General features: G+C 71.2%; 51 protein-coding genes (1 of these 51 running past the window's edge). 32 read left to right on the forward strand and 19 right to left on the reverse strand.

The window, feature by feature from the left end; genetic code table 11:
- Window positions 1-112: 112 nt before the first annotated feature.
- Entirely contained in the window at window positions 113-691 is a 579-nt protein-coding gene (locus AB0M82_RS28835) for a peptide deformylase (protein WP_364728187.1), read from the reverse strand.
- A gap of 155 nt (window positions 692-846) precedes the next feature.
- Here AB0M82_RS28835 and AB0M82_RS28840 point away from each other — a divergent pair, with 155 nt between their 5' ends.
- Both AB0M82_RS28840 and AB0M82_RS28845 read left to right on the forward strand, forming a co-directional pair.
- Window positions 847-1,155: a DUF3263 domain-containing protein gene (locus AB0M82_RS28840; RefSeq protein WP_364728190.1), complete on the forward strand. Its 309-nt coding sequence runs from the start codon at window positions 847-849 to the stop codon at window positions 1,153-1,155.
- Window positions 1,152-1,769 carry a LytR C-terminal domain-containing protein gene (locus AB0M82_RS28845; protein ID WP_364728193.1) on the forward strand — a complete coding sequence of 206 codons (618 nt, stop codon included), beginning with the start codon at window positions 1,152-1,154 and terminating at the stop codon, window positions 1,767-1,769. Before AB0M82_RS28840 ends, AB0M82_RS28845 begins: the two co-directional genes overlap by 4 nt.
- A gap of 57 nt (window positions 1,770-1,826) precedes the next feature.
- On the opposite strand, the gene AB0M82_RS28850 is transcribed toward AB0M82_RS28845, so the two are convergent.
- The 3 genes from AB0M82_RS28850 to AB0M82_RS28860 all read right to left on the reverse strand — a co-directional run bounded on the left by AB0M82_RS28850 (window position 1,827) and on the right by AB0M82_RS28860 (window position 6,083).
- The gene (locus AB0M82_RS28850; RefSeq protein ID WP_364728196.1) at window positions 1,827-4,097 is read right to left on the reverse strand and encodes an AAA family ATPase; all 2,271 of its coding nucleotides are present in this window, start codon (window positions 4,095-4,097) and stop codon (window positions 1,827-1,829) included.
- Between the two features lie 291 nt (window positions 4,098-4,388).
- The gene (pssA, locus tag AB0M82_RS28855) at window positions 4,389-5,345 is read right to left on the reverse strand and encodes a CDP-diacylglycerol--serine O-phosphatidyltransferase (RefSeq protein ID WP_364728199.1); all 957 of its coding nucleotides are present in this window, start codon (window positions 5,343-5,345) and stop codon (window positions 4,389-4,391) included.
- Between the two features lie 3 nt (window positions 5,346-5,348).
- A complete protein-coding gene (locus tag AB0M82_RS28860; protein WP_364728201.1) occupies window positions 5,349-6,083 on the reverse strand; it encodes a phosphatidylserine decarboxylase in 735 nt (244 codons plus the stop codon).
- A 257-nt stretch (window positions 6,084-6,340) separates the two neighbouring features.
- On the opposite strand from AB0M82_RS28860, the gene AB0M82_RS28865 reads away from it, so the two are divergent.
- Window positions 6,341-6,565 carry a hypothetical protein gene (locus tag AB0M82_RS28865; protein ID WP_364728203.1) on the forward strand — a complete coding sequence of 75 codons (225 nt, stop codon included), beginning with the start codon at window positions 6,341-6,343 and terminating at the stop codon, window positions 6,563-6,565.
- 39 nt (window positions 6,566-6,604) lie between these two features.
- On the opposite strand, the gene AB0M82_RS28870 is transcribed toward AB0M82_RS28865, so the two are convergent.
- Window positions 6,605-6,889 (reverse strand): GlsB/YeaQ/YmgE family stress response membrane protein, encoded by a 285-nt coding sequence (locus tag AB0M82_RS28870; RefSeq protein ID WP_364728206.1) that lies wholly within the window; start codon window positions 6,887-6,889, stop codon window positions 6,605-6,607.
- 71 nt (window positions 6,890-6,960) lie between these two features.
- Here AB0M82_RS28870 and AB0M82_RS28875 point away from each other — a divergent pair, with 71 nt between their 5' ends.
- Together AB0M82_RS28875 and AB0M82_RS28880 are read left to right on the forward strand one after the other, a co-directional pair.
- Window positions 6,961-7,527, forward strand: coding sequence for a helix-turn-helix domain-containing protein (locus tag AB0M82_RS28875; RefSeq protein WP_364728208.1), 567 nt, complete (start codon window positions 6,961-6,963; stop codon window positions 7,525-7,527).
- The gene (locus AB0M82_RS28880; RefSeq protein WP_364728211.1) at window positions 7,524-8,777 is read left to right on the forward strand and encodes an MFS transporter; all 1,254 of its coding nucleotides are present in this window, start codon (window positions 7,524-7,526) and stop codon (window positions 8,775-8,777) included. The genes AB0M82_RS28875 and AB0M82_RS28880 overlap by 4 nt, the downstream gene beginning before the upstream one ends.
- Here the strand turns inward: AB0M82_RS28880 and glp are convergent.
- Complete coding sequence (glp, locus tag AB0M82_RS28885) at window positions 8,731-9,924, reverse strand: gephyrin-like molybdotransferase Glp (protein ID WP_364728214.1); 1,194 nt, start codon at window positions 9,922-9,924, stop codon at window positions 8,731-8,733. The genes AB0M82_RS28880 and glp overlap by 47 nt on opposite strands.
- A gap of 73 nt (window positions 9,925-9,997) precedes the next feature.
- Here glp and AB0M82_RS28890 point away from each other — a divergent pair, with 73 nt between their 5' ends.
- From AB0M82_RS28890 to groL, 5 genes are all read left to right on the forward strand, one after another.
- Complete coding sequence (locus tag AB0M82_RS28890; RefSeq protein WP_364728216.1) at window positions 9,998-10,675, forward strand: TIGR00266 family protein; 678 nt, start codon at window positions 9,998-10,000, stop codon at window positions 10,673-10,675.
- Window positions 10,675-11,298 (forward strand): AIM24 family protein, encoded by a 624-nt coding sequence (locus AB0M82_RS28895; RefSeq protein WP_364728219.1) that lies wholly within the window; start codon window positions 10,675-10,677, stop codon window positions 11,296-11,298. The genes AB0M82_RS28890 and AB0M82_RS28895 overlap by 1 nt, the downstream gene beginning before the upstream one ends.
- 112 nt (window positions 11,299-11,410) lie before the next feature.
- On the forward strand, window positions 11,411-11,617 hold the full coding sequence (locus AB0M82_RS28900) for a cold-shock protein (RefSeq protein ID WP_284749612.1): 207 nt from the start codon (window positions 11,411-11,413) through the stop codon (window positions 11,615-11,617).
- Between the two features lie 63 nt (window positions 11,618-11,680).
- Window positions 11,681-13,150 carry a serine/threonine-protein kinase gene (locus AB0M82_RS28905; RefSeq protein ID WP_364728222.1) on the forward strand — a complete coding sequence of 490 codons (1,470 nt, stop codon included), beginning with the start codon at window positions 11,681-11,683 and terminating at the stop codon, window positions 13,148-13,150.
- A gap of 236 nt (window positions 13,151-13,386) precedes the next feature.
- Window positions 13,387-15,015, forward strand: a complete 1,629-nt coding sequence (groL, locus tag AB0M82_RS28910; protein ID WP_020641728.1) for a chaperonin GroEL — start codon at window positions 13,387-13,389, stop codon at window positions 15,013-15,015.
- 69 nt (window positions 15,016-15,084) lie between these two features.
- On the opposite strand, the gene AB0M82_RS28915 is transcribed toward groL, so the two are convergent.
- Together AB0M82_RS28915 and AB0M82_RS28920 are read right to left on the reverse strand one after the other, a co-directional pair.
- Window positions 15,085-15,417 carry a hypothetical protein gene (locus AB0M82_RS28915; RefSeq protein ID WP_364728225.1) on the reverse strand — a complete coding sequence of 111 codons (333 nt, stop codon included), beginning with the start codon at window positions 15,415-15,417 and terminating at the stop codon, window positions 15,085-15,087.
- A 169-nt stretch (window positions 15,418-15,586) separates the two neighbouring features.
- Window positions 15,587-15,802 (reverse strand): PspC domain-containing protein, encoded by a 216-nt coding sequence (locus AB0M82_RS28920; protein WP_364728228.1) that lies wholly within the window; start codon window positions 15,800-15,802, stop codon window positions 15,587-15,589.
- 123 nt (window positions 15,803-15,925) lie between these two features.
- On the opposite strand from AB0M82_RS28920, the gene AB0M82_RS28925 reads away from it, so the two are divergent.
- A complete protein-coding gene (locus AB0M82_RS28925; protein ID WP_364728230.1) occupies window positions 15,926-16,696 on the forward strand; it encodes a nucleotidyltransferase domain-containing protein in 771 nt (256 codons plus the stop codon).
- A gap of 42 nt (window positions 16,697-16,738) precedes the next feature.
- On the opposite strand, the gene AB0M82_RS28930 is transcribed toward AB0M82_RS28925, so the two are convergent.
- Window positions 16,739-17,668, reverse strand: coding sequence for an o-succinylbenzoate synthase (locus AB0M82_RS28930; protein ID WP_364728231.1), 930 nt, complete (start codon window positions 17,666-17,668; stop codon window positions 16,739-16,741).
- A gap of 74 nt (window positions 17,669-17,742) precedes the next feature.
- Between AB0M82_RS28930 and AB0M82_RS28935 the strand changes: the two genes are divergently transcribed.
- Window positions 17,743-20,544: a BTAD domain-containing putative transcriptional regulator gene (locus tag AB0M82_RS28935; protein ID WP_364728234.1), complete on the forward strand. Its 2,802-nt coding sequence runs from the start codon at window positions 17,743-17,745 to the stop codon at window positions 20,542-20,544.
- Between the two features lie 253 nt (window positions 20,545-20,797).
- Here the strand turns inward: AB0M82_RS28935 and AB0M82_RS28940 are convergent, their stop codons facing one another.
- On the reverse strand, window positions 20,798-21,643 hold the full coding sequence (locus AB0M82_RS28940) for a DUF72 domain-containing protein (protein WP_364728236.1): 846 nt from the start codon (window positions 21,641-21,643) through the stop codon (window positions 20,798-20,800).
- A gap of 280 nt (window positions 21,644-21,923) precedes the next feature.
- Window positions 21,924-22,685 carry a DUF4253 domain-containing protein gene (locus AB0M82_RS28945; protein WP_364728238.1) on the reverse strand — a complete coding sequence of 254 codons (762 nt, stop codon included), beginning with the start codon at window positions 22,683-22,685 and terminating at the stop codon, window positions 21,924-21,926.
- Between the two features lie 305 nt (window positions 22,686-22,990).
- On the opposite strand from AB0M82_RS28945, the gene AB0M82_RS28950 reads away from it, so the two are divergent.
- From AB0M82_RS28950 to AB0M82_RS28960, 3 genes are all read left to right on the forward strand, one after another.
- Complete coding sequence (locus AB0M82_RS28950) at window positions 22,991-26,041, forward strand: BTAD domain-containing putative transcriptional regulator (RefSeq protein WP_364728240.1); 3,051 nt, start codon at window positions 22,991-22,993, stop codon at window positions 26,039-26,041.
- Between the two features lie 168 nt (window positions 26,042-26,209).
- A complete protein-coding gene (locus AB0M82_RS28955; RefSeq protein ID WP_364728243.1) occupies window positions 26,210-27,652 on the forward strand; it encodes a glycoside hydrolase family 19 protein in 1,443 nt (480 codons plus the stop codon).
- Between the two features lie 27 nt (window positions 27,653-27,679).
- Complete coding sequence (locus AB0M82_RS28960; RefSeq protein WP_364728245.1) at window positions 27,680-29,062, forward strand: CHAP domain-containing protein; 1,383 nt, start codon at window positions 27,680-27,682, stop codon at window positions 29,060-29,062.
- A gap of 109 nt (window positions 29,063-29,171) precedes the next feature.
- Here AB0M82_RS28960 and AB0M82_RS28965 read toward each other — a convergent pair whose 3' ends face one another.
- A complete protein-coding gene (locus AB0M82_RS28965) occupies window positions 29,172-29,837 on the reverse strand; it encodes a DedA family protein (RefSeq protein WP_364728248.1) in 666 nt (221 codons plus the stop codon).
- 107 nt (window positions 29,838-29,944) lie between these two features.
- Here AB0M82_RS28965 and AB0M82_RS28970 point away from each other — a divergent pair, with 107 nt between their 5' ends.
- Window positions 29,945-31,060 (forward strand): histidine kinase, encoded by a 1,116-nt coding sequence (locus AB0M82_RS28970; RefSeq protein WP_364728250.1) that lies wholly within the window; start codon window positions 29,945-29,947, stop codon window positions 31,058-31,060.
- A complete protein-coding gene (locus AB0M82_RS28975) occupies window positions 31,051-31,695 on the forward strand; it encodes a response regulator transcription factor (RefSeq protein ID WP_364728253.1) in 645 nt (214 codons plus the stop codon). The genes AB0M82_RS28970 and AB0M82_RS28975 overlap by 10 nt, the downstream gene beginning before the upstream one ends.
- Window position 31,696: 1 nt before the next feature.
- On the opposite strand, the gene AB0M82_RS28980 is transcribed toward AB0M82_RS28975, so the two are convergent.
- On the reverse strand, window positions 31,697-33,343 hold the full coding sequence (locus AB0M82_RS28980) for a DNA repair helicase XPB (protein ID WP_364728256.1): 1,647 nt from the start codon (window positions 33,341-33,343) through the stop codon (window positions 31,697-31,699).
- A gap of 88 nt (window positions 33,344-33,431) precedes the next feature.
- On the opposite strand from AB0M82_RS28980, the gene AB0M82_RS28985 reads away from it, so the two are divergent.
- The gene (locus AB0M82_RS28985) at window positions 33,432-34,049 is read left to right on the forward strand and encodes a hypothetical protein (protein ID WP_364728259.1); all 618 of its coding nucleotides are present in this window, start codon (window positions 33,432-33,434) and stop codon (window positions 34,047-34,049) included.
- Here the strand turns inward: AB0M82_RS28985 and AB0M82_RS28990 are convergent.
- Together AB0M82_RS28990 and AB0M82_RS28995 are read right to left on the reverse strand one after the other, a co-directional pair.
- Window positions 34,046-35,437 carry an FAD-dependent monooxygenase gene (locus AB0M82_RS28990; protein ID WP_364728262.1) on the reverse strand — a complete coding sequence of 464 codons (1,392 nt, stop codon included), beginning with the start codon at window positions 35,435-35,437 and terminating at the stop codon, window positions 34,046-34,048. The genes AB0M82_RS28985 and AB0M82_RS28990 overlap by 4 nt on opposite strands.
- 55 nt (window positions 35,438-35,492) lie before the next feature.
- A complete protein-coding gene (locus AB0M82_RS28995) occupies window positions 35,493-36,458 on the reverse strand; it encodes an ABC transporter substrate-binding protein (RefSeq protein WP_364728265.1) in 966 nt (321 codons plus the stop codon).
- A 186-nt stretch (window positions 36,459-36,644) separates the two neighbouring features.
- Between AB0M82_RS28995 and AB0M82_RS29000 the strand changes: the two genes are divergently transcribed.
- From AB0M82_RS29000 to mdlC, 8 genes are all read left to right on the forward strand, one after another.
- The gene (locus AB0M82_RS29000) at window positions 36,645-39,362 is read left to right on the forward strand and encodes a nitrate- and nitrite sensing domain-containing protein (RefSeq protein ID WP_364728268.1); all 2,718 of its coding nucleotides are present in this window, start codon (window positions 36,645-36,647) and stop codon (window positions 39,360-39,362) included.
- Between the two features lie 11 nt (window positions 39,363-39,373).
- On the forward strand, window positions 39,374-40,051 hold the full coding sequence (locus tag AB0M82_RS29005; protein ID WP_364728271.1) for a copper homeostasis protein CutC: 678 nt from the start codon (window positions 39,374-39,376) through the stop codon (window positions 40,049-40,051).
- 485 nt (window positions 40,052-40,536) lie between these two features.
- Entirely contained in the window at window positions 40,537-40,749 is a 213-nt protein-coding gene (locus AB0M82_RS29010; RefSeq protein ID WP_364728274.1) for a hypothetical protein, read from the forward strand.
- 54 nt (window positions 40,750-40,803) lie between these two features.
- Window positions 40,804-41,640 carry a hypothetical protein gene (locus AB0M82_RS29015; RefSeq protein ID WP_364728277.1) on the forward strand — a complete coding sequence of 279 codons (837 nt, stop codon included), beginning with the start codon at window positions 40,804-40,806 and terminating at the stop codon, window positions 41,638-41,640.
- A 263-nt stretch (window positions 41,641-41,903) separates the two neighbouring features.
- Entirely contained in the window at window positions 41,904-43,553 is a 1,650-nt protein-coding gene (locus AB0M82_RS29020) for a S53 family peptidase (protein WP_364728280.1), read from the forward strand.
- An 81-nt stretch (window positions 43,554-43,634) separates the two neighbouring features.
- Window positions 43,635-44,480, forward strand: coding sequence for a helix-turn-helix transcriptional regulator (locus tag AB0M82_RS29025; protein WP_364728282.1), 846 nt, complete (start codon window positions 43,635-43,637; stop codon window positions 44,478-44,480).
- On the forward strand, window positions 44,480-44,638 hold the full coding sequence (locus tag AB0M82_RS29030) for a DUF397 domain-containing protein (RefSeq protein WP_364728283.1): 159 nt from the start codon (window positions 44,480-44,482) through the stop codon (window positions 44,636-44,638). Before AB0M82_RS29025 ends, AB0M82_RS29030 begins: the two co-directional genes overlap by 1 nt.
- A 9-nt stretch (window positions 44,639-44,647) precedes the next feature.
- Window positions 44,648-46,234 (forward strand): benzoylformate decarboxylase, encoded by a 1,587-nt coding sequence (mdlC, locus tag AB0M82_RS29035; RefSeq protein ID WP_364728286.1) that lies wholly within the window; start codon window positions 44,648-44,650, stop codon window positions 46,232-46,234.
- A gap of 30 nt (window positions 46,235-46,264) precedes the next feature.
- Here mdlC and AB0M82_RS29040 read toward each other — a convergent pair whose 3' ends face one another.
- Genes AB0M82_RS29040 through AB0M82_RS29055 form a run of 4 tightly spaced genes read right to left on the reverse strand, consistent with a single transcriptional unit; the run spans window position 46,265 to window position 49,755 of the window.
- Entirely contained in the window at window positions 46,265-47,128 is an 864-nt protein-coding gene (locus AB0M82_RS29040; RefSeq protein ID WP_364728289.1) for an ABC transporter ATP-binding protein, read from the reverse strand.
- 17 nt (window positions 47,129-47,145) lie between these two features.
- Window positions 47,146-47,979, reverse strand: a complete 834-nt coding sequence (locus tag AB0M82_RS29045) for an ABC transporter permease (RefSeq protein ID WP_364728292.1) — start codon at window positions 47,977-47,979, stop codon at window positions 47,146-47,148.
- Window positions 47,976-48,746, reverse strand: a complete 771-nt coding sequence (locus AB0M82_RS29050) for an ABC transporter permease (protein WP_364728294.1) — start codon at window positions 48,744-48,746, stop codon at window positions 47,976-47,978. Before AB0M82_RS29050 ends, AB0M82_RS29045 begins: the two co-directional genes overlap by 4 nt.
- A gap of 1 nt (window position 48,747) precedes the next feature.
- A complete protein-coding gene (locus AB0M82_RS29055; RefSeq protein ID WP_364728296.1) occupies window positions 48,748-49,755 on the reverse strand; it encodes an ABC transporter substrate-binding protein in 1,008 nt (335 codons plus the stop codon).
- 728 nt (window positions 49,756-50,483) lie between these two features.
- Between AB0M82_RS29055 and AB0M82_RS29060 the strand changes: the two genes are divergently transcribed.
- From AB0M82_RS29060 to AB0M82_RS29085, 6 genes are all read left to right on the forward strand, one after another.
- On the forward strand, window positions 50,484-53,675 hold the full coding sequence (locus AB0M82_RS29060; RefSeq protein WP_364728425.1) for a nitrate- and nitrite sensing domain-containing protein: 3,192 nt from the start codon (window positions 50,484-50,486) through the stop codon (window positions 53,673-53,675).
- A gap of 20 nt (window positions 53,676-53,695) precedes the next feature.
- Complete coding sequence (locus AB0M82_RS29065; RefSeq protein WP_364728428.1) at window positions 53,696-54,157, forward strand: roadblock/LC7 domain-containing protein; 462 nt, start codon at window positions 53,696-53,698, stop codon at window positions 54,155-54,157.
- Window positions 54,158-54,182: 25 nt separating this feature from the next.
- Window positions 54,183-54,980, forward strand: a complete 798-nt coding sequence (locus AB0M82_RS29070; protein WP_364728298.1) for a DUF742 domain-containing protein — start codon at window positions 54,183-54,185, stop codon at window positions 54,978-54,980.
- Entirely contained in the window at window positions 54,961-55,569 is a 609-nt protein-coding gene (locus AB0M82_RS29075; RefSeq protein ID WP_247017872.1) for an ATP/GTP-binding protein, read from the forward strand. The genes AB0M82_RS29070 and AB0M82_RS29075 overlap by 20 nt, the downstream gene beginning before the upstream one ends.
- A gap of 405 nt (window positions 55,570-55,974) precedes the next feature.
- Window positions 55,975-56,397, forward strand: a complete 423-nt coding sequence (locus tag AB0M82_RS29080) for a roadblock/LC7 domain-containing protein (RefSeq protein ID WP_364728301.1) — start codon at window positions 55,975-55,977, stop codon at window positions 56,395-56,397.
- A gap of 6 nt (window positions 56,398-56,403) precedes the next feature.
- Window positions 56,404-57,143: the 5' portion of a DUF742 domain-containing protein gene (locus tag AB0M82_RS29085; RefSeq protein ID WP_364728303.1), read on the forward strand. The gene runs 190 nt beyond the window's last position; the window shows 740 of its 930 coding nt (coding positions 1-740); its start codon is at window positions 56,404-56,406; its stop codon lies off the right edge, out of view.

A 57,143-nucleotide genomic window follows, 5' to 3' on the forward strand; every position in this document is an offset into this window, starting at 1 on the left:
CCTCGCGTCGTCCGGTGCCACTTCCTCGGCTGCTGACCGTCCGCCGAAAGCCGTGAATGTCGCATTGAGGGACTTCAAGTCCCTCAATGCGACATTCACGGACTTGCGAGGATCAGATGACGGCGCCGTCGTCCTCGGGGGTCTTCGGCGGCAGCCACGAGTTGCCCGGGACGCCCCACTTGTTGGACTTCAGCATCTTCTTCGCGGCGCGCGCGTGCCGCCCGACCAGGCGGTCGAGGTAGATGAAGCCGTCGAGGTGGTCGGTCTCGTGCTGCAGGCAGCGCGCGAAGTAGCCGGTGCCCTCGACCTCGATCGGGTTGCCCTCGACGTCGAAGCCGGTCACCTTCGCCCACTTCGCGCGGCCCGTCGGATACGACTCGCCGGGCGCCGACAGGCAGCCTTCCCAGTCGTCGTCCGGGTCCGGCATGGTCTCCGGGATCTCCGACGTCTCGAGCCGCGGGTTGACGACGACGCCCTTGTGGCGGACGCCCTCGTCGTCCGGGCAGTCGTACACGAACACCCGCAGGCCGAGGCCGATCTGGTTGGCCGCGAGGCCGACGCCCTCGGCGGCGTACATCGTCTCGAACATGTCGTCGACGAGCGTGCGCAGCTTCTCGTCGAACTCGGTGATCTCCCGAGTCGGCTGGTGCAGCACGGGCTCGCCCGCGATCACGATGGGGTGGATGGTCACGGCGAGGCAGTTTAGTCGGACCCTTCTGGTAGACCTGCATCAGACCGTGACGCGCCGACGCGGATGCCCACGTCGGCGGGCGGTTTCGTGGTTGAATGGCGCCCGCGGAAGCGCTAGGTCTGATTCGCCATGACGCCCGATTGAGGGGGACTCGGATGGACGCCGCGGAGTCGATGGCTGAGCCGCAGCCGTCGCCGCCGAAGCCCGTGCCCGGCTTGACCGAACGCGAGATCGAGATTCTCGCCTTCGAGCGTCAGTGGTGGCGGCACGCCGGAGCGAAGGAGAACGCCATCCGCGAACGGTTCTCGTTGTCGGCAACGCGCTACTACCAGCTGCTGAACAAGCTGCTGGAGAAGCCGGAGGCGATCGAGGCCGACCCGATGCTGGTGAAGCGGCTGCGCAAGACGCGCGCCACCCGCCAGCGCAAGCGTGGGGCCCGGCGACTGGGGATCGAGCTGAAATGAGCGTCTTTTCGGGACTGTCCCGGCCGATGAAGGCCGCGGGGGTCGCGCTGATCGGCATCGCCATCGTGGCCGCCGTCATCGGCGGGATCTCCGCGCTGAGCGGGGGCGACGGGGCCAACCAAGCCGGGCCGAGCGGCACGTCGACCCAGCCGGGCACGTCCGGCGGCACGTCCACGCCACCGACCACGTCTTCGCCGTCGAGCCCGCCGCCGTCGACTTCGCCGTCACCCACCCCGCCGGCGCCGACCTCCCCGCCGCCGGGCCAGCCGACGTCGCCCGCCCCCGGCCGGCCGGGCGGTGACCAGCAGGCGTCCAACAAGTGGGTGACGCTGCGGGTGTTCAACAACTCGACGATCAAGGGCCTCGCGGCCCGCGCGGCGGACGACTTCCGCGGCGGCGGCTGGAACGTCATCGACGTCAGCAACTACTCGCAGGGCATCATCCCGGAGACGAAGGCGTACTACCGCCCGGGCACCGACGAGGAAGCCGCGGCCAAGCAGCTCGCGCAGGAGTTCGGCTTCAAGGCCGAGCCCCGCTTCCCGGGGATCGAGAACGCGAGCCCCGGCGTGATCGTCATCGTGACGAACAACTACCAGTCCGGCCACAAGGGCTGACCCAGACCTCACGAGTTCCGGCCTCAATCACGCGAGATCCGGGTCAAATCACGCGAGTTACCCGGCTTGGGTCTTCGCGTAGGCCTCCAGCGCCGCCAGCTGACCCGGGTCGAGACTCGGGCGGACCGTCTTCCGGGCCGCCTCCAGGTGCGCCGCGGTGACTTCGCGGGCCTCCAGGGACTCGCGCATCGCCGTCAGCGCCGCTTCGCGGATCAGCGCCGCGCAGTCGGCCGCCGAGTAACCGTCCAGAGTGGACGCCACCGCGGCCAGGTCGACGTCCGGAGCCAGCGGGGTGTTCTTCGAGCTCGCCCGCAGGATCGCGGCGCGGGCCTCGGCGTCCGGCGGCGGTACGTAGACGCGGCGCTCCAGCCGTCCCGGCCGCAGCAGCGCCGGATCGACCAGCTCCGGCCGGTTCGTCGCGCCCAGGACGACGACTTCGCGCATCGGCTCGACGCCGTCGAGCTCGGTCAGCAGCGCCGCGACCACGCGGTCGGCGACCCCCGAGTCGGACGACTGGCCGCGACGTGGCGCCAGCGCGTCGATCTCGTCCAGGAAGATCAGCGACGGCGCGGCCTCCGCGGCCCGGCGGAACAGCTCGCGCACCGCGCGTTCCGACTCGCCGACCCACTTGTCCATCAGCTCGGCGCCCTTGACCGCGAAGACGTTCAGCGCGCCGGTGCCGGCCAGCGCCCGCACCAGGAACGTCTTGCCGCCACCGGGCGGCCCGTACAACAGCACTCCGCGCGGCGGCTCGACGCCGAGCCGGGCGAACGAGTCCGGGTACCGCAGCGGCCACAGCACGGCTTCGGTGAGGGACTGCTTGACGTCGGCCATGTCGCCGACGTCGTCCAGAGTCAGCCCGCCGGTGGCCAGGTTGTCCGAAGTGGACATCGACACCGGCCGGACGGTGGCCAGCGCGTCCAAGAGGTCCTGCTGCGAGATCCGCGGCTCGTCGTCGTCACGCTGGCGCAGCGCCGCTCGCAGCGCCGCGTCCCGCCGGAGCGCGATCAGGTCCGCCGCCACGAACCCCGGCGTCCGCTCGGCGAGGACGCCGCAGTCGATGCCCGTGTCGAGCGGGACGTCGCGGAGCAGGACGTTCAGCAGTTCCCGCCGGGTCTTCGCGTCCGGCAGCGCCAGGCCGAGTTCGCGGTCGAGCAGGTCGGCGGCCCGCAGCCGCGGATCGGCGGACTCCGCGCGGGCCGTGGTGGCGACGACGGCGAACCGCTCGCGCCGCAGCACCGTCCGCAGCTCCTCCAGCACGACCGTGGCGACCGGCGGCGGCGTAGCCGCGGGCAGCAGCGCGTCGACGTCGGTGAGCAGCAGCACCGAGGGCCCCTCCGCCGCGCGGATCGCCTCGCGCAGGCGCGCCACCGCGACGTTCGGGTCCAGCACCGCGAGGTTCGGCGCGGCCACCGGCACCACGCGGATGTCCGCCTCGTGGGCCACCGACCGCACCAGCGTCGCCTTGCCGACGCCTTCGGGGCCGGACAGCAGCACGCCGAGATGGGCGGGCGCGCCCAGCCGCGCCAGCAGTTCCGGCCGGTGGAACGCCAGGTCGAACCACTCGGCGAGCTTGCGCGCGGCCGCTTCGGCGCCGATCAGGTCGGCCAGCGGCACAACCGGCTCGGCAGCCTCCTCGACCGTCGCGGTCGCTTCGTCTTCGACGATCTCGGCGTCGATCCACTCCTCGGCCGCGGTCACGGCGGAGGTGCGGACGAGCGCGGTCGCCGTCCGGGGCGCGGCGGGCTCGGGCGCCGGCCGCGCGCCGTCGCGCCAGGTGACCACAGTGGACGGTCCGACGGCCACGGGGCCGGCCGGCTCGGTCGCGGTGACGGTGAGCAGCTCGTTCGTCCAGGTCGCGCCGATGGCGCGGGACAGCTGGCCGCGCAGGCCGGCGGGGTCGGACCCCGGCGTCGGCGCGAGGTCCTGCGGCAGCAGCGAAACGGCGTCGCCGACGGTGAGCACCTTGCCGATCAGGGCCAGCCGCAGCATGTGCGGGCTGACCGAGACGCTGGCGAGCCGCGAGCCCGCGACGGTCACCGTCCTGGCCGCCGCGACCTCGGCCGGCGAGACCACGACCTCGGAGCCCTCGGTGACGCCGAGGTTCGACATCGTGACGTCGTCGGTGAGCACCACCCCCGGCACGCCGGTCTCCTCGGCGGGCGCCGCGAGCGCGGCGCTGACCCGGGCGCCGGTGAGGTGCACGGCGTCCCAGGCCCGCAGGCCCAGCGCGTCGAGGACTTCGGGATGCAGCCGGACGACGCCGCGGCGGGTGTCCAGCGCGGACGGCGTGTGCCGGACGGTCAGCGTGATCTGCGGGTGGCTCACGCCGTTCACCCTAGCGAGCCGGGGGCCTCGGAGGAGCCGATGTCCCGCCGATCCCGCGAGATGCCCCCTGGCTCACGCGTGCTGCCCCGCTGATCACGCGTGATCGCCGTACCGGAACAGCGAACTCGCGTGCCTGGACGGACGACTCGCGTACCTGGCGGGTCGGTTCGCGTGATCAGCGGGCGATCTCGCGTGATTGGGCGCGTGTCTCGCGTGATTGGGGGCGTGTTTCGCGTGATTGGGGGCGTGTTTCGCGTGATTGGGGGCGTAACTCGCGTGATTGGCGGGGACTTACTTGCGGCGGAGGCCGATCTGGCGCCAGGAGCGGCGCCGCGGGCCTTGGCCGTTTTCGCCGGAGCCGCGGGGGGTGCGGACGAACTCGCCGTTGCGGGGCAGGCGGACCGCGCGCATCGCCGCGCCCGCCACCCGGCGCCGCAACGGCGGGCGCAGACCCAGGCGGCGCGACGAGCGGGCCCGGCGGATCGCGCGGCGTTCGCGCGGCGGGACCGTCCAGGCCTCCGGGTGCGCGGCCAGCCAGCGGTGCCGGTGGATCGAGTACGGGATGTGCGCCAGGTACAGGATCATCGCGGCGACCAGCGCGACCAGCGGGAACTGGATGATCGCCGCGGCGAGCAGGGCGACGCCGATCAGCAGCGGGGCGATCGCCTTGGCCGGCGCCTTGACCGTCTTCAGCGACAGCGTCGGGATGCGGCTGATCAGCAACGCGGCGATGGCGACCGTCCACCCCCACACGACGTACTGCGACGACCACCAGCCCGTGCCCCACTGCAGCCAGGCCACCAGCGGCAGCATCGCGAGCAGGCCGCCCGCGGGCGCCGGGACGCCGACGAAGAACTCGCTCGCGTACGGCGGCTGTTCGGTGTCGTCCAGCAGCGTGTTGAACCGGGCGAGCCGCAGGATCATGCAGACGGCGAAGATCAGCGACGCCACCCAGCCGATCCGGTCCGCGCCGGTCTGCCACACGTAGATGACCAGCGCCGGCGCGACGCCGAACGAAATGCCGTCGGACAGCGAGTCCAGCTCCGCGCCCATCTTCGACGTCGCGTCGAGCAGGCGGGCGATCCGGCCGTCCAGGCTGTCGAGCACCGCCGCGATGCCGATCGAGGCGATGGCCATCGCGTAGTTCTTGGTCAGCGCGAACTGCACGGCCGACAGGCCCGCGCACAGCGCCAGCACGGTGATGGCGTTCGGCAGCAGCCGGACGCCGGGGGTGGTCACGCGGACCATCGATCAGCCTTCCGAAAGCGACACGGGCGCGGCGGGGAGTTCGGCGATCACCGTCTCGCCGCCGACCGTGCGCTGGCCCTTCGCGACCAGCACCCGCGAACCCGGCGGGAGGTAGAGGTCGACCCGCGAGCCGAAGCGGATGATGCCGTACGTCGCGCCGGCGCCGACCTTGTCGCCCTCGCGGATCTCGCAGAGGATGCGGCGCGCGACGAGCCCGGCGATCTGCACGACGACGAGCTCGTGGCCGTCTTCGGTGCGCATCAACACGGAGTTGCGTTCGTTGTCCTCGCTCGCCTTGTCCAGGTCCGCGGAGAGGAACTTGCCCGGCCGGTAGGCGACCCGCTCGATCACGCCGTTCGCCGGCACGCGCTGGACGTGCACGTCGAACACCGAGAGGAACACGGACACGCGCATCCGCGGCTCGGCGGGCAGGCCGAGCTCGGCGGGCGGGACGGCCTCTTCGATCAGCGACACGAGACCGTCGGCCGAGGCCAGTGCCACGCCGTCACGCGGCGGCGGGACCCGCTTCGGCTCGCGGAAGAACGCGGCCGTCGCCACGGTCGCGAGCGCGCCGACGAGGCCGAGGCGCTTGGAGAACCGGCGCGCGAGCAGTGTCGCGGCGACACCGCCCGCCACGAACGGGCGGCCGGCGGGGTGCATCGGCGGCAGCGTTTCGCGAGCGAGCTGAAGGGCGTGCGCGACGGGGTTGCCGGCGGGCTCCGGCCGGGTGCCGCTCATGGTCGGGTCCCCTGGTTTCGTGTCGGAAGAACGGGTCGGCGCCGGGGTCCGGCGGCCGCGTACGGGCGCCCCCACGCTACCGCTGCCCCAGGTGAGCGTGTCCGTGCGCCCCTGGTCGCACCTCCGCGAGGGTGTCACCACGGCGGGTGAGAATGATCGTTTTCGGTAACGCAAGGTCGATTTCACCGATAACTCTCGGTAGTTGACGCCGTTCGGGGCGCTGCTCGCCGCTCGCCGCCCGACCTGTGAGGGAACCGATGACCGACCGCCACGATCCCGCCAGAGCCCGGCTCGGCGAGCTGCTGGGCGCGTGGCGTCAGGAGATCGACGAGGTTCCCGTGCCACCGCTCGTGGATTTGGCGCACGCGGTCGAGATCGTCAGCGAGGCGTTGAGGCGAAGCCGGGTGCATGCGCCCCCCGACGGCGCATGCACCCGGCCGCGGGATCCGGGTCTGCGAGATGTGCAGAAGGGCACACTTTAGCCGGTTGAGCGGCGTTGATCACGGTTCGTCCGGCAAAAGTTACAAACGGTCACTCGAACGTCGGCCAAGGCTGGTCAAGAGCCGCAGGATCGCCAGCAGCACGACGGCGCCGAGGATGGCCACGCCGAAGCTGGGGAAGTCGAAGTCGAACGTCTTCGCCTGGCCGGTCGCGAGCCGGTAGAGCAGCCCTCCGAGCGCCGCGCCGACCACCCCCACGAGCACGCTGACCAGGCAACCCTGCCGGCGCCGGGCCCGGCCGCCGACGACCAGGTTGGCGGCCCAGCCGACGATCGCGCCGAAGAAGACCCATGCGACGAAACCCATGACGAGAGCTTACGGGAGCGGACGCACAAGAGATATTGCACAAGAACTCTTGTGCAACTACTCTTGTGTGCATGTCCGAGGAGAACATTCGCAACGTCCGCGATTCGAAAGTCCTTGCGGCGATGTCGCACCCGCTACGCCGTCGGCTGCTCGACCTGCTCCGCCTGGACGGCCCCGCCACGGCGTCGATGCTCGCCGAGAAGACCGGTCAGGCGGTGGGCAACGTGAGCCACCACCTCAAGGTGCTGGCAGCCAGCGAATTCATCGAAGAGGCGCCGGAGCTGGCCCGTGACCAGCGCGAACGGTGGTGGCGCCGGATCGTGGACGGATTCCGTTGGGCTGCGTCGGACTTCCCCGACGACCCGATCGCCGAAGCCGCCGAGCAGCTCAGTCTCGAACACCAATCGGCCGTGTACCGAGAATGGCTGACCCGGCGCGATTCCGAGCCGGAGCCTTGGCGCTCGTCGGGAGCGTTCAGCGTGGACCATTGGGCGAAGATGTCCGTCGCCGAGCTTCGCGAGCTGGACGAGCGGATCATCGCGTTGTTCACCGAGTACTCGAACCGGGAGATCCCCGACGATGGTGAGGAGCGGCGTCCCGTCTTCCTCGTCGGCCGGGCATCGGTGGGTCAGCCGTGAAGGGGCTCTGGGGGAACAGGGACTTCCGGCTGCTCTGGACCGGCGAGACCACCAGCATGCTCGGCAGCATGGTCGCGAGCACGGCGTTGCCGCTGGTCGCGGTGGTCACGCTCCAAGCGAGCACCTTCCAGGTCGCGCTGCTGACGGCGGTGGCCTGGCTGCCCTGGCTGGTGATCGGCCTGCCCGCCGGCGCGTGGGTCGACCGGCTGCCGAAGCGCCCGATCATGCTGGCCTGCAACACCGTGTCGATGGCGGTGTTCGGCAGTGTCCCGCTCGCCGCCGTGTTCGGGCTGCTGACCATGCCGTACCTGCTGGCCGCCGCTCTGCTCGGCGGTGTCGCGAAAGTCTTCTTCACCCTCGCCTACCGGGCTTACCTGCCGGTCCTGCTCGGCCGGGACGACCTCCTGGAAGCCAACGCGAAGCTGCAGGGCAGCGAGTCCGCGACGCAGGTCGGCGGGCCGGGCCTGGCCGGGCTGCTGGCGCAGGCGTTCGGCCCGGTCAGCGGCATTCTCGCGGACGCGGTCAGCTTCGGCGTCTCCGTGCTGTGCGTGCGCGCGATCCGGGTCCGCGAGACCGTGGCTCCGGCGGCGCGGACGCCGTTGCGCAGCCAGATCGGCGAGGGCCTGCGGTTCGTCGCCGGCGACCGGTACCTGCGGTCGCTGATGGTGTTCGGCGCGGTTTCGAATCTCGCGCTGACCGGCTACAGCTCCATCCAGATCGTCTTCCTCGCCCGCACGCTCGGCGCCGAACCCGGCCTGGTCGGCCTGGTCCTGGCGCTCGCCGCGTCGGGCGGAGTGCTCGGGGCGGCGCTGGCCGGACGGCTCGGCGCGCGGTTCGGCACCGCCCGCGCGTTCCTGCTGTGCGAGGTGGCCGCGGCGCCGATGATGCTGCTCGGCCCCCTGAGCGGACCGGGTTGGGGGCTCGTGCCGTTCGTGCTCGGCGTGTTCGGCGTCTGCGCGGGTGTCGTCGCCTCGAACGTGCTGACCGCGACGTTCCGGCAGCGGTACTGCCCGCCGGAGCTGTTCGCCCGGATCACCTCGAGCGCCTCGCTCACCTCCTACGGCGCGATCCCCTTGGCCGGGGTCCTCGGCGGCGTGCTCGGCGAGGCGATCGGCGTCCGCGAGACGCTGTGGGTGGCGTCCGGCGTGCTGATCGCCGCGCTGCCGATCCTCGCGCCGTACCGGAAGCTGCGCGACTTCCCGGTCACAGCAGCAGGACGTCCACCTCGTCGCCAACCGCAGCCGACGTGACGTCCTCCGGCAACACGATCAGGCAGTTGGCCTGGGTGAACGCCGCGAGCAGATGCGAGCCGGGGCCGCCGCGCGGCCCGACGATCCCGGTGACCTCCCGGTCGGACGGCGTGAACACGCCCCGGCGGTACTGGCGGCGCCCGGGCGGCGAGGACATCGACTCGGTCAGGCGGGCCCGCATCCGGCGGCGCGAGACGTCGGTGTGGCCCAGCGCCGTCAGCAGCGCCGGGCGCAGGAACGCCTCGAACGACACCAGGACGCTGACCGGGTTGCCCGGCAGCGTCACCACCGGGACGCCCTGCCAGCGCCCGCAGCCCTGCGGCCCGCCGGGCTGCATCGCGACCTTCTCGAACTCGACGCCCTGGCCGGTCAGCGCGTCCTTCACCACTTCGTACGCGCCCGCGCTGACCCCGCCGGAGGTGACCAGCAGGTCGGCGTCGGCCAGCTTCGGCTCGATGACCTTGCGGAACTCCTCGACGTCGTCGACGACGCTGCGGACGACGTCGACCTCGCAGCCGAGGCCGCGGATCGCCGCCGCGAGCATCACGCTGTTGGACTCGTAGATCTGGCCGTGCCGCAGCGGCGCGGGCGCGTCGATCAGCTCGGTGCCGGTCGAGGCCACCAGCACCCGCAGCGGCCGGTGCACCCGCACCTCGGCGAGCCCGACGGCGGCCGCCAGGCCCAGCTGCGAGTGGCCGAGCACGGTCCCGGCGTGCAGCGCGACGCTGCCGGCCAGGACGTCTTCGCCGGTGCGCCGGATGTGGGCGCCTTCACGCGCCACCGCGGAGATCGTCACCGTCGACGTGCCGCCGTCGGTGTCCTCGACCATCACGACGGCGTCCGCGCCGGGCGGCAGCGGCGCGCCGGTCATGATCCGGTGCGCGGTGCCCGGCTCGAGCGGCCGGACGTCGACCCGGCCCGCCGGGATGTCGTCGGCCACCGGCAGGGTCACCGGCGCCGCCGCGACGTCCGCCGCGCGGACCGCGTAACCGTCCATCGCGGAGTTGTCGAAGGGCGGCAGGGAGACGCCGGCCCGGACGTCCTCGGCCAGGACGAGGCCGGCCGCGGCGGAGAGGGGCAGGGCGGTCGCGGGAGAGGTGCCCAGTAGCGCGGCAACCCGGTCGCGGTAGTCGTCGACGGAGATCACCGGACCATCCTCCCCGTCGTGGGCGCTCGTGCAAGACTTTGCGTCGTTCGAGAGCCGCCACAGGGGAGCACGCATGCAGGTCGGAGTCCGTCAACAGCCCTCGTTCGCCGTCGCCCGGCTGATGCTGGCACCCGGCGAGCCGTGCCAGGTCGAGTCCGGCGCGATGATGGCGACCAGCTACGGCGTGCAGGTCCAGTCGCAGGCGCAGGGCGGCATCATGAAGGGCCTCGGCCGCGCGTTCCTCTCCGGCGAGTCCTTCTTCATCTCCACCTTCACCGCGCCGCCGAACGGCGGCTGGGTCGACGTCGCCGCGAACCTGCCCGGCGACATCCAGGTGATCACCCTCGACGGCCGCACCGGCTGGGCCGTCACCCGCGGCTGCTGGCTCGCGTCGTCGCACGGCGTGCAGACCGAGACCAAGTGGGGCGGGATGAAGAACCTGATGGGCGGCGAAGGCGGGTTCCTGACCCACGCCACCGGCCAGGGCCAGCTGCTCGTCAGCTGCTACGGCGCGGTCGAGACCATCACCCTGCAGCAGGGCGAAATGGTGACCATCGACACCGGGCACGTCGTCGCGTACGCCGACACCGTGCAGTACCAGATCCGGAAGGTCGCGCAGGGCATGATCCAGTCCATGAAGAGCGGCGAAGGCCTCGTGTTCGACTTCGCCGGCCCCGGCCAGATCATGACGCAGACGCGCAACCCGTCCGCGCTGATCAGCTGGATCGTCTCCCACGTCCCGTCCCGCTGATGCGCGTCCAGACCCGCCACACGCCCGGCTTCGGCGTCGCCCGCGTCCTGCTCGATCCGGGCGAGGCCGTGCAGGCGGCGCCCGAAACCCTGCTCGCCAGCCGGTTCGGGGTCACCGAGACGGCGGCGGGCCGCGGCGGCGTCCGCGCGGGCAAGACCACGACGGCCGTCTACACCGCGCCGTCGGACGGCGGCTGGATCGACTTCGCGCCGCTGCGGCCCGGCGACGTCTACTCCCTGGAGCTCGGCGGCGGCACGGGCTGGTCGGTGCACCGCGACGCGGTGCTGGTGCGGCCGTCGTCCGTCCGGCACGACGCCGGCTGGGTGCCGCTGCAGCAGCTCTTCGGCGCCGACTCGGGGTTTCTCGAGCACTACAGCGGAACCGGGCCGCTCGTGCTGGCCGCGCCGGGCCCGGTGGACGCCTTCGAACTCGGCAAGGGCGAGCTGGTCACCGTCCGGCCGGACTACCTGCTGGCCTACCCGGACACCGTCCAGTGCCGGCTGCGCGCCCTCGACCCGGGCGGCCCTCAGTCGGTGCGTACGGGCGAAGGGCTCGCGGTCGACTTCGCGGGTCCCGGGACGGTGCTCGTGCAGGCGCGTAACCGACGGCTTTCCGGCGCGTGATCTTCAGACGAATTGCCCATTGCCGAGGGGAATAATTCCGGTAGCGTGATTGACACTCGCACCGCTGGCATCCGCTCGGGCCAGCGGATCCTTTGTGCTGAGGGAGGGCGCCGTGGCTGTCGGCACCGTCAAATGGTTCAACTCGGAAAAAGGCTACGGGTTCATCGAATCCACCGAAGGTCCGGACGTGTTTGTGCACTATTCCGCCATTCAGGCGGACGGATTCCGCACTCTGGACGAAGGCGACCGCGTCGAGTTCGAGGTGCAGTCGGGCCGGGACGGCCGTAGCCAGGCAGCCGAGGTGCGGAAGGTTTCGTAACCGCGGCCCACTCGATGGGCGACCCCCGGCAGCCGCCGAACCAGGGACGTTAGGCTGCCGGGCGTGACAGGCGATGTGTCGGGGGACCTCACCGGTCGCCGGCTGGGCAACTACCGCATCGACGGTGTGCTCGGCAAGGGCGGCATGAGTGTGACCTACAAGGCCACGGACGTGCGGCTCGGCCGCAAGGTGGCCCTGAAGGTCATCGGTGACCACCTCGGGACCGACGCCGAGTTCCGCGAGCGGTTCGTCGACGAAGCGCGTAACACGTCGGCGATCGACCACGCCAATGTCGTGCCGCTGTACGATTTCGGCGAGCTCGACGGCATGCTCTACATCGCCATGCGCATGGTCGACGGCGGCGATCTCGCCGGGCTGATCTCGGGCGGTGCCATTGGGCCCGCGCGCGCCCTGACCATGCTCGACCAGGTCGCGGACGCCCTCGACACCCTGCACAGCCGTGGTCTGGTCCACCTCGACGTCAAGCCGGCGAACGTGCTCGTGACGAAGAAGGAGACCTCGCGCGAGCACGTGTACGTCGCCGACTTCGGGCTGACCCGGCGCGGCGCGACCGGGCACCGCACCCGCGGCGGCGACTTCCTCGGCTCGCCGACGTACGCGGCGCCCGAGCACCTGCGCGGCGAGCCGCTGGACGGGCGCACCGACCAGTACGCGCTGACGTGCGTCCTCTACGCCTGCCTCACCGGCAGCCCGCCGTTCAAGGGCGACGTGCCGACGGTGATCAAGGGCCACCTCAACGGCGAACCGCCGGCGATCTCCCGTGCGGTCGCGCTGCCGCCGTCGATCGACGAGGTCATCCGCAAGGGCATGGCCAAGAACCCGGCGGACCGCTACCCCAGCTGCGTCGAGATGGTCGCGGCCGCGCGCCGCGCGCTCGGCCCCCTGGCCGCGTCGGACACCCCTCCGGGTCCACCTGGGTCCAATTCGGGTGGAGTTCCGGCGCCGCAGCGCCAGGGTCAGGTACAACAGGGGCCGCACCAGAACAGCGCACCGCAGGGAGAGGGGGCCCCCGTGCATCCGTACGGAGGACAGCAGCAGCCCGGCTACGGCCAGGGCCCCGGCCCGCAGGGTCCGCAAGGTCCCCAGGGCCCACCGCAGGGCCCGCCGCCCGGCTACGGCTACCCCCAGCAGGGCATGCCGCCGCAAGGACCGCCCCCGGGCTACGGCTACCCGCAGCAGCAGGGCATGCCGCCGCAGGGCCCGCCGCCCGGCTACGGCCAGCCCGGCGACCCGATGCGGCTGCGCCCGCCGCTGCCCGCGGGCGGAGCGGGCGCGTTCCACCAGCCGAAGAGCGGCGGTGGCAAGAAGTGGGTCTTCCTCGTCCTCGGCCTCGTGGTCCTGGCGGGCCTGATCGTGGGCGCGATCTTCCTCTTCGGCAGCGACAGCGGCAGTGGCGGCGGTGGGCAGACCCCGGCGCCGAACATCCCGGTCGGCCCGGGCGGCTCCCAGAGCAACGCGCCTTCGTCGCTCAACGCGCCTCCGCCGTCGATCAGCATCAAGCCGGGCAACTGATCGTGCGGCGCTGAGCAGGTCTTCTTGCACTCTCCCCCCGAGAGTGCTAAACACGGACTTGGCACTCGACGCCGTCGAGTGCCAAAGGTCGGGACGGTGAGGCTGACCCCACCCGGGTCCAGTCGTCCGTCGCGGGCACCGAGCCTGGCCGAGGAAAGAGTCCTGCTGCCGCCGCTGTACGCATACCCAAAGACGCAGCGCGGCGGTGGCGCCCAATACCGGAGGACCACACCGCAATGGCCAAACTGATCGCGTTCGACGAGGACGCCCGCCGCGGTCTCGAGCGTGGCTTGAACATCCTCGCCGAAGCCGTCAAGGTGACCCTCGGCCCGCGGGGCCGGAACGTCGTGCTCGAAAAGAAGTGGGGCGCGCCGACCATCACCAACGACGGCGTCTCCATCGCCAAGGAGATCGAGCTCGAGGACCCCTGGGAGAAGATCGGGGCCGAGCTCGTCAAGGAAGTTGCGAAGAAGACCGACGACGTCGCGGGTGACGGCACCACCACCGCCACCGTGCTCGCCCAGGCCCTGGTCAAGGAAGGCCTGCGCAACGTCGCGGCCGGAGCCGACCCGATCAGCCTGAAGCGCGGCATCGAGGCGGCCGTCGAGGCCATCACCGAGCAGCTGCACAAGATGGCCGTCCAGATCGAGACCAAGGAGCAGATCGCTGCTACCGCCTCGATCTCGGCCGCTGACCGCACCATCGGCGAGCTGATCGCCGAGGCGCTGGACAAGGTCGGCAAGGAAGGCGTCGTCACCGTCGAGGAGAGCAACACCTTCGGTCTCGAGCTCGAGCTCACCGAGGGCATGCGCTTCGACAAGGGCTACATCTCGGGCTACTTCGTCACCGACCCGGAGCGTCAGGAAGCCGAGCTGGAGGACCCCTACATCCTCCTCTTCGGCTCGAAGATCTCCACCGTCAAGGACGTGCTGCCGCTGCTGGAGAAGGTCATCCAGTCCGGCAAGCCGCTGCTGATCATCGCCGAGGACGTCGAGGGCGAGGCTCTGGCCACCCTGATCGTCAACAAGATGCGCGGCACCTTCAAGTCCGTCGCCGTCAAGGCGCCGGGCTTCGGTGACCGCCGCAAGGCGATCCTGCAGGACATCGCGATCCTGACCGGTGGCCAGGTCATCTCCGAGGACGTCGGCCTCAAGCTGGAGAACGCGGACCTGTCCCTGCTGGGCAAGGCCCGCAAGGCCGTCATCACCAAGGACGAGACGACCATCGTCGAGGGTGCCGGCGACGCCGACCAGATCCAGGGTCGCGTCAACCAGATCCGCGCCGAGATCGAGAACTCCGACTCGGACTACGACCGCGAGAAGCTGCAGGAGCGGCTCGCGAAGCTGGCCGGCGGCGTGGCCGTCATCAAGGCCGGCGCCGCGACCGAGGTCGAGCTCAAGGAGCGCAAGCACCGCATCGAGGACGCGGTGCGCAACGCGAAGGCCGCCGTGGAAGAGGGCATCGTCGCCGGTGGTGGCGTGGCCCTGATCCAGGCCGCCGAGGCCGCGTTCGCGGGCCTGAAGCTCGAGGGCGACGAGGCCACTGGCGCCAACATCGTCAAGGTGGCCGTCGAGGCCCCGCTCAAGCAGATCGCGATCAACGCCGGCCTCGAGGGCGGCGTCGTGGTGGAGAAGGTCAAGGGCCTGCCCCAGGGTCACGGCCTCAACGCCGCCACGGGTGTCTACGAGGACCTGCTCGCCGCCGGCGTGCCGGACCCGACGAAGGTCACCCGCTCCGCGCTGCAGAACGCCGCGTCCATCGCGGCGCTGTTCCTGACCACCGAGGCCGTCGTGGCGGACAAGCCGGAGAAGGCTTCGGCCGCTCCCGCCGACCCGTCCGGTGGCATGGGTGGCATGGACTTCTGAGTCCGGTCGCTTTACCCGGGAAAGCCCGGTCCGCTTCGGCGGGCCGGGCTTTTCTTTGTGGGCGTTGGTCTATGGCTTGGTGAAGAACCAGATGGCGTACGCGCCGAGGATGACGACACCGAGCGCGAGCACGCCGAGGCCGCCGAGCCAGGCGGTCGCGGGCTCTTCGGCCTCCAGTGCGACGACGATCGCGCCGATCCCGGTGAGCAGGATCCAGATCGCCAGTACGGCGGCGCTGTAGAGCACGGTCTTCGTGACGCTCGTGCCGCCGGTGTCGTCGAAGGCAAGCGCGCGGAAGGCGGAGAAGGCCGTCAGCCCCAGCCCGGCGGCCAGGTACAGCCCGCCCAAGATCCCGACGACGACCTTCGCCGCCGTCCGGCCGACGGTACTTCCGTGATCCACAGCCGCGAACCCTAGCCCCTCGGACGGGGTTCGCCGAGGGCCTTTCGGCCGGTCAGAGTAGGGGCTTACGCCGAACGGCCCGGACGTCCCCTGGCGTCCGGGCCGTTCATCGGCACACCCCGTCGTCCGGCGGGCACCGCTTCCCCCTGCGAACCGGTGCCCGCCCCGCTCAGGAGTCTTCTTCGGGCGTCAGAATCGCGGCGGCGACGTAGATCGGGATGGCGATCCCGGCCGACAGGAAGACCGCCGCGACGAGCCCGATGCGCAGGACAGTCGCGTCGATGCCGAGGTAGGTGGCCCAGCCACCGCAGACACCGGTCAGCATCTTGTCGGTACGGCTGCGGCGGACCTTCTTGGTTTCCGGGGTGTACACGCTGTTCGTCATGGCTCAATGTTCGCTCCCGGCGGCCCTCGTCCACATCGGGAAGGGCCCGGACCCCGACCCTGAACTCGGCCTCGGGGAAAACCACGTGCTGCCCGTATCGGAGAGCAGGTACAACTTCGGACCATGAAACACGACAGTCCCCAGTTCGCCGAGCTCGCCGAGCGGGGCACGATCCTGCGCTGCCAGGTCGGTTCCGGCCTGCACGGCACCGCCGTCGACGGTCAGGACGACCGCGACGAAATGGGGTTGTGCGTGGAGCCGGCCGAGTACGTCACCGGGCTGAAGCGGTTCGAGCAGTACATCTTCCGCACCCAGCCCGAAGGCGTCCGATCCGGGCCGGGCGACCTCGATCTGATCGTCTACTCGCTGCGCAAGTGGATGCGCCTGGCCCTGACCGGGAATCCGACGATCCTGCTCCCGCTGTTCGTCCCGGAGGTGGAGATCGTGCGGATCACCGGTCTCGGCCACGAGCTGCGGGCGAACGCGGACCGGATCGTTTCGCGCCTGGCGGGCCTGAGGTTCGCGGGGTACCTGCGGACGCAGCGGCAGCGGATGCTCGAAGGCGCGCTGAAGGTCAACCGGCCGGAGCTGATCGAGAAGTACGGCTTCGACACGAAGTACGCCATGCACATGGTGCGTCTGGGCGTCCAGGGTGTCGAGCTGCTCGAGACCGGCCGGATGACGCTCCCGATCGCGGAGCCGTGGCTGACCTGGCTGCGCGACCTGCGACGCGGGAAGCACACCCAAGAGGAAGCCATCGAGGCGGCGGCGGAGCTGGAGGACCGGCTCGATCGGTTGGTGCGGGGTGACTCGCCGTTGCCCGAGCAGCCGGACCGAGCCTGGGCGGACCAGTGGCTGGTGCGCGCCTACGAGTCGGCGTGGCAGACGGCTTGAGTGGTCGTGAGTGTGCAGCCGGGCCAGAACCCGGCTGAACACTCACGACAACCCGCGCACCCGCGCCAGGCGGGCTTCCCACGCTGCCTCGGCTTCCGCCGGGGCCCGGTACGCCTCCGTGGGCTCCGGGGCCTGGCGCAGGACGGGCAGATAACCGTCCACTGGGGACAGTGACTCCGGGCAGACATCCCCTTCCAGCAACGAAATCGTGCCCAGTCCGCAGGCGAAGTCCAGCTCGGGGAGCGCCCCGGCCAGAGCAAGCCCCGCCGCCAGGCCGACGCTCGTCTCCACCGCCGACGACACCACGCACGGCAGCCCGCACGCTTCGGCGACCTCCAGTGCCCGGCGCACGCCGCCGAGGGGGGCGACCTTCAGGACCGCGATGTCCGCCGCTCCGGCGACCGCCACCTTCAGCGGGTCCTCCGCCCGGCGGATCGACTCGTCGGCCGCGATGCGGACCGGTACCCGGCGGCGCACCGCGGCCAGGTCCTCGATCGACGGGCACGGCTGCTCGGCGTACTCCAGCCCGCCCGCCGCCTTGTCGAGGGCGGTGATCGCCCGGACCGCCGTGTCGACGTCCCACGCCATGTTGGCGTCGACGCGGATCGCGCCGCCCGGGCCGAGTGCGTCGCGGACCGCTTCCACCCGGGCGCAGTCGTCCACCAGCGCCGAGCGGGGGTCCGCGACCTTCACCTTGGCCGTGCGGCAGCCAGACGCGCGGACCAGCTCGTGCGCCTGCTCCGGCCCGACCACCGGCACGGTCGTGTTCACCTCGACCCGGTCGCGGACCGGCGGCGGCCAGCCGGCTTCGCTCGCTTCCAGCGCCGCCCGCAGCCACGGCACGCTCTCGGCGTCCGAGTAGTCGGCGAACGGGCAGAACTCGCCCCAGCCCGCCTGGCCGCGCAGCAGCACGCCTTCCCGGACGGTGATTCCGCGGAAGCGGGTGCGCAGGGGGATCGCGTAGACCTTCATCGCCGCCGATCATGCCACCGTCCCGAGTCGGGTAACCAGGTGCCGAACTGCACGTTTCCGGACAGAATGGGCCTGTGGTCCTCGATTTCCGTGTGCTGGGTCCGGCGGAGGTCACGGCCGACGGCCGCCCGGTACCGCTCGGGGGCAGCCGGCCGCTGATCGTGCTGGCCGGTTTGGTGCTGCGCGCGAACCGGGTCGTGCCGGTCGACGAACTGGCCCGCTGGCTGTGGAACGACGACCGCCGCCGCTCCAAGGGCGCGCTCCAGACGTACGTGCTGCGCCTGCGTCGCGCTCTCGGCGACCAGGTCGCGATCCGCACCGAGAGCGGCGGCTACCTGATCGAACTCGACGACGACCTGCTCGACCTCACCCGGTTCCGCAAGCTCGCCGTGCGGGGCAAGGCCGCGATGGACCGCGGCGAGAGCCGCCAGGCCGCCGCGCACTTCGCCGAGGCGCTCGGGCACTGGCGCGGACCGGCGCTGCTCAACGTCGAGTCGGACGCGTTGCACCGCGACGAAGTCGGCCAGCTGGCCGAGGAACGGCTGCGCGTCCGCGAGCAGTGGGCCGACGCGCTGCTCGACGTCGGCGAATACGGCACCGTCGTCCCCGAGCTGGTGAGGCTGACCAGTGAGAACCCGCTGCGGGAGCGGCTGCACGAGCAGCTGATGATCGCGCTGTACCGGTCGGGCCGCCAGGCCGAGGCGCTCGACGTGTACCGCCGGATCAGCGGCGTGCTGGCCGAGGAACTGGGGCTCGATCCCGGACCGTCGCTGCAGCGCACCCGGCAGGCGATCCTCACCGGCGCCGAGGACGGCGATCCGGCAGACGGCCGGCTCGCGCGCTACCGGCTCGGCGTCGAGCCGCAGGTGCCGCGCCAGCTGCCCGCCGACCTGCGGATCTTCTCCGGGCGCGAAGGCGACCTCAAGGCGTTGCACGCGCTGCTGCCGGAGGCGCTCGACGCCGGCACGTCGACGCCGATCGCGTCCGTGGAAGGCATGGGCGGCATCGGCAAGACGACACTGGCCGTGCACTTCGCGCACGAGATCGCCGACCGGTTCCCCGGCGGGCAGGTCTACCTCAACCTGCGTGGCTACGGTCCCGGCGAGCCGGTGGAGCCGTCGGCGGCGCTGGAATCGATGCTCACCGCACTCGGCGTGCCGTGCGAGTCGATCCCGGCCGACCTCGACGGCCGCGCGGCGAGCTGGCGGACGCACAGCGCGGGACGGCGGCTGCTGCTCCTGCTCGACAACGCCAACCGCACCGAGCAGGTGCGCCCGCTGCTGCCCGGGCCGGGCTGCCTGGTCGTGATCACCAGCCGCTGGCAGCTGCGCGCGCTGGTCGCGACGCACGGCGCGCGGCGGATCGCGCTGGAGGAGCTCGGCGACGAGGACGCCGTCGAATTGCTCGCGGCCACGATCGGCTTCGACCGGGTCGCCCGCGATCCGGCGGCCGCCGAGCGGTTCGTGCGCTACTGCGGCGGGCTGCCGCTGGCGATCCGGATCCTCGCCGTGCGGGCGGCGCAGTTTCCCGGCCTGGCGCTCGACGAATTCGTCGATTCCCTCGACAGCGACCTGCTCAGCTCGTTCGACCTCGCCGACGGGGAAGGCACCAACATCCGTTCGGTGTTTTCGTATTCCTACCAGGCGTTGGAGCCGACGACGGCGCGGTTGCTGCGGCTGCTCGGGCTGCTCACCGGCGTCGACTTCACCGCACCGGCGGCGGCCGCGGTGGCCGGGCTGGACCTCGCGGCCACCCGGCCGATGCTGGAGACACTGGCCGCCGCGCACCTGCTCGCCCAGCCGCGGCCGGGCCGCTACCAGTTCCATGACCTCATCCGGGCCTACGCCGGCGAAGCCGCTTCGCAGCTTGACCCGGCTTCGCAGCGCGAGGCTGCTTTGGATCGGCTGCTGGGCTGGTACTTGGCGTCGGCGCTGAACGCGTCACGCCGGATGCGGCCGGAGCGCTACTACCGGCTGCTGGAGCTCGACGACCTCGAGGGCGGGCTGACGTTCGCCGAGTACCACGACGCCTTGGACTGGTTCGGCGAGGAGTCCGGCAACCTCATCGCCGCGGTGCACCTGGCGCGGCGCCGCCGCCGCGACGACGTCTGCTGGAAGCTCGCCTGGCTGCTGCAGAGCTACTTCGTGACGCGCTCGCGGCTCGACGACTGGCGCTCGGTGTTCGCGGTGGCGCTCGAAGCCGCGCGGGCGAGCAGCCACCGGCCGGGCGAGGCGGGCATCCTCAGCGGGCTCGGCGTCGTCAACGGCGTGGCCCGGCAGTACGACGAGTCCCGGCGGTACCTGGAACAGGTGCTCGCGATCCAGCGTGAGCTCGGCGCGCGGGAGGGCGAGGCGCGGGCGCACTACAACCTGGCGATGGCGGCGCACAACCTCGAAGACTGCGCCTGGGCGTACGAACACGGCATGCGGGCGCTGGAGATCGTCCGCGAGCTGGGGCTGGGCGTGTTGGAGGCCGGCGTGCTGCGCGCGCTCGGCGACATCTGCACGTCGATGGGCGACTATCAGCAGGCGCTGCGGCTGGCCGATGCGGCGTTGGCGATCCTCGGCCCGGACGGGCAGCCGGTGGACACGCGGTTCACGCTGCACACGCGCGGCCTGGCGCTGCTGGGGCTGGGCCGGGCCGACGAGGGCATCGCGTGCCTCCGCGACTCGGTGGAGATGTTCTTCGCCATGGGCGAGCACTACGAGGCGGCGGACGTACTGGCCCAGCTGGGCACGATCCACCTCCGCAACGGCGACGCGGCACTGGCCCGGGAGTACTGGCTCCGATCGGTGCGGTTGCTGACGGAGCTGGGACATCCGGACGCGGACGACGTGCGAGCGAAGCTGGCCGCTTTGGTGTGCGCGGCAAGCTGAAGCTGTGGCCCGGGACGGGCATCTCGCGTGATCAGCGGGGCTTCAGCCGTGATCGGCGGGGTATCTCACGTGATCAGAGGGGCATCACGCGGGATCGGCACGGCGGCGCGGGCGTCGGCGGCGGGGTGCGTGCGGGGGACCGTTCGCGTGCCGACCCCCAGTGACAGCACGCAAGCCGGTCCGCCCGCGGGGTCCACTCAAGCCGACGGCGCTCACTGTCCGCTCACTGCCTTGTCGGTCACTGCCTTGTCGGTCACTGCCTTGTCGGCGGCGCCACCCCGAGCAGATCGGCCAGGGCTTCGGCGTTGCGGGGCGCTTCGACCTTCACGTCGTTGTCGAAGTAGACGTGCACGTCCCGCCGTCCGCCGTCGTGCCAGGCCCGGATCTTGTCCGCCCACGTGCGCAGCGCCCGGTCCGAGTAGCCGCTGACGTACAGTTCCTCGTCGCCGTGCAGCCGGACGTAGGCGAAGTCCGCGGTCTGGTCTTCGAGGAACGGCCACTTGCCCGCGGTGTCGGCGACCACGAGGGCGATCCCGTGTTCCCGCACCAGCTCCTTCGCCGCGGGCTCCGCGAAGCTCGGGTGCCGGACCTCCAGCGCGTGCCGCAGCGGCCTTCGCCTACCGGCTTCGAGGTACGGCGCTCCCTTCAGCTTGTCGTCGTGCTTCGTGGCCAGCTGCGCCGCGTCCGTCGTGGTCCGCGGCAGCAGGGCGAAGAAGTTCGCGAGCCGGTCCGGGTCGAACGCCAGTCTCGGCGGCAGCTGCCACAGGAACGGCCCCAGCTTCGCGCCGAGTGCGAGCACGCCGGAGGCGTAGAAGTTCGCCAGCGCCGTTTCGACGTCGCGCAGCTGCTTCATGTGCGTGATGAACCGGCCGCCCTTGACGGCGAAGAGGAAGTCCGCCGGGGTCTCGTCGAACCACGCGCGGTACCGCTCCGGCCGCTGCAGCGAGTAGAACGAGCCGTTGATTTCGACCGCGTTCATCCGCCGCGACAGGTACTCGAGCTCCCGTCGCTGCGCCAGCCCTGGCGGGTAGAACACCCCGCGCCACGGCGGATAGCGCCACCCCGAAGTGCCGATCCGGATCTCGGCGATCGCCCTCACCGCCTTCCCGCGGTGGGTGATGCCCGCTCGCCGCGGCCGCCAAACGCGCCCGCGCGGGCGCCGTCCGGACGGGTGGACCGCCGGCCGGGACAGCCGACCCAGTTTTGCGGACGGTCGTCTGACCGGTCCCTTGTCCCGTCTGCTCATAGGCCCACCTCCACCCAGCACCGTTGGTCGGCGAGGCGAGAACCGGCCGGACGGCGCGCAAAGGATTCGCCGGGTGGGCCGGAGCCGTGCGCGAGGTCGCATGGTCCGGCGGCGGTCCGGAGCGTGGTGGTGTTCATGCCCAGGAAAACCGCCAGTGCCGCGACTGCACCAGCCCGGACGCGTACTCGCGCAGGTTGCCCGGCTGCCCGGCGAACGTCGGCAGGCTGAACGCCCGGTGCTCCGCCGCGACCGTCAGCGCCCTGGCCTGGTTGCGTGGTGGCGCCGCCACCGACAGCTCGAGCGTGTCGAAGCCCAGCACCACCAGCGTCGCGCCGAAGCGCTCTTCCCAGCTGCGCAGCACCGCCGACAGCTCGGCCACCTGGTCGGTGCACTTGATCATCCCGGTCCAGCCCAGCAGGGCCGGGATGTCGGCCGGCCGTTCGGTCTGGACCAGCCCGAGCCGGTGCGGGGCGCGCGTGGCCAGGATCGATCCCGTGTTGCCCGCTTCGGCCAGCGGGTCGGACTTGCGTGGGCTCCGCTTGGCCAGCCCGGGGAACCGCGCGCCGAACGGCCGCAGGCAGGCGCCGTCGCAGCAGGAGCCGTCCCACCAGCGGGCCAGCGCGCCCGCGGCGTCGGCCGTCGCGACGCGGTGGCCGGCCGGGGCGAGCCTGCCGCGGTCGTCGATCCAGTCCTCGCCGTTCGCGGCGAAGCGCTGGTCATGCGGGATCAGCACCGGCCACAACCCGGACCGCTCGAACTCGGCCACGCAGCCGAGGTAGCGCTCAGGCCGGGTCAGCGGCAGGTCGGACACCCACAGCCGGCCGTGCCACGACCCGGGTGGCAGGGTCTGGACCGGCGGCGCGGGCATACCGGGGCGGAGCGGTGCGATCGTCATGGACATCCCCTCGAACTAGTGTTCGCTTACTGCATGTCGAACAGTAGTTCGAGGGTCCGACAATTTCCAGCGTTTTGCCCGCTCATCCGTTCGAGTGAATCGGCAAACTCGCAGGTCAGTGCGATGCTGGGGCGCGTGTGACACAAGATGTTGCTGAGGCGCGCCACTGCGCCGAAGGAGTGGCCCGGCCGGCACGAGACGAACCCGGCAGATCGGTCACCTGCGTGGATCTTGCCTAGCCGGGGATCGGTTGCCAGGCTCTCTCTGGACCCGGCGACACGATCAAGACGAGCCATCGGAGGGGCATGGAGTTCCACGTGCTGGGCCAGGTCGAGGTGGCGGTCGCCGGACGGGCGATCGGTCTCGGCGGTCCGAAGCCGCGCACGCTGCTCGCCCTGCTGGCCGTGAACGCCGGGCACGTGGTGCCGCTCGAGCAGGTGATCGACACGATCTGGGGCGAAGAGCCGCCGGATCAGGCTCGCGCCGCCGTCTACACCTACGTCTCGACCCTGCGGCGGGCGCTGGCGGAGGGCGGCGACCCCGACGTGATCGCGCGCAGCGGGGGCGGCTACCGGCTGGCCGTCGACCTCGAGCAGGTCGACCTGCACGTCTTCACCCGGAACCTGTCGGCGGGCCGTCGCGCGCGGGCGGCCGGGGAACCCGGCCGCGCGATCGCCCTCATCCGGCAGGCCCTCGCGGCGTGGCGGGGGACCGCACTGAGCGGCACGCAGGGCAGGTGGGCGGAGAACGAACGAGCCCGCCTGGAGGAACTGCGGGTCGCGGCGCTGGAGGACCGCGTCGACGTCGAGCTGGAGACCGGCGAAGGCGAGTCGCTGATCCCGGAACTGACCTCCGCCGTCGCCGCGCACCCCCTGCGGGAACGGCTGCGCGCCCAGCTCATGCTGGCGCTGCACCAGAGCGGCCGCCGGGCCGACGCGCTCGCCTGCTACCAGGACGGCCGCAAGACGCTGCTCGGCGAGCTGGGGCTGGAACCCGGCCCGGTGCTGCACGCGGCCCACGAACGCGTCCTGCGTGACGAGCACGCAACGCCGGCCGGCCCACCGCGCCGGGCCGAGGGCCGGCACGCCCCGGCGCCGAGCCAGCTCCCCTTCGACATCGCCGACTTCACCGGCCGCGCGCGCGAAGTCGCGGAGCTGACCCGGCGACTGTCCGAAGAGGTCACCGGGTCACGGCTGTGCGCCGTCTACGGCAAACCCGGCTCGGGCAAGAGCACGTTCGCCGCGCACGTCGCGCACCGCGTGCGCGAACACTTCCCCGACGGGCAGCTCTACGCCTCGTTGCGCGGGGTGCAGGCCGTCCGCGCCGACCCGGCCGAAGTGCTGGCGGGGTTCCTGCGCGCGCTGGGCGTGGCGGACCAGGACATCCCCGCTCGCCAGGAGGAACGAGCCCAGCTCTACCGCACGCTGCTCGCCGACCGGCGCATCCTCGTGGTGCTCGACGACGCGTCCGACGAACGCCAGGTCCGGCCGCTGCTGCCCGGCGGCCACACCTGCGCGGCGCTGGTGACCAGCCGGGAACGCCTCGGCGCGTTCGGCGGCGCCGTCCACCTGCCCCTGCCCGTGCTGGACGAGGCGGAAGCCCTGGAACTGCTGAGCCGGGTCGTCGGCGGCACCCGGGTGGCGGAGCACCCCGAAGCCGCCCGCGAGCTGGTGCGCCTGTGCGGCAACCTGCCGCTCGCCGTGCGCATCGCCGGCGCCCGGCTCGCCGCGCGGCCGCAGTGGAAGGTCGGCAGGCTCACCGAACGCCTTCGCGTGCAGCACCGGATCCTGCAGGAGCTCACCCTCGGCGACCTGGAGGTGCGTGGCAGTCTCGCGCTCAGCTACGACGGCCTTGACGAGCGGGAACGCACCGCGTTGCGCAGGCTCGGCCTGCTCGACGTCTCCTCGTTCGGCGCGTGGGTGGCGGCTCCTCTCCTCGACTGCGACGGCCACCAGGCGGAGGAGGTGGTCGAGCGGCTCGTCGACGCCCAGCTGCTCGACGTGTCCACAGTGGACGACGGCGGCGCGATGCGCTACCAGATCCACGACCTGACGCGGGCCTTCGCCCGCGAACGCGGGGAGGCGGAGGAGACCGCGGCCGAGATCAGGGCGGTGACCGCGCGCGCCGCCGAGTGCTGGCTCGATCTGGTCGAACTCGCGGGCAGCCGCGCGCCGCACGCTCCCGCCGGGACGAGCCAGCTGGCCAGGTACCTGGCCCCGGCGCAGATCGACGAGATCCTGACCGATCCCGAGGCGTGGTTCGACGCGGAGCAGACCGGCCTCGTCGGTGTGGTCGAGCGCGTCAGCGGACTGGACCTCACCGACGTCGCCACCCGGCTCGCCGCGGCCCTGTGCTCGTCGGTCTTCGCCGTGCGCAACCTGTTCGGCCAGTGGTGGCGCACGCACAACGCGGCGCTCGCGGCCGCGCGCCGGACCGGTGACCGCGCCGGCGAGGCGAGGCTGCTGTCGGGGCTGGGCTGGCTGCGCTACGAACAGGACCGCTTCGACGAGTCGATCGCCTACCACGAGCAGGCCCTCGCCGCCCACGAGCTGGACGGCGACCGGCGCGGGCAGGCCATGAGCAGGCTCGACCTCAGCATCGTGCAGTGCGAGTACGGCCAGTTCGCCCAGGCGCGGCACTCCCTCGACCTCGCGCTGCCCGAGCTGCGGGAGCTGGGTGAGAAGCAGGCGGAAGTCCAGGCGCTGCACGGACTCGGCCACGTCCTCACCGAACAGGGCGAACTGGACGAGGCACTGGCCGTCGCCGAACGCGCGGCGGCCGGGTACGCGACGGTGGGCGACGCGGGCAGCCGCGCGGTCGCCCTGCGCTCGGTGAGCCTCGTCCACCGCGCCGCCGGACGGCTCGGCGAGGCGGCCCGGCTCAGCCAGGAGGCGGTGGACCTCTTGCGCGGCGTCGACGACCCGCTGATGTCCGCGTACGCCGTGCAGGCGCTCGCCAAGGTCCGCATCCGCCAGGGCCGCGGCGACGAGGTGCGCGACGAGATGCTCGCGTGCCTCGCCACCTGCCACCGGATGCAGGACGGCTTCGGCCAGGGACTGATGCTGCGCACCCTCGGCGAACTGGAGCTCGCCGCCGGGAGGTTCCTCGACGCGCGCGCCTACCTCGAGCGGTCGGTCCAATGGTGGGACGCGCTCATGTTGCCGGTGTGGCGGGCGCGTGCTCTGCGCGATCTCGCGACGACGCTCGACGCGCTCGGCGAGACGGCCGGCGCGGAAGCGGCGTGGACCGAGGCCATGGGCATCTTCCGGCTGCACGGAAGCCGCGAAGCGCGGGAACCGCGTCCGGTGCTCCGCGTCTCAAACCCGGCGGCGAGTCCGCGCTCGGTCAGCAGCTGATCCGGGCATTTTCCCTGGTCAGCGGCCCTGTGGTGGCTAAATGACGGGTTTGAGGTTTCTTTGATCACCGCGGGAGAAGCTTCTCCCCGTCCCCAGGAGGAACAGGGGGCGGTGACCACACCGCACTGGGGACGTCGCGGATCTTCCCGTGTGAAGAAGGGATCAATCATGTCCACGCTCAAGAAGACGCTCGGCCGGGCCGCCACCGCGGCCCTCGTCGCGGGCATCGCCTTCGGTGGCCTCCAGGCGACCGCGTCGGCCGGGGAGTTGCCGACGGGGGCCAACCGCGTCGGTGTGCTGGCCGGCGGCAAGCTGCTCGTGAAGGAAGGCAACCTCTACGACTCCTGGGTCGAAGAAGTCACCGGGGTGAAGAAGTTCGAGATCGCGGGCGACCGGATCGGCGTGCTGACCGCGGACTCGCGGCTTTTGGTCAAGGAAGGCAACCTGTGGACGAACTGGGTCGAAGAAGCGGGCAACGTCCGCGACTTCCGGCTCGCGGGCAACCGGATCGGCGTGGTGCGCAACGACACCACGGCCGCGGTCAAGGACGGCGCGCTGAACGCGGGCTGGGTCGAGGAGACCAGCGGCGTCAAGGACCTGGAACTGACCCCGAACCGGGTCGGCGTGGTGTTCGACAACGGCCTGGCCACCGTCAAGGAGGGTGACCTCTACGCGCCGTGGGTGGACCAGATGGGGGCGGTCGCCGACCTCGAGCTCTCCGCCGACCGGGTCGGTGTCCTGCGCACCGACGGAACCGTGGCGGTCAAGGAGTCGAACCTGTGGTCCAACTGGGTCGAGGAGGTCTCCGGCGTCAAGCAGCTGAAGCTCTCCGGCAGCCGCATCGGTGTCGTGCTCGACAACGGGCTGGCCACCGTCAAGGAGGGCAACCTCTACGCGTCGTGGGTGAACCAGCTCGCCAACGCCGCCGACCTGCAGATCGCCGGTGACCGCATCGGCGTGCTGCGCACCGACGGCAGCGTCACCGTCAAGGACGGCGGGCTCTACGGGACGTGGGTCGAACAGATCAACGGGATCCAGCAGCTGCGCCTCGCCGCCGCCGGCACCCCTTCGACGAGCGGCCAGGTCTCGCTGGCCGACATCACCGCCATCTACGGCTCCACCTACGCCACCGACACCGTCGCGGCCGGCCTGCCGGGCCTGAACGCCGAGATGACGGCCGGGGGCATCACCACGGCGAGCCGCAAGGCCGCGCTGCTCGCCACGCTCAAGCACGAGAGCGGGTTCCGCTACAACGCGGGCGAAGCGGGCAACTCCGAGCTGTACCGCGGTCGCGGGTTCATCCAGCTGACCGGTGACTTCAACTACCGGTCCGCCGGCAACGCGCTCGGTTACGACTTCCTCGGCCACCCGGACGCCGCCGCCACGCTCGACTGGAGCGCCAAGATCGCCCGCTGGTACTGGACTTCCCGCAACATCAACGCGGCCGCGGACAACTACGACATGGGCGCGGTGGGCCGCGCGATCGGCTACTCCTACGCCCTCGACCCGACCGAGTCGCTCAACCGGTGCGCGGACTACAAGAAGGCCCTCGCCTACTTCAACGGCGGCTCGCTGCCCGTCGGCGACAGCGCCATCAACTGCACCCGCTGACCCCTGCCTCGTCCGAAGGAGATTGTCATGTCGCTCTTCAAACGCGCCACCACGACCGTCCTCGCCGCCGCCGTCCTCGCCCTGCTGGGCGCCGTCCCGGCGAGCGCGGACACGCGGACCGACGTCCGCGACCTCGCCGCCGCGAACCTGAACAAGCAGACCTGCAGCACGAACAGCCTCGGCGGCGTCGGGTTCATGGACAGCTGCCGGATGCAGTGGGCGTGGTGCGCCGACTTCGTCAGATGGGTGTGGGGCAACCGGAATCTCAACGTCGACCGGCTGACCGCCGCGGCGGGCAGCTTCTACCTGTACGGCCAGCAGAAGGGCACGCTGCACACCGACGCCGGCTACGTCCCGCAGGTGGGCGACGCGGTCGTCTTCGAGTACCAGGGCAACGGCTACGCCGAGCACGTCGGGATGGTCGACACGGTGAACGCCGACGGCACCATCCGCACGATCAACGGCAACTGGGGCAGCGGCGGCCCCGGCACCACCAGCGTCCAGTACGGCTCCGGGCCCGGCCGGGTCGGCCAGTACATCGCCGGCCAGCGGATCTCGGCGTTCGTCAGCCCGGTCGGCCTGACCGACCCGGCGAAGCCCGCCACGCCGCGGCTGGGCGTGCTGTTCCAGGACAGCTCGGTACAGGTGAAGGAAGGCAACCTCTACGCGGGCTGGACTTCCGTGCACGGCGGCGGCATCGTCAAGTCCGAAGTGCACGGTGACATGGTGGGCGTGCTGACCGGCGCCGGGGACCTGTACGTCAAGCAGGGCAACCTGTACCAGCAGTGGTTCCACCAGGCGGGCAGCGTGAAGGACTTCGCGCTCGAGTCGTCGACCGGACGCATCGCGGTCCTGCGCACCGACGGCACGGTCGCGGTCAAGGAAGGCGGCCTGCAGGGTGGCTGGGTCGAGGAGACCAGCAACGCCAAGGAGGTCGAGCTCTCGGGCGACTACATCGCCGTCGTCGACAACAACGGTGCGGTGTACGCCAAGCAGGGCAACCTGTACGCGAGCTGGGTCACCGAGCTGGGTGCCGCGGCCGACGTCGAGCTGGACGCGAGCACCGGCCGCCTCGCGGTCGTGCGCACCGACGGTTCGCTGACGGTCAAGGAGGGCGGCCTCTACGGCGCCTGGGTCGAGCAGACGTCGGGGGTGAAGCAGGTCGACCTGTCCGGGGACTACCTCGGTGTCGTCTTCACCAACGGCTTGGCCTCGGTCAAGCAGGGCAACCTGTACGCGGGTTGGATCAACCAGCTCTCCAACGCGGCGAAGATCGAGGTCGATGCCCCGGCGGGCCGGGTCGGCGTCCTGCGCGCGGACGGTTCGCTGACGGTCAAGGACGGTGGCCCGTACGGCGCCTGGGTCGAGCAGACGGGCGCGGTCGGCGACTTCCAGCTGACCAGCTACTGATCGCCGGCTACTGATCGCCGGCTACTGATCGCCGGCTACTGACCGCCGGAGTGGGGCCGCGCCGAGGGGGCGCGGCCCCACCCGTCGTTGTGGAGCGGGGCGGTCGCGGTCAGCGTTCGCCGGGCGCCTGGGTGAGCCGGCGACGGCGCAACCGGACCACGACGAACAGCCCGATCGCCACCGCCACCGCGGCCAGCACGGCGTACTGGAACACCGACGCGTAGCGGTCGACGAGCGACCAGCTCTCGCCGAGCAGGTAGCCGGCCACGACGAACGCCGTGTTCCACAGCAGGCTGCCCGCCGTGGTCAGCAGCAGGAACCGGCCGAACGGCATGCGCTCCACGCCGGCGGGCAGGGAAATCAGGCTGCGGAAGATCGGCACCATCCGCCCGAGGAACACGGCCTTGCCGCCGTGCCGGGCGAACCACGCTTCGGTCCGGTCGAAGTCGCGGACCTCCATCAGCGGGATGCGGCTCACCAGGGCACGGGTGCGGTCGCGGCCGAGCAGCGCACCGATCCAGTAGACGATCACCGCGCCGGCCAGCGAGCCCAGCGTGGTCCAGAACAGGGCGCCGAGCAGGGTGAACGCGCCCCGGCTGGCGGAGAACCCGGCGAGTGGCAGCACGAGCTCGCTGGGGATCGGCGGGAAGAGGTTGTCGAGGCCGACGATGATCGCGGCGCCGGGCCCGCCGAGCGAGTCGATGAGCCCGACGGCCCAGCCGGCGAGGCCGGTCATCGGTTCGGCGGAGGTGGTGGTGGTCTGCAGGAGGTCCATGCCCTCGAACGTACGAATTCCCGAGGTCGGGCACATTGCTGAGCGCCACCCGAAAAACTGCGGAAAACCGCAGTACGCACCGCGCCCGGGCTGGCTAGCCTGAGGTCGTGATCACATGGGCCGCACGCACGACGGCGGGTGTCGGCCTCGGCGCGCTCACCGCGCTCGCCGAGGTGCTGTACCTGCTCCTGGGCGCGCCCCTGCTCGCCGTGCCCGCGACCCGGAAGGCCGTCCAGCGCGGCGCCCGCCGGCTCGCCGACGTCGAACGCGCCCGGCTGCTGGTGTTCTTTGACAACTACAACGAAGACGACTACGACGGCCGCCGGGCCCTGCAGTACCTCGTTCCACGCGTGCTCGTCGGTCTGCTCGGACTGGGTGTCTGGGCGTGCGTCGGAACCGGAGTGGTCGCGGCGGTCTTCTATGCCCGGCAGCTGGTCACCGGGCGCGCGCCCGGCGGGCAGGGCGCCGGTACCGCGGCCGACTGGCTGCTGATCGCCGTGCTCGCGACGATCGCGGTGTTCCTCTGCTGGCAGGGGATCGCCGGCGTCGCCGCGCTGGACCGGCGGCTGGCCCGGCGGTTCCTCGGCCCGAGCCACCGGCAGCTGCTGCTGCGCCGGATGTCCTACCTCGCCACCAGCCGCGCGGAGGTCGTCGAAGCGGTGAACGGCGAACGCCGCCGCATCGAACGCGATCTGCACGACGGCGTGCAGCAGCGGCTGGTCGCCCTGGGCGTGCTGCTCGGCCGGGCCCGGCGCACGGGTGACGCCGATCTGGTCCGGCAGGCGCACGAAGAAACCCAGGAAGCACTGCGCGAGCTGCGGGAAGTCTCCTGGCGGGTGTACCCGATCGCGCTCGACGAAAGCGGTCTCGAAGCCGCGCTCGAGTCGCTCGCCGAGCGGGCGACGATCCCGGTCTCGGTGCGGTACGCGCTCGCTGAACCACCGCCCACCGCGCTCGCGACCGTCGTGTACTTCGTGGCCTCGGAGTCGGTCACCAACGCGGCCAAGCACTCCGGCGCGGCGCGGATCACGATCGACGTCCACCTCGCCGACCGGAAGATCGTCGTGGAGATCACCGACGACGGCCGCGGCGGCGCCCGAGTCGGCGGAACAGGCGGGCTCACCGGCCTGGTGCGGCGCGTGGCGGCCGCGGACGGGGAGTTCACTGTGGACAGTCCGGCGGGTCGGCACACGGTGGTGCGGGCGGTGCTCCCGTGCGGGTGATCCTGGCCGAGGACTCGACGCTGCTGCGCGAAGGACTGGTGCGGCTGCTGGCCGAAGAGGGCCACGACGTCGTCGCCGCGGTCGGTGACGGCGAAGCGCTCCTCGAGGTGGTCGAGACCCACCGCCCCGACGTCGTCGTCACCGACGTGCGGATGCCGCCGGACCACACCGACGAAGGGCTGCGCGCCGCCCTCGAGATCCGGGCAAGGTGGCCGGAGACCGGGGTGCTCGTTCTCTCCCAATACGTCGAGAAGCGCTACGCCGCCAAGCTGATCAGCGGCGACGGCAGCCGGGTCGGCTACCTGCTCAAGGACCGCGTGGCCCAGGTCGGCGAATTCCTCGACGCCCTCGAGCGGGTCGGTGCGGGCGGGGCGGCGTTCGACCCGGAGGTCGTCCGGCGGCTGGTCGCCCGCACCTCCCACGAGGACGCCCTGGGCCGGCTGACCCAGCGCGAGCGCGACGTCCTGGAGAAGATGGCGCAGGGCCACACGAACGCGAGCATCGCGAAGCTGCTGTTCGTCTCGCAGAGCGGCGTGGAAAAGCACGCGAACGCGATTTTCGACAAGCTCGACCTCCCCCAGGCGGCCGGGTACAGCCGCCGGGTGCTGGCCGTTCTGCGCTACCTCGGGTCGTGACTCACAGCGGCCGCAGCAGGTCGTCCGCGTCGACGATGTGGTACGCGTAGCCCTGCTCGGCGAGGAACCGCTGCCGGTGCGCCGCGTACTCCGTGTCCACCGTGTCGCGCGAGACGATCGAGTAGAAGTGCGCCTGCCGCCCGTCGCCCTTGGGGCGCAGGAGCCGGCCCAGGCGCTGCGCCTCCTCCTGCCGCGAGCCGAACGTGCCCGAGATCTGGATCGCCACCGATGCCTCGGGCAGGTCGATCGAGAAGTTCGCGACCTTCGACACCACCAGCGTCCGGATCTCGCCGCGGCGGAACTTGTCGAACAGCTCCTCGCGCTCCTTGTTGCGGGTGGAACCCTGGATCACCGGCGCGTCGAGCTCGTCGCCGAGCATCTCCAGCTGGTCGAGGTACGCGCCGATGACCAGCGTCGGCTCCCCGGCGTGCTTCGCCACGATGGACTTGATCACCGGGGTCTTCGTCAGCGCCGTCGCCGCCAGCTTGTACCGCTCCTCGGCCTCGGCCGTGGCGTAGTCCAGCCGTTCCGCGTCGGTCAGCGTCACGCGGACCTCGGTGCACTCCGCCGGCGCGATCCAGCCCTGCGCCTCGATGTCGCGCCAGGGCACGTCGTAGCGCTTCGGGCCGATGAGCGAGAAGACGTCGCCTTCGCGGCCGTCCTCGCGCACCAGCGTCGCGGTGAGGCCGAGCCGGCGGCGGGACTGCAGGTCCGCCGTCATCCGGAACACCGGCGCCGGCAGCAGATGCACCTCGTCGTAGACGACCAGGCCCCAGTCCCGCGAGTCGAACAGCTCCAGGTGCCGGTACTCACCCTTGGTCTTGCGGGTGATCACCTGGTACGTGGCGATCGTGACCGGCCGGATCTCCTTCTTCTCCCCGGAGTACTCGCCGATCTCCTCCTCGGTCAGCGACGTCCGCGCGATCAGCTCGCGCTTCCACTGCCGCCCGGCGACCGTGTTCGTCACCAGGATCAGCGTCGTGGCCTGCGCCTTCGCCATGGCCGCCGCGCCGACCAGCGTCTTCCCCGCGCCGCACGGCAGCACGACGACGCCGGAGCCGCCCGCCCAGAACGCCTCCGCGGCCTGCCGCTGGTAGTCGCGGAGCACCCAGTCCGTCTCGTCGAGGGCGATCGCGTGCGCCTCGCCGTCGACGTACCCGGCGAGGTCCTCGGCGGGCCAGCCGACCTTCAGCAGCGCCTGCTTCAGCCGTCCGCGCTCGGACGGGTGCACGAGGATGGTGTCCTCGTCGATCCGGGCGCCGAGCATCGGGCTGATCTTCTTGTTCCGGGCGACCTCGGTCAGCACCGCGCGGTCAGTGGTCGACATGACCAGGCCGTGCGCCGGGTGGTTGGCGATCTGCAGCCTGCCGAACCGGCCCATCACGTCGACGACGTCGATCAGCAGCGGCTGCGGCACCGGGAAGCGCGAATACGTCGTCAGCGCGTCGACGACCTGTTCGGCGTCGTGGCCCGCGGCGCGCGCGTTCCACAACGCCAGCGGCGTGATCCGGTAGGTGTGCACGTGCTCCGGCGCCCGTTCCAGCTCGGCGAACGGCGCGATGGCCATCCGCGCGTCGTTGGCCTGGGGGTGGTCGACCTCCAGGAGCACGGTCTTGTCGGACTGGACGATCAGCGGGCCATCAGTCACAACTACTGTTATACGTGCCTCGCTCCGACCCGCTCTCGTCGCGGGTCGCCGGTGGGACGATCTGCCGAGGGGATCACTGGAGGGCACGTTGACCACACCACCGTCCGACGACAACCCGTTCCGGACGCCCGGCTACGCGACGGCGCCGGCCCCGATGCCGCCGATACCGGGCACCCGGGCGCCGATTCCGCACTGGTTCACCATGAAGGTGCGGATCACGCTCGTCGCCTGCGTCGTCGCCGCGCTGGGCCTGGGCTCGCTGGCCGCGCTGGGCATCAGCCGGCTCGACAGCTACGGCACGCCGTCGAACGGCGATTGCCTGTACCTGACCCGGGAGGGCGCCGACAAGCTCGCTTACCACGGCGTCAGCTGCCGCTCGAACCGCGCGACGTACAAGGTCGAGAACAACTATCGCGGGGCCATCGCGTGCGCCTCCGGCGACTACGTGCGGTTCCGGCTCGGCGCCGGCACCGGTCAGACGCTCTGCCTGGCGCTGAACGTCAAGACCGGCGACTGCCTGCGCGGCGCCGACGACGAGAGCACGGTCGGCAAGGTGTCCTGTGGCGACCCGGTGGCGGAGGAGCGCGTCCAGATCCTTTCCGGCTACGGCCGCGACGACGAGTGCGAGGGCGCCGACAAGGTGCTCAGCTACGCCGGCCCGCCGGCCCGCACGGTGTGCCTGAGCAAGGCCGGCGAGAACATCTAGCCGAACCACCTGGTCAGGTCCGCGGGGTCGGTGGCGTAGCCGTCCGGCCGGACGAGCAGGAGCCGGCCGCGGTACTCGGCGTCGGCGGTGGCCGCGCGCACGAAGCCGACCTGCCCGGTGAAGCCGGCCGGCAGCGAGTGGTCGCCGAGGTCGAGGAGCAGTCCGCGGCCACTGTGCAGCAACGCCGACAGCCGCGTCGGGCCGTCCGCCGTGGTCAGGTCGAGGTCGGGGACGCGGTGCGCGCCGGGGTAGCTCAGGCCGAGGCCGGACAGCAGCCCGCTGAAGTAGCGGTTGCCGTCCGGCAGCCGCATCAGGTCGACGACGATCTCGCGCAGCGCCTCGACGTTCTCGCCGCGGCCCGGCGCCGTGAACACGCGCTGCGCCGCCGTGTGCCGGAGGACGCGCTCGGCGGCCGGGTGCCGTTCGGCGTGGTAGGTGTCCAGGAGCCCGGACGGCGCCGTGCCGTGGACGGTCGCGGCCAGCTTCCAGCCGAGGTTCATCGCGTCCTGGACGCCCAGGTTGAGCCCCTGCCCGCCGAGCGGCGGGTGGATGTGCGCGGCGTCGCCGGCGAACAGGACCCGGCCGTGCCGGTACTGCTCCAGCTGCCGCGTCGCGTCGTTGAACCGCGAAGCGCCGTATACCTCGCCCAGGCGTGTCTCGGCGCCGTACAGGGCCGTCAGCGCTTCGGTCACTTCGGTGTCCGACACCGGCGCGTCGCGACCGGGCTGCGTCGTCGTCGCGGAGCCGAAGACGAACCGGTGGGCGCCGTCGCCGAGCGGGGTGAGCATCGACCAGTAGCCGTTCGCCTGGCGGGTGACCTCGCTGAAGTGCGCGGCGCGGGCCGGGACGAGCGCGGAGGCGGCGGCGAGCCGGATGTGCGCGAGCGTGGCGACGTAGGTTTCGGTGCGGCCGGGGAACGGCACCCCGAGCAGCCCCCGGACGGTGCTGTGCGCCCCGTCGCAGGCCACCAGCCAGCGCGCCCGTCGCCCGTCCACGGTGACGCCCTCCGCGTCCGCTTCGACGGCAGTCACCTCGACGCCGCGGTCGACCACCGCACCGTGCTTCACCGCGTGTTCGGCCAGCATCGCCTCGACGTCGTCCTGGGTGCGGTTGACGACGCGCGGGTGGCGGGTCCGCCAGACGCTGTGGTCCAGCGGCACCGGCAGCCCGGCGAAGTGCCCGCTCGGGCCGTCGACCTCCGCGGCGGCGGGGTCGAGGCCGCGGAGGTCGAGGAGTTCGGCGGTGCGGGGCTGGAGCCCGACCGGCCTCGGCAGGCTGGGGCCGTCACGGCGTTCCAGCACAGTCACCTCGACACCGGCCAGGGCGAGTTCGGCGGCGAGCAGCAGGCCGGTCGGGCCGGCTCCGGCGATCAGGACGTCGGTCAACACGCACTCCTCAAGTAGACTGAGTGCGAAAGTAGACCAAGTGCAGTTTGTTGGAAAGCTAATAAGCGTTCTGGGCGGGCAGCAGGGCCTGGACGTCGAGGCGGCCGGCCAGCAACCCCGAGTTGTGCATCAGGTCGGCAACGCGCTGCAGGCGGATGCCGTTGAGTGACGCCGGGTACGAGCCGAGTGAGATCAGCGCGGCCGTGGTCGTGTCGATGTCGGAGAACTTCGGCAACGCGTCGCGCACGATCGCCGGGTCGGTCGCGCTCTGCTGGGCCGCGCCCAGTGCCGTGCGGAACGCCCCGAGGGTCCGTGGGTTGGCCTGCGCGAACGGCTTGGCCGACGCGTAGCCGGACAGCGGGAAGCCGAGCGTCGAGCCGCGGGCGCCGTCGGCCAGGATGTGCGCGCCGAGGTCCTTCTCGGCGCGGGTGATGTACGGCTCGATCATCAGCGCCGCGTCCGCGTCGTCCGCCTGGAGGGCCTGCGGCATCCGGTCGAACGGCACCTGCCGGAACTTGATCTTCGCCTCGTCGACGCCCGCGGTGCCCAGCACCGAACGCGCGACGAGCGCGCCGAGGTCGTCGAGCATGTTCACCGCGATTTCGGGGGACTTCTTCCCCGTCGGCACGGTGTAGGTGGAGCCGGGCAGCGTGACGAGGGCCATCGTGTTGGGCCCGGACGTGTAGGCCTCGCCCTGCAGTTGCAGGGCTGCCCCGCCGGCCGCGGCGCGGAACATCGCGATGTCGGAGGCGAAGGTGACGTCGAGGTCGCCGGCGGCCAGTTTCGCGAGCCCGTCCTCGGCGCCCAGCTCGATGAGCTGCACTTTCAGTCCGGCGGAACCGAACTTCCCGGCCGCGACGGCGATGCGCAGCGGGGCCGTGTCGATGGGGTTGCCCACGCCGACGCGCAGAGTGGTCCGTTCCAATGGCGGTGGAGCCGTAGTGGCGCCGGAAGAGAACACGCCGCACCCCGCGATCGCCAGAAGCGCCGCTACCAGCGGAATCAGCCATCCGCGTCTGATCATGAACCTTCACCTACCGCGAGAATCTGGTTCTCGTGCTGGATCGTATGGTCCGCGCCCCATACGATCGCGGGCAGGGCCGGATCGCACCAGCGCGGCTTTCGAATCTTCATGAAGCGGGCTACCGTTCAGTAGGTTCGAGGTGTCGGTAGGTCCGCGGGTTCCGCCCGCGGTGGAAAAGGAAACCAGGTGACCCGTCGCGACAAGCGTCCCCGCAAGGGCGGCGACGCGGCGGATCCACGTCCGGCCGGCGGCCGGTGGCGGCTGCGGAACTGGCGCCTCGGCACGAAGCTCTTCGCCGTCCTCCTGATTCCGGCGCTGGCCGTGATCGCGCTCGTCGGCCTGAGGATCAGCTCGGACCTGCGAGACGCCCAGCAGCTCGCGGAGTTCGCCACCCGCGGCCGCGTCGACAACACGGTCGCCGAAGCCTTGCACGAGTTGCAGCGCGAGCGCGACCTCACCGTCCGGTTCGTCGCCCAGAACCGGCAGGGCGACATCGCCGACCTCACCGGCCAGCGCAACCGCGTCGACCAGGCGATCGGCGCCTTCGAGCGGACCCTCACCGACAGCAAGGCGCGGCTCGACGCGAAGTCCGCGGAAAGCCTGCGGCAGACCAACGACCGGCTGCGCGTGCTGGGCGGTCTCCGGTTCTCCGCCGAGCATTCGGCGTTCCCCGCCGACGCCGTGCTGCGCTCCTACAGCGAGCTGATCTCCGGCCTGCTCGACATCAGCGGCTCGGCCGCCGCCGACGTCTCCGACCCGGAGCTCGCGCGCCTTCGCCTGGCCGGCAACGCGTTGGCCAGGATCAAGGACCAGATGTCGGTCAAGCGGGCGGTGATGGCCGAGGCGCTCGCCGAGGGCACCCTGAACCGCGATCGCACGCGCGCGCTGCTCGGCGCGGAAGCCGAGCTGGCCGCCGCGCGCAACGACTACCGCACCTTCGCGACGCCCGACCAGCAGCGGATGTTCGACGACACGGTGATCGGCCTGGTCGTCGACATCGGCAACGACATGGTCGAGTCCGCGCTCACCCGCACCGAAAACGGCCAGAACCTCTCGGGTCTCGACCCGAACCAGTGGGACACCTCGGCGACCCACACGGTGAACCTCGCCCACCAAGTGCAGCAGGCGCTGCTGGTCCAGTTGCAGGAACGCACGGACGCCCTGGCGGCGCAGGCCCGCACGGCGGCGATCTGGGACGGCGGCGTCGTGCTCGGCGTCCTGCTCGTCGCGGGCGTGCTGTCCGTGGTCATCGCGCGGTCCCTGTTGCGCCCCTTGCGGATCCTGCGCCGGACGGCGCTGGAGGTGGCCGAGCACCGGCTGCCCGCGGCCGTGCAGGGCCTGCTCACCGACCCCGAGCCCGCCCCGGAGAACCTGCGGAAACGGCTCGCCGTCGCGCCGGTGCCGGTGTTCACCCGCGAAGAGCTCGGCCAGGTGGCGCGCGCGTTCGACGCGGTGCACGGCGAAGCCCTCCGGCTCGCGGGCGAACAGGCGATGCTGCGCGAGAACGTCAACGCGATGTTCGTCAACCTCTCGCAGCGGAGCCAGGACCTCGTCGAGCGGCAGCTTTCGGTGCTCGACCGGATGGAGGCCGACGAGCAGGACCCGGACACCCTCGCCGGGCTGTTCGAGCTTGACCACCTCGCGACGCGGATGCGGCGCAACAGCGAGAACCTGCTGGTGCTGTCCGGGAACGACTCGGCGCGGGAGGACGCCGGCGCGGTCTCGGCCGACGAGATCGTCGGCGCCGCGCTCTCGGAGGTCGAGCACTACCAGCGGATCGAACTCGGCCCGGCGCCGCAGATCGCGGTCCGCGGCGAGGCCGTCAACGACCTCGTGCACGTCGTTTCGGAGCTGCTGGAGAACGCGACTTCCTATTCCGGCGACGAGAACGTCACCGTGGCGAGCGCCGAGACCCACGACGGCGACTGGCAGATCGAGATCATCGACCACGGCGCCGGCATGCCGCAGGCCGAGATCGACCGCACGAACGCGCGGCTCGCGCAGCCGCCGGACGTCGACGTCGAGGTGTCGCGCCGGATGGGCCTGTTCGTGGTCGCGACGCTGGCCACGCGCCACCGCATCGACGTCAGCCTGAGCGCGGGCGAAGACGGCGGGCTGATCGCGACCGTGCTGGTGCCGTCCGCCCTGATCGTCGAGCTGCCGCCGATGCCAGCGCCGCCGCTGCCCGCCGAGCCGCCCGCCGCCCCGGAACCCGAGCTGCTGGCGCCGCTGGCCCCGCTCACGCCGCCGGAACCCGAGCCGGAGCCGGAAGAACTGACGCCGCCGTCGATCGAGGCGGGCCCGCCGCGCCGGGCGCCGGTGGTGGCCCGCGACCACAACCCGGAGTGGCCGACCGCGGACAACGACGTCCACCTGGACCTCGACGACGCCCCGACCGAACGGATGCCCGCCTACCGCGACGTCCTGTCCCGTTGGTTCGACGCGTCCGCCGCGCCCGAGCAGCCGCGGCGGGCACCGGAACCGCGGCCGGTCGCGGAAGAGCCGTCTCCGGTGGTCGAAGAACCGCGTTCGGCCGCCCCCCAGCCGCGGCACGCGCTCGCCGCGCCGCAACCCGCCAGCGAACCCGCGTCCGCGCCCGTCGTGCGCGAACCCAACCCGGACGACGAAGACACCGAACCGCAGTTCGCGCCCGTCGCCCCGCCGGCCGCGATCGAGCCCGAGTACGAGTGGCCGACCCCGGCGGAGCTGGAACAGGAGGACGGCGCGGAGGACACCTGGCCGTTCCTGCGGCCCGCGGATTCCGTGGCCAGCCCGGGAGAGGTGCCGGAGCAGCGGCCGATACTCTCTCTTTCCCCGGAAGCGGTACGCGAGCGGATGACGAGCCTTCAAGGCGGCTTCCGGCGAGGGCGGCACGCGAGGGGAGACGACACCCGGAACCAGTGAACGGATGAGGCATGAGCTCGAAGACGCCCCTGCTGGAAGTGATCGCGCTGGACGCGGCGGATGCCGAAAGCGCGCAAGCGGGCGGGGCCGACCGCCTCGAACTGGTCGCGGACATGGCTCAGGACGGCCTGACGCCGTCGGTGCCGACGCTGCGTGACGTGCTTTCGGCGACCGACCTCCCGCTGCGGGTCATGCTGCGGGACAACGGTTCCTTCGCCATCGGCGACCTCGAAGGACTGCGCGCGGACACCGCCCGGCTGGTCGACGCGGGTGCGCGCGAGTTCGTCTTCGGCTTCCTCACCGTCGACAGCGAGATCGACCTGGACGCCTGCGAGGTGCTGATCAAGGAGATCGACGGCCTGCCCTGGACGTTCCACCGCGCGATCGACCGCACCCGCGATCCCTTGCGCGCGTACGACCAGCTGGCGTCGCTCGGGTGTGACACCGTGCTCGCCGCCGGCCACCCGAACGGCGTCGCGAGTGGTCTTTCGGTGCTGCAACGGCTTGCGCAGCGTGAGGGCGGACCGGAGCTGCTCGTCGGCGGCGGGCTGCGCGCGCAGCAGGTGCACCTCCTGCGCGCGGGCGGGGTGCGCGGATTCCATGTCGGAGGAGCGGTCCGGCCCGGCGGCTGGCAGTCGACGGTGGACGCCGAAACGGTGCGCGCCTGGGTGGACCTCGTCAAATCCTGATCCACTGCGAAACCCGCACACGGCTGGGGGTTTCGCAGTGAAAATCCGCAGCCGGTGAGTGGACAATGGGGGTGAGCCGCTCACCGGCTTATACCAGTATTTGATCCCTTGAATCGGACTTGCGAAATCGTTTTCTGATCTTGTGAATGTGAGTTAGCCTCGGACGTGCAAGTGCACGTGCGGTGCCGTTGTTGGGCTGCTTGGGGGCTGATGTGGGCGCGGGCATTGGTTATCGTGGGCGGGAAGTCGTGAAAAAGCAGCGATTTCGGCGGCAACACGACGGGCGGCTGACGTGGTGCCAAGAACCCTTCGGCCGGTGCGGGAGGCGGAGCTGTGAGTGCACGTATCCGGTTCGCGGGCAATTCGATCAGAGGCCATCAAGAAACGAGGATGTCGACCCTTCGGTGGATTTCTTTCGCCCGGGAGCGGCTGATTCTCCGCACTTATCGCTCAAGTGTGTCCGGAGCAAGCCGAAAGGCCGGATCGTGACCGGTGCGATACCGCCTCAACGCGGAACCGAAACCTCCGAAGACGAGTTCGCCCGGCTGGGGCTCGGCGGCTCGCTCGCCCTCACCGGCCTCCTGGCCGCGGTGAAGATCGCGGAAACCGCCACCGGCGTGGTGCTGACCGCCACCGGGGTGCTGCCCGGGGCCGGTCCCTCGAAGGAACGGGCTCCGGCCTGGCCAGGCGGGGAATGAGCGAGGGCTGCCGTGTCCGGCGGTGAAGGCCCGGACGATCCGCGTGGTGCGCGCGTGGGTCTCACCGACGTGCGGCGGCTGGAGGACGTCGTCGCGGAGCTCAGGGCTCGTGACTACCGCTACGGAGGCGGGGCCTGCAGCGAAGACATCGAAGCGCGGTTGCCTGCTGCCGTGGAGCTGCTGAGCGGCACGATGCGCGAGCCCGTCATGGTCCGGCTCTGCGCCGCGGTCGCCGACATGTACAACTTCGCCGGCTGGACGAACTTCGACGAAGACCACCCCGCGGCCGCGCAGGCGGCCTTCGCGCGAGCGCTGGAACTGGCCGTCGAAGGCGGGAACGACGGCCTGCGGGCCAACATCCACTACCGCACCGGGCGGCTGCGCCTGCACTACGGCGCGGTCGACGCGGCGCTGGCGGAGTTCGCGCTGGGCCAGGAGGCGGCGCTGCTGGCGCACTCCGAGCTGGCCCAGGCGATCCTGTCGGCGAACCAGGCGTGGGCGTGCGCCAAGAAGGCCGACGTCACGGCCGCCGTCACGCACCTGCGCCACGCCCGCACGGAGTTCGCCGCCGCCGAAGGGATCGAACCGGAGCCGTGGGCGGCCTTCTTCGGGGCGACGGACCTGGCGGCGATGATCGGCACGGTGCACGCCGAACTGGCCCAGGTGGTCGACGTCCGGTACGGCCGCGCCGGGATCCCGGCGCTCACCGACGCGATCGCGGGGTACGGCCCGGACATGGCCCGCAGCCGGTCGCTGACCGTGATCTGGCTGGCCACCGTCCACGCGCTGGACGGGGACCTCGACGTCGCCGCCGAGGTGGGGCGGGAGGCGGTCGAGGTGGTCGCCGCCCTGCGGTCGCCGCGGTCGCGACAGCGGCTGCGGACGTTGTAGGCCGCGGCCTGTCGCTTTCCCGGTGACGCGCGGGCTCGTGAAATCGTCGAACGCATCGGCAGCCTCTCCCGGTGACAAGCGACAATTCAGACAATAATCGGCGTGTCATGGAAAGGTAAACCGTTCGGAAAATAAAAACGGGATCCGTCCGAAGCTCAGACAAAAGTAGGTTCTCGGCGTGATCACCGCTTCTTATGCTTCTCGGCAGCCTGCGGCGAGCATTCCGCGCAGGCCCGGTCCCCACCGCCGAGAGGAAATCCCCCATGCGCTTGCGCAAGCTCGTCGCGGCCGCTGTGCCGTTGCCTGCGTTGCTCGGCCTCGCCGTGGCCCTGCCGGCCGCCGCGGCACCGGAGCCCCTGGTCACATTGGCCGACAACGCGGCGCCGCTGGTCAACAGCGACCGCACCGGCGACGTCGCGGCCGACCGGCCGATCACCGCCGCGCTCTCGCTGAAACTGCACAACCAGCAGGCACTGGAAAAGTTCCTCGCCGACGTGCAGAACCCGGCTTCGCCGCAATATCACCACTTCCTGACCCCGGCGCAGTTCAATGACCGGTTCGGTCCGACGCAGGCCGATGTCGACAAGGCCGTCTCATTCCTCGGGAAATCGGGCGCCACCGGGATCGAGGTTTCCGGTAACCGCCAGGCCGTCACTTTCACCGGTTCCGCGGCGCAGCTCGAATCGGCGTTCCGCACCCGGATCGGGACCTACCGCGACGCCGTGTCCGGCCGGAGCTTCTTCGCCAACGACGCCGTGCCGGCCGTGCCCGCGGACGTCTCGAGTGTCGTGAGCAACGTCGTCGGCCTCGACAACCACGCCGTCCGCACGCACTCGACGGCGAAGGCGGCCAAGCCCAACGTCGTCAGGTCCGTCACCCCGCCGGTGCTCAAGACCGCCTACGGCACCAGTGCCCTGTCGGCGACCGGCAGTGGCGTGAAGGTCGGCTTCGTCGAGTTCGACGGCTACCAGAAGTCGAACATCACCAAGTACGACAGTACTTATGGTCTCTCGGCGGGCCCGGTGACCACGGTGCCGGTCAGCGGCGCGAACTACGACTCGTCGCCGGGCGACGGCCAGATCGAGGTCGAACTCGACATCGAGGTCGTGCACGCGGTGGCCGCCGCGGCCGGCGACTACGTCTACGAGGCACCGAACACGAGCGCGGGCGAACTGGCGATGTACCAGAAGATCGCGTCGGACCACACGGTCGACGTCGTCTCGATCTCCTGGGGCGCCTGTGAATCCGCGGAGGGGTCGAGCGCGGCGAACAGCATCAGCGGCGCGATCGCGACCGGCACGGCGGAGGGCATCTCGTACTTCGCGGCCGCGGGCGACGACGGCACGACCGACTGCTACCGCCAGACGGGTTCGACGGCGAAGGCGGTCGACTTCCCGGCGTCGAGCCCGAACGTCACCGGCGTCGGCGGCACGAAGCTGACGGTGACGTCGTCGAACGGCTACAGCGGCGAGACGACCTGGAACGACGGCAACAGCGGCGGTTCCACCGGCGGCGGCATCTCGACGGTGTTCGCGGCGCCCTCGTGGCAGTCGTCGCAGAGCACGACGAAGCGCAAGGTCCCGGACGTCTCGGCGGACGCCTCGCCGACGTCGGGCTACTACATCTACAGCGCCGGCAGCTGGGAAACGGTCGGCGGCACGTCGGGCGCGGCCCCGCTGTGGGCGGCGTTCGCGGTGTTGCAGAACCAGGTCCACGGCGGTGGCCTGGGCAACCTGAACCCGAAGTTCTACTCGATCGGCAACGGGTCCTCGTACGGCACGGGCTTCCACGACGTGACGACGGGCAACAACACCCTGCACGGAACGACCGGTTTCTCCGCCGGGACCGGGTATGACCAGGTGACGGGCTGGGGTTCCTTCAAGGCAAGCGGCTTGTCCGGCCTGATCGGCTGAGTTCGCGCCGCCGGGGCTGTAGCAATTTCGCGACGGCCCCGGCGGCACGTTTTCGTCGGTGTGCGGTGACAGAATGCGCACATGGCGACACGAGTAGCGACGCCCCGGTCCCGCGCACTGGGCTTCGGCATTCGAACGGCGCGGAAGGCGCGGGACCTCGGCGTGCGCGAACTGGCGCGGCTCGTGGATGTCACGCCGCAGGAGCTGTCCCACTGGGAGAGCGGGACGCGGGTGCCCCGGATCGACCAGGTGGGGTTGCTGCTGGGGGCGCTCCGGGTCGAACCGGTGGAGCGCAAGCGGTTGCTGGAGCTGGCGGAGTACGCGAGGGAACCCAACTGGCTGGAACGCACCGTGCCCGGCATCTCACCGCGGCTCTCGGCCTTCATCGAGTACGAGCGCACGGCCTCGGCGATCTTCGCCTGGGAGCCGCTGCTGATCCCCGGGCTGCTGCAGACCCCCGACTACGTGCGGACGATCCTCGCGGCAGCCGGGCGGCCCCGGGAGGAGGAACAGCTGAGGGTCAAGGTTCGCCTGCTGCGGCAGGAAGTGCTGACTGGCCGGGATCCCTCGCCCTACACGGTGTTCCTCGCGGAGACCGCCCTGAGGCAGCGGCGCGGCGGGCCCGAGGTCATGGCCCCGCAGCTCAGGCACATCGTCGAGGTGGCGCAGCGGCGGAACGTGACCTTGCGGGTCCTGCCGGATAACGAAGAATTCCACCCTGGTCTCAACGGTTCCTTCGTCATCTTCGACTTCGCCGACTTGCCGCCGATCGTGTTCCTGGAGCAGTACCGGGGCAGCGCCTACCTCTACGATGAAGAACAGGTGGCCGACTACCGAGCGGCCCAGCGAGTGATGGCGATGCTGGCCCTGAGCGAGCAGGACTCCTGCGCGCTCGTTCGGGAGGTGATCGCCGACTTGGAGGCGTGATGTGGCGTAAGTCCAGTTACAGCGGGACCGAAGAGAACTGCGTCGAAGTGCGTCTCGGCCCGGTGTCGCAGATTCGCGACACGAAGGACCGCTCCGGCGGCACGATCTCCGTCTCCGCAGCCGCTTGGGGGGCTTTTCTTCGTAACGCCAAGCGTTAGCCTGTGGTCATGAACAAGCGCACGGTGTTGGACGCCACCCGCGAACTCCTCCGCGAACTCGGTCTCACCACGGTGTTCGGCAACCCCGGCACCACCGAGGTCCCGTTCCTCACCGACTGGCCGGACGACTTCGACTACGTCCTGGGCCTGCAGGAGTCCGCCGTCGTGGCGATGGCCGACGCCTACGCCCAGGCCACGCGCCGGGCGGTGCTGGTCAATCTGCACTCCGCCGGCGGCGTCGGGCACGGGCTCGGCAGCCTCTTCAACGCCTACCGCAACCGGACGCCGCTGATCATCGTCGCCGGCCAGCAGATCCGGTCGCTGCTCCCGCACGAGCCCTTCCTCGGCGCGATGAACGCTCCCGAGTTCCCCAAGCCGTACGTGAAGTGGTCCGTCGAGCCCGCCACGGCCGAGGACGTCCCGGCCGCGCTGGCCCGGGCCTACCACGTCGCGACGCAGGCGCCGTCCGGTCCCGTTTTCGTCTCCGTCCCGGCCGACGACTGGACCGCCACCACGGAACGGCCCGTCATCTCCCGGCCCCGCGTCCGGGGGTTCGCGCCGGACCCCGAGGCCGTCACCGAACTCGCGGCCGCGCTCGAAGCCGCCGAACGGCCGGCGATCGTCGTCGGGGGCGCCGTCGACCACGACGGCGCCGTCGTGGAAACCGTCGCGCTCGCCGAACGGCTCAACGCCGGCGTGTGGGTCGCGCCGATGTCCTACCGCTGCTCGTTCCCCGAGAACCACCCGCTGTTCCAAGGGTTCCTGGACCCCGAACGCGGCGCGGTCTCGGATCGGCTCGCCGCGTACGACCTCGTCGTCGTGCTCGGGGCGCCCGCCTTCACCTACCACGTCGACCGCGGGCGCGAGGCGGCTCCGATGCCGCCGCTGTTCATCGTCAGCGACGACGAGCAGGTCCTCGCGCGCGCCTTCGAAGGCACCGGCATCCGCGCGACGCCGAAGCTCGGTGTCCGCGCGCTGCTCAACGCCGTCGAGCGGAGCACGCGGCCCGCGCCGGCTCCGCTGCGGCGTCCCGCGAAGCCGGGCAACGAGAAGCTCACCGCGGAGTTCGTCTACGCGACGCTCGCGGACCTGTTGCCGGACAACGCACTGGTCGTCGAGGAGGCGCCCAGCCACCGCGGGATCATGCACGACCACCTGCCGATCACGGCGACCGACACCGGCTTCCTGACGATGGCCAGCGGCACGCTCGGCTACGGCGTCCCCGGCGTGGTCGGCGCGGCGCTCGCGTTGCCGGACCGCAAGGTCGTCGGCGTCATCGGCGACGGCTCGAGCATGTACGGCATCCAGGCCCTCTGGACGGCGGCGCGTCAGGAACTGCCGGTGACGTTCGTGATCCTCGACAACACCGAGTACGCGGCGGTCCGCATCCTCGGCGACGCGATCGGCGGCGCGAAGCTCCCGGGAACGCAACTGGGCGGCATCGACTTCGCGACACTGGCGGCGAGCATGGGCTGCCAGGGCATCGCGATCACCGAGGCGACCGCCCTCTCGGGCGCGCTGACGGCGGCACTCGCCGACAAACGCCCGACACTGGTGCACGTCCGCGTCTCGGCATCGAACCGGTCGCTGTACTGACGAGCCGCGGGAGACCGCCCCGCGTCGGGTTCAGCTTCCGGTTTTGCTCTCCGTCACGTCGGCCTTGGCCTGCTCGGCCAAGGCCCACTCCGCGGCGTCGGACGCGGCCGCGACAGCTTCGGCCGGGGCCCCGCCGTGCAGCAGCCGCGCCACTTCGCCGCGCAGCGTCACGAACTCCGCCGACTCGCGCGTGGTGATCTGGTCGCGTTCGGCGGGCAGGCCGACCGTCAGGTCCGCCACGATCGACGCCGGCGACTTCGACAGCACCAGCACCCGGTCGGACAGGTAGACGCTCTCGTCGATGTCGTGGGTGACGACCAGGATCGTGCTGCCCTGCTCGCGCTGCACGCGCCGGGTCAGGTCCTCCAGCTCGAACCGCGTCTGCGCGTCGACCGACGCGAACGGCTCGTCCATCAGCAGCAACGCCGGACGGCTGGCCAGCGCGCGGGCGATCGACACCCGCTGCTGCATGCCGCCGGACAGCTGCCACGGGAACTTCCCGCCCACGCCGGACAGGCCGACGTGCTCCAGCGCCTCGGCCGCCCGCGCCCGCCGCTCGGTCTTCGAGATCGGCCGCCACCGCAGCGGGAACTCGACGTTCTTCTGCACCGAAAGCCACGGGAACAGTGAACGGCTGTAGTCCTGGAACACGACGGCGAGGTCGTCCGGCACCCCGGAGACGCGGTCGCCGTGCAGGCTGACCGTGCCTTCGGTCGGCGGAGTCAGCCCCGCGATGCAGCGCAGCAGTGTCGACTTCCCGCAGCCCGACGGCCCGACGATGCTGGCCAGCTGCCCGGCTTCGACGGTGAAGGACAGGTCGTGGACCGCCGTGTGCGCCTTGGCGCCGCTGCCGTACCGGTGACTGACGCCGGAAACTTCGAGCATGGTTGACATGAGGGGCCTTTCCAGCGTCAGTCGCGGCCCAGGCGGGTCGGCTGCCACGCCAGCACCCGCCGCTCCGCGACCAAGAAGATCGTGTTGAACACATAGCCGAGGATGCCCAGGAGCACCAGCCACGACCACATGGTGGGGAAGTCGAAGTCCTGCTGGGCGTTCATCAGCGACCGGCCGATGCCGTTGTAGGCGCCGACCAGCTCGGAGATCACCATCAGCAGCAGCGAGATGGACAGGCTGATCCGCAGGCCGGCGAAGATCTTCGGCGCCGCCGCGGGCAGCACCACCATGCCGAGCCAGTACCGCTTGGGCGTGCGGAGCGACCGCGCCGTCTCCACCTTGACCTGGTCGACCGAGCGGACGCCGTCGACCGCGTTGAGCAGCACCGGCCACACCGCGCCGAAGATGATCGACCCGGTCTGCATGCCCGTGCTCAGCCCGAACAGCACCGCGAACACCGGGATCAGGGTGGGCGGCGGGATCGAGCGGAAGAACGCGAACAGCGGGCCGACGTAGTCCATCGCCTTTTCGGACCGGCCGACGAGCACACCCAGCACGATGCCGGCGACCGCGGCCAGTCCCCAGCCGCCGAGCATCCGGCCGAGGCTGGGGAAGACGTTGTCGAACACCGCGTCGGTGAGGAACAGGTGTGACGCGGGCCCGCTGAACCACAGGTTCGCCGCGCGGACGGCGATCTCCGTCGGCGGCGGGAAGAACTTGCTGCCGCCGGCGCGGGCGGCGAACTCCCAGATCACCACGAGGATCGCGAACAGCAGCCAGCTGCGGACGACGGCCGCCGCGCCACGCGCGGCCCGCCTGCCGACGCGGCCGGAAAGGGTCGCCGCGGTCACGCGATCGCCTCCCGGTCCACCGTGCTCCACCGGAACAGCCGGTTGCCGAGCCGTTCGAGTCCTTCGTTGATCAGGAAGCCCAGCGCCCCCGCGACCACGGTGCCGGCGAGGACCAGGTCGAACCGGATCGAACCGGTGCCGGCGACCATGATGAAGGACCCGAGCCCCACTTCGGACCCGGCCAGGAACTCGACGCTGACCACGGCGATCAGCGCGATCGTCGCGGACAGCCGGACGCCGGTGAAGACGAACGGCGCGGTTTGCGGCAGCGCGACCGACGACAGGATGCGGAACCGGCTGGTTCCGCACGCGCGCGCGGTCTCCATCAGCACCGGGTCGATCTCGCCCATGCCGTAGATCGTGTTGAACATGATCGGCCACAGCGAGGCGTACACCGCGAGGGAGATCTTCGCCTCGGGACCGGAGCCGATCACCAGCAGCACCAACGGGATGAGCGCGGCGACGGGGATCGGGCGGAGGAACTCGACGATCGCGGCGGTCGCGGTGCGCAGCAGCGGGACGCTGCCCAGCAGCAACCCGGCGGGCACGGCGATGGCGATGGCGATCGCGAGGGCGAACAGCCAGGCCAGCATCGTCGCGACGACGTCGCGGAGGAAGGAGGCGTCGCCCAGCAGGTCCCCGACGGTGACCAGGACGACGCTGGGCGGCGGGGTGAACGTCTTACTGACCAGGCCGACCTGGACGACGACCTCCCAGAGCAGGAGGAAACCGACCAGGCCGGCCAGGCCGCGGAGCAGTTTCGTCACGTCAGCTGGTCGCCTGGGGGGCGATCATCGGCGCGGCGTCGACGGACGACGTGATGACGCCCATCTGCAGCAGCAGGTCCGGCACCCGCTGGAGGCGCCGGGCGTCGAGGGTGGAGCCGTAACCCGGCAGGGTGAGCAGCTTGGCCGTGTCCTCGTCGATCTTCGCGTACTTCACCAGTAGCGGCTCGACCTTCGAGCGGTCGTTGATCGCGTCGAGGGTGGCCTTCTTCATCGCGCGCTGGAAGGCGGCGAGGGTCTTCGGGTTTTCCTGCACCCACTTCTTCGTCGCGCCGTAGCCGGTCAGCGGGAAGTCCTGGCTGGCGCCGGTGTTGATGTCGATGACCGGGATGGCGCCGACGAGCTTCGCCGCCTGCGAGAGCATCGGCTCCGGCATGTAGGCCGCGTCCACCTGGTTGTCCTTCAGCGCCGCCGCCATGTTCGGCAGCGGGACCGGGACCCAGTTGACCTTGCCGTAGTCGACGCCGTGGTCCTTCATGACCGACTTGGTGAGGATGTCGGACGCGGTGTTCACGGCCGTGATCGCGATCCGTTTGCCGGCCAGGTCGTTGACCGTCTTCACCGTGGAGTTCGGCACCGTGACGATCGCGTTGCTCTTCGCGTTCACCGACGTGCCGTCGGCGACCAGCTGCACGTCCGCGGCGCCCTTGCTCTTGGCGACGAAGAACGGCGTGTAGGTCGAGAGCGCGATGTCCGCCTCGCCGGAGATCGACTTCGTCATCGACGCTTGACCGCTGTTCGCGATGATCTGCTCGACCTCGAGGCCCTCGGCCTTGAAGTACCCGCCGTCCTGGGCCAGCCAGAACGGGGCGAGGTCCGTGGTCGGCATGATCGAGACCTTGATCTTCGACTTCTCCAGGCCACCCCCGTTCGACGAGGCGTTCGAGTCGCTCGAGCCGAGTGCGCTGCAGCCGCTGACGGCTGTGACGGCTGCGACGGTGAGGGCGAGCCCGAGCGCGGCGCGGCGAGTGCGAACCCGGCCACTGCTCATGGCGTTTCCAAGCAAGGCCTGCTCCTTGAAGAAAGTGACGGTTGGTGTACCGAATCCGTGGGAAGTGCGTGACTCATTCTCGAAAGTCACGCGGGCCACTGTAGAGAACGTGACGGCTTGCTCACAACGGGTTGGATACATACCTGAGAGGGTGGCGCACGTCACTCTTTTAGCCTCTGGTCTAGACCCGCTGCTCCACACGCAGTAGCTGTTCACCCAGCGTAGGAGCGAGTTTGTGATTGTGCGATGACCAGCTGTGCGTCGGCTGAGCGAACGCTGTGCAACCATCCAGGCGGGTACTGTCGGGAGGGTTACATCTTCTCCGGCCGTTCGCTACCCTCTGCACCTGCGGGGAGGTATCAACCTCCGATGTAGTGAGAGAGAGTGCCTGGATGGCCGATCAAGACGATCCACTTCGGTTTACCAGCACACGCTGTGCTTTTCCTGAGGAAATCTCCCCCGCACAGGCCACTGCCTGGCCTGGCACAGCCACCGCGCCGGTGGGCTAGGCCGAACGAACAGACCGATGCAGGACCAGCGCAGGGACCAGACCGTGATGCTCCAGCTGAACCGATTCCGTCCGGCCGGACGGGGTTCAGGAACCCCCGACGTAGACACTGAAGACGATCTTTTCACCCCTACGGGTAGCGTCTTGCGCTGGGCTCCTTCCGAACGGCCGGTGAGCCGGAGCGCCGGGAGCGTGCAGACGAGTGGCTGAGGAGAACGCGATGCGCCCTGGCGGGCGCTGGACCGACCAGGGCTTTACGAGCACGAACGATGATGGTGGTGCGGCGGTGCCGAACGAAGACACCGCGGGGGTAGGAGGGGCCCCTGCGCGGCTGCCCGGAGCGGATCCGGGCCGGAAGTCCGGGCTGTTCTCGGGCATGCGTGACTGGCGGCTGCGCTCCAAGCTGGCCGCGGTCCTGATCATCCCGACGCTGACCGCGCTGGCGCTGGGTGCGCTGCGCGTGGTCGACGACGCCCAGGAAGCGGGCGAGTTCCAGCGCACCGCCGACCAGGTGGCGTTCGCCGTCAAGGTCACCACAGTGGTGCACGAGCTGCAGAACGAGCGCTCGCTGGCCGTCGCGCGGATCTCGTCCGCCAACTCGCTGCTGCAGACCGGGCTCGACGCGCAGATCGCCAAGGTCGACCGCGAGGTCGGCGACCTGCGCAACGCGGCGGCGACCCTGAACTACGAGGACCAGGCGACCAAGGACCGCTACACCCGCGGTCTCCAGCGCCTCGACGCCCTGCGCCCGCTGCGCGCGGCGTTCAACACCAACAACGGCCTGCCCGACATCACGGTGCTCACCGCCTACTCGGGCATCCTCGACTCGCTCATCGAGCTCGGCCGCGAGGTGACCACCGCGGTCACCGACCGGGACGTGCTGCGCCTCGGCACGAGTACGCAGGCGATCAGCGAGGCCAAGGAGTTCACCACCCGCTCCGACGCCGAACTGCAGATCGCCGCGTTCCGCGGCGACTTCCCCGGTGACCTTCTGGACCAGACGCGCGCGGCGGCGTCCAGTGCGGACGCAGCCGTCGAGGCCTTCCTCGCGAACGCCGACGACGACCAGCGCCAGCTCTACAACGACACCTACTCCGGCCCGGAGGTCGACGACCGCCGCCGGATCCAGACCGAGGCGTTCGCGGTCTCCGCGCTGGGCAGGGCGCCGACCATCGACACCACCGCGCTCGGCAAGGACAGCACCGTGTCGGCCGACAAGCTGCACGCGGTCGAGTCGAACCTGCTCGCCCAGCTCAAGACCCGCGCCGACGACCTCGCCACGGCGGCGGTCAACTCCGCGTGGGTCGGCGGTGCCGTGGTGCTCGCCGCGCTGGCCGCCGCGATCGCGCTGATGCTCATCGTCGCCCGGCTCATGCTGCGCCCGCTGCGGGTGCTGCGGAAGACCGCGCTGGACGTCGCCTACACCCGGCTGCCCGAGACCGTGCAGGCCATCCTCGACGACCCGGACCCGGTCGGCGCCTCGAAGAGGGCCGTCCAGCCGGTGCCCATCACCTCCCGCGACGAGATCGGCGAGGTCGCGCGCTCGTTCGACATCGTCCACGAGCAGGCCGTCAAGATGGCCGCCGAGCAGGCGCTCCTGCGGGAGAACGTCAACGGCATCTTCGTGAACCTCTCCCGCCGGTCGCAGCGGCTGGTGGAACGCCAGCTCGGCGTCATCGACCGGCTGGAAGCCGACGAGCAGGACCCGGACCACTTGGCCAGCCTGTTCGAGCTGGACCACCTGGCCACGCGGCTGCGCCGCAACGGCGAGTCCCTGCTGGTGCTCTCCGGCGCCGGCCTGGCGAAGTCGGTGCCCAAGCCGGTGCCCGCCGCCGACGTCATCGGCGCCGCGGTGTCCGAAATCGAGCAGTACGCCCGGATCGAGGTCGGCATCGTGCCCGACGTCGCGGTCCAGGGCCTGGCGATCCACGACCTCGTGCACGTGCTCGCCGAGCTGCTCGACAACGCGACCTACTTCTCCGAGCCGGAGACGAAGGTCATCGTCCGGGCCGTGGTGACCCGCCGGAAGGCCCTCGCCATCCAGGTCACCGACCACGGTGTCGGCATGACCGAGGAGCGGCTGGCCGAGGTCAACGCCCGCCTGGCCGAGCCGCCGGACCTGGACGTGTCGGTGACAAGGCGAATGGGCCTGTACGTGGTGTCGCGGCTGGCCAAGCGCCACGGCATCGAGGTCCGGCTGCGCGAGAACGAGGACATCGAAGGCGGCGTGATCGCTCGCGTCGTCGTCCCGGCCGAGCTGCTGACCCAGCTCCGCCCGGGCATGCAGCGGCAGACCCCGCTGCCGGCGAACCGCTCCGAGACGTCGATGTCGATGCCGAGCATCCCGATCCCGGCCGCGCGCTCGGACTTCGACCAGTCGGCCTTCGACCAGACGCAGACGCACACCCCGGTGCCGCCTTCCTCGCCGCCACCGCCTCCTCCGCCGTCGCACCAGCCGGTGCCGAACCAGGGCGGGCTGGTCCCGCTCGACCAGCCCATCAGCCTGGACGACCTGGTCAGCGGTGGCCGCGCGGCGGGCCCGTTCCTGTCGCCGGACCTGCCGAAGCCCGAGACGCCGGCCTGGCCGACCGCCGAGGACCTGGCACCGCTGACGCCGTCGTCGAACGGCGACGGCGCCAGCTCGAGCACCAGCGGTACGCAGTACGCGCCGCTGGTGCTGCCCAAGCGCGAGCCGAAGTTCGTCCCGCCCGAGGAGCCACCCCCGCCGCCACCCGTGGACGACGCCGGCTCGTCGGCTCTCGAGGACGACGTGCCCACCCGGCGGCTGCCCATCTACCAGTCGGTGCTGTCACGCTGGTTCAGTGAGGGCGACGAATCGGCCGCCGAACCGGTGTCGCCGCGCAGCGAGGGTGAAGACCCGAACCTGCCGCCGCTCACCGGCTCCGATGATGTGCCGGCAGTGTCGGCAGCGGCAGCGGCAGCGGCTTCCGCGCCGGTCGCCGAGGACTCCGAGCACGCTGAACCTGTGGACGAGCTGCAGCCGACCGCGGCGACCCGGCACCCGCTCCTCCCGCCCGACGACGGCTGGCACAGCGCCTCCGACGACGGGTGGCAGGCGGCGCAGTCGCTGCTCGAGACCAAGAACGAGGAGATCACCCCGGCCGGGCTGCCCAAGCGCATCCCGAACGCCTATTTGGTGCCGGGATCGATCAGCAGCCCGAGCTCGACGCCCGAGGCACCGGCTCAGAACAACTTCGCGGACGCAGGAGCGGGCATGCCCGGAACGGGTGCGATCACCCGCTCGGCGTCCGCGGCGCGGAGCCGGATGGCAAGCTTCCAACGTGGTTACACGTCGGGACGGCATGCGTTGAAGGAACTCCCGGCCGAAGAGAGGCTGGAAGGCAGCGGAGTTCCAGGGCGTGGCAACACCACAGACAGCAGTGAGGAGTGAAAGTGACACGGGCGGGTGCAATGCAGCCGGGTGGCGCCGCGCAGCCGAACGGCCAGGCGCATGCCAAGGCGGGTAATGCCGGCAGCTTCGCTTGGCTGATCACGGATTTCGTGCACCGGGTGCCCGGCGCGGCCCACGCGGTCGTGGTGTCGGCCGACGGCCTGCTCTTGGCGGCCTCGCGTGGCCTGCCGAAGGACCGGGCGGACCAGCTGGCCGCGGTGGCGTCGGGGCTGACCAGCCTCGCGCGCGGCGCGGCCAAGGTGTTCGAGGGCGGTACGGTCGCGCAGACCGTGGTCGAGATGGCCAACGGCTTCCTCTTCCTCATGTCGGTTTCCGACGGTTCGTGTCTGGCGGTGCTGGGGTCGCCGGAGAGTGACATCGGCCTGGTCGTCTACGAGATGACCTTGCTGGTGGAGCGGGTCGGCCAGCAGCTGACTCCGGAGATGCGGGCGCAACTGCAGGGTTCGGCTGTCCGCCGCTGAGGACCTGGGAACCGAGGAGAGAGCCGTGGACGACGGGCGCTTGAGGGGTGAGGGCCGGCTCGGTGACGACTTCTCCGGCGGGTGGTCCGATCAGCCGGACGACGGCCGGGAGGACTGGCAGTCGTTCCGGGAGCGTGTCGACCGTGAATGGCGGGCGCGGCGGGTGCAGGCCTCCGACAGCGACCCCGTGCGGGAACCACCGAACTGGCTGACCGACAGCAATGCCGGGCAGGAACCGATCCGGCCGATCCCGGCCGGCAGCAACGAATACCGTGACCGGCTGCTCGGCGGCCCCGGCGCGGAGCTGTTCGGCGGCACGAGTGGGCCGCTGTACGACGCGGCGGACTTCGCCGCGTACAGCACCGACCGGGATCGGGACTACGCCGAGTACACCTCGGGGCCCGACTCCGGTGAGCTGGCCGCGGCCCTGCCGCGGCAGGCCCAGCAGGAGTACGTCGACGAGCCGCCGGCGACCGAGATGGAGACCTCCGGCCTGGTCCGGCCGTACTTCCGGACCAGGGGCCGGACGAAGGCGACCCTCGACCTGGCCATCGAAGCGCTGATCTCGACCAGCGAACAGGGCCGGATGCTCGACCGGGTCCGGGTGCCCGAGCACCGGTCGATCTGCGACCTGTGTCTCGACACCCGGTCGGTGGCCGAGGTGGCCGCGTTGCTGCGGCTGCCGCTCGGCGTGGTGCGCGTGTTGATTGGTGACGTGGCGGGCCTCGGGCTGGTGCTGGTGCATTCCAGCAGCACGACCGTGGGCGACCGCCCGAGTATCGAGTTCATGGAAAGGGTGCTCAGTGGGCTTCGGAGAATTTGACTCCGACGCGAACGCGCCGCAGGTGACGGGTCCGACCTCGTCGGCCAAGATCGTGGTCGCCGGCGGGTTCGGTTCGGGGAAGACAACGATGGTCGGGGCGATCTCCGAGATCGACCCGTTGACCACCGAGGCCATGATGACCGAGGCCAGCGTCGGACACGACGACACCTCGGCCACGCCCAACAAGACCACCACCACCGTGGCGATGGACTTCGGGCGTATCTCGCTGGACTCGGACCTGGTGCTGTACGTGTTCGGCACCCCGGGGCAGCACCGGTTCTGGTTCATGTGGGACGACCTCGCGGTCGGCGCCATCGGCGCGGTCGTGCTGGTGGACACGCGACGGCTGGCCGACGCGTTCCCCTCGATCGACTTCTTCGAGAACCGGAAGCTGCCGTACGTCGTGGCCATCAACTGCTTCGACCGGCTTCTGCACCACCAGATCGAGGACGTCCGGCACGCGCTCACCATCGCGCCGTCCGTCCCGATCATGGCGTGTGACGCGCGCGAGCGCGACTCCGCCAAGCAGGTGCTGATCTCGGTCGTCCAGCACGCGATCGCGCACGATTCGGCGTTGCGCGCGGGATAGCCGATGACACCCCGATCCGGATGCGGCCGTTGGAGTGAACTCCGCGTGCTTCACCCACTTCGGGGAGTGCTGCCGCCGTCCGGAGGAGGGCCCGGAGACCCCGGCCCGGCGGCGCCGGGGACGGCGTCGCCCACGCGGCCCGTCGGCACCCGGACTGACCTGCGCGGACACCTCGCCACCGTGGGGTGCGGCCGACGCCGGGAAGTGCGCCACGGATGCGTGACCGGGGCCCGGTCGACGCGCAGTGGGGTCGCGCGCACACAGAGGGTGCGCGGCGGCGGCCGGATGGTGGCGGACTCGACACCCCCGATGGTGCGAATACGCTCTATCGTGGCGTCGTCGACCGGCCGTGCCGGCCACTCCGGTGTGCGGTGCGCGGCGCCGCACGAGCAAGGAGGGGCAGTAGTGACGGCTTCCGGCCAGCAGCAAGGCTCGTTCGGCTGGCTCATCACGGACTTCGTTCGCCGGGTGCCCGGCGCCGCGCACGCCGTTCTGGTGTCCGCCGACGGGCTGCTCCTGGCGCCGTCGGAAGGGCTGCCCCAGGAACGCGCGGAGCAGCTGTCCGCCGTCGCGTCCGGGCTGATCAGCCTGACGGCGGGGGCCGCGCGCTGCTTCGAAGCGGGCGGCGTCAACCAGACCGTGGTGGAAATGGAGCGCGGCTACTTGTTCTTGATGTCCGTTTCGGACGGTTCGTCGCTGGCGGTGCTGGCCGCGCCGACGTGCGACATCGGCACGGTCGCCTACGAGATGACCCTGCTCGTCGAGCGGGTCGGCCAGCAGATCACCCCCGAGCTGCGCGCGCAGCTTCAGGGCGGCGTGCGTGGGTAGGACACGATGAGGATTTCGGGATTCGACGATCCGGACTCCAGCGGCTGGGACGCGCTGCACCGCGGCACCGAGCGCGAGGGTTTCGATTCGCCCAGCAAGTTCGACATGTCGACGCTGTCGATGATCATGCCCAAGCGCAAGCCAGCGCGGCCGAAGCCGGATGCGCAGGGCTACACCGACGAGGACACCCGTGAGTGGGGTTCTTCGACGGCCGATCCCGCCGGTCCGGACGACGAGGGCTACGAGCCCGGCGAGCCGGAGTGGCAGGACGAGGAGACGTACGAGCCGGAGCCCCCGGCGCTGGAGCCGCCCTGGACCCCGCCGACGGGTGCGCGCCGGCCCCCGGCCCCGCCGCCTCCGCTCGCGCCCCGGCCACCCGCGCCGCGCCAGCCGGCGCCCCGGCCACCCGCGCCTCGGCCGCCGGTGTCCAGGCCCCTGGCGGCGCCCCCGCCTTCGTGGGCCCCGCCGATCGACCCGCGGACCGGCTGGACGCCCCCGCCGGACCCGGAGACCCGCTGGGTCCCCCAGCCGGATCCGTGGGAGGAACCGGCCTGGAACGAACCGGCCCGCGTCGCGAGCCCGGTACCCGTGGCCTCGGTGGGCTCCCGGGTCCGCCCGTACACGCGCACCGGCGGGCGTACGCGCTCGGACCACAACCTGGCCCTGGAGGCGCTGGTCTCGACGTCCGACGACGGACGGCGCTACCGCGGAGTCCGGTCGGTCGAGCACCGCCGGATCTGCGACCT

The organism is Amycolatopsis sp. NPDC051128 (genome assembly GCF_040682715.1).
Classification (GTDB): domain Bacteria; phylum Actinomycetota; class Actinomycetes; order Mycobacteriales; family Pseudonocardiaceae; genus Amycolatopsis.

Excerpts from the sequence above, each read along its gene's own strand:
- AB0M82_RS28840 (WP_364728190.1), top strand. The coding sequence starts at position 847 with ATGGACGCCGCGGAGTCGATGGCTGAGCCGCAGCCGTCGCCGCCGAAG.
- AB0M82_RS28845 (WP_364728193.1), top strand. The coding sequence starts at position 1,152 with ATGAGCGTCTTTTCGGGACTGTCCCGGCCGATGAAGGCCGCGGGGGTC.
- pssA (WP_364728199.1), bottom strand. The coding sequence starts at position 5,345 with ATGGTCCGCGTGACCACCCCCGGCGTCCGGCTGCTGCCGAACGCCATC.
- AB0M82_RS28860 (WP_364728201.1), bottom strand. The coding sequence starts at position 6,083 with ATGAGCGGCACCCGGCCGGAGCCCGCCGGCAACCCCGTCGCGCACGCC.
- AB0M82_RS28865 (WP_364728203.1), top strand. The coding sequence starts at position 6,341 with ATGACCGACCGCCACGATCCCGCCAGAGCCCGGCTCGGCGAGCTGCTG.
- AB0M82_RS28870 (WP_364728206.1), bottom strand. The coding sequence starts at position 6,889 with ATGGGTTTCGTCGCATGGGTCTTCTTCGGCGCGATCGTCGGCTGGGCC.
- AB0M82_RS28875 (WP_364728208.1), top strand. The coding sequence starts at position 6,961 with ATGTCCGAGGAGAACATTCGCAACGTCCGCGATTCGAAAGTCCTTGCG.
- AB0M82_RS28890 (WP_364728216.1), top strand. The coding sequence starts at position 9,998 with ATGCAGGTCGGAGTCCGTCAACAGCCCTCGTTCGCCGTCGCCCGGCTG.
- AB0M82_RS28895 (WP_364728219.1), top strand. The coding sequence starts at position 10,675 with ATGCGCGTCCAGACCCGCCACACGCCCGGCTTCGGCGTCGCCCGCGTC.
- groL (WP_020641728.1), top strand. The coding sequence starts at position 13,387 with ATGGCCAAACTGATCGCGTTCGACGAGGACGCCCGCCGCGGTCTCGAG.
- AB0M82_RS28920 (WP_364728228.1), bottom strand. The coding sequence starts at position 15,802 with ATGACGAACAGCGTGTACACCCCGGAAACCAAGAAGGTCCGCCGCAGC.
- AB0M82_RS28925 (WP_364728230.1), top strand. The coding sequence starts at position 15,926 with ATGAAACACGACAGTCCCCAGTTCGCCGAGCTCGCCGAGCGGGGCACG.
- AB0M82_RS28930 (WP_364728231.1), bottom strand. The coding sequence starts at position 17,668 with ATGAAGGTCTACGCGATCCCCCTGCGCACCCGCTTCCGCGGAATCACC.
- AB0M82_RS28945 (WP_364728238.1), bottom strand. The coding sequence starts at position 22,685 with ATGACGATCGCACCGCTCCGCCCCGGTATGCCCGCGCCGCCGGTCCAG.
- AB0M82_RS28950 (WP_364728240.1), top strand. The coding sequence starts at position 22,991 with ATGGAGTTCCACGTGCTGGGCCAGGTCGAGGTGGCGGTCGCCGGACGG.
- AB0M82_RS28955 (WP_364728243.1), top strand. The coding sequence starts at position 26,210 with ATGTCCACGCTCAAGAAGACGCTCGGCCGGGCCGCCACCGCGGCCCTC.
- AB0M82_RS28960 (WP_364728245.1), top strand. The coding sequence starts at position 27,680 with ATGTCGCTCTTCAAACGCGCCACCACGACCGTCCTCGCCGCCGCCGTC.
- AB0M82_RS28965 (WP_364728248.1), bottom strand. The coding sequence starts at position 29,837 with ATGGACCTCCTGCAGACCACCACCACCTCCGCCGAACCGATGACCGGC.
- AB0M82_RS28995 (WP_364728265.1), bottom strand. The coding sequence starts at position 36,458 with ATGATCAGACGCGGATGGCTGATTCCGCTGGTAGCGGCGCTTCTGGCG.
- AB0M82_RS29005 (WP_364728271.1), top strand. The coding sequence starts at position 39,374 with ATGAGCTCGAAGACGCCCCTGCTGGAAGTGATCGCGCTGGACGCGGCG.
- AB0M82_RS29020 (WP_364728280.1), top strand. The coding sequence starts at position 41,904 with ATGCGCTTGCGCAAGCTCGTCGCGGCCGCTGTGCCGTTGCCTGCGTTG.
- AB0M82_RS29025 (WP_364728282.1), top strand. The coding sequence starts at position 43,635 with ATGGCGACACGAGTAGCGACGCCCCGGTCCCGCGCACTGGGCTTCGGC.
- AB0M82_RS29030 (WP_364728283.1), top strand. The coding sequence starts at position 44,480 with ATGTGGCGTAAGTCCAGTTACAGCGGGACCGAAGAGAACTGCGTCGAA.
- mdlC (WP_364728286.1), top strand. The coding sequence starts at position 44,648 with ATGAACAAGCGCACGGTGTTGGACGCCACCCGCGAACTCCTCCGCGAA.
- AB0M82_RS29040 (WP_364728289.1), bottom strand. The coding sequence starts at position 47,128 with ATGTCAACCATGCTCGAAGTTTCCGGCGTCAGTCACCGGTACGGCAGC.
- AB0M82_RS29055 (WP_364728296.1), bottom strand. The coding sequence starts at position 49,755 with ATGAGCAGTGGCCGGGTTCGCACTCGCCGCGCCGCGCTCGGGCTCGCC.
- AB0M82_RS29060 (WP_364728425.1), top strand. The coding sequence starts at position 50,484 with ATGCGCCCTGGCGGGCGCTGGACCGACCAGGGCTTTACGAGCACGAAC.
- AB0M82_RS29065 (WP_364728428.1), top strand. The coding sequence starts at position 53,696 with ATGCAGCCGGGTGGCGCCGCGCAGCCGAACGGCCAGGCGCATGCCAAG.